52 protein-coding genes and 1 tRNA gene (1 of these 53 only partly in view) are annotated in these 56,693 nt (G+C 66.1%); 10 read left to right on the forward strand and 43 right to left on the reverse strand.

The features are described 5' to 3' along the window. Positions 1-86 precede the first annotated feature (86 nt). The 14 genes from ACFSQR_RS06100 to ACFSQR_RS06165 form a co-directional block, all read right to left on the reverse strand. The gene (locus tag ACFSQR_RS06100; RefSeq protein ID WP_377728748.1) at positions 87-1,493 is read right to left on the reverse strand and encodes a flippase; all 1,407 of its coding nucleotides are present in this window, start codon (positions 1,491-1,493) and stop codon (positions 87-89) included. Continuing rightward, entirely contained in the window at positions 1,385-2,428 is a 1,044-nt protein-coding gene (locus ACFSQR_RS06105) for a glycosyltransferase (RefSeq protein ID WP_377728749.1), read from the reverse strand. The genes ACFSQR_RS06100 and ACFSQR_RS06105 overlap by 109 nt, the downstream gene beginning before the upstream one ends. Before the next feature lie 8 nt (positions 2,429-2,436). Further along, complete coding sequence (locus ACFSQR_RS06110; protein WP_377728750.1) at positions 2,437-3,210, reverse strand: glycosyltransferase family 32 protein; 774 nt, start codon at positions 3,208-3,210, stop codon at positions 2,437-2,439. A gap of 13 nt (positions 3,211-3,223) precedes the next feature. Beyond that, a complete protein-coding gene (locus ACFSQR_RS06115) occupies positions 3,224-4,837 on the reverse strand; it encodes a hypothetical protein (RefSeq protein WP_377728752.1) in 1,614 nt (537 codons plus the stop codon). Positions 4,838-4,877: 40 nt separating this feature from the next. Then, on the reverse strand, positions 4,878-5,567 hold the full coding sequence (gene epsI / locus ACFSQR_RS06120; RefSeq protein WP_377728754.1) for an exosortase-associated protein EpsI, B-type: 690 nt from the start codon (positions 5,565-5,567) through the stop codon (positions 4,878-4,880). Next, on the reverse strand, positions 5,564-6,463 hold the full coding sequence (gene xrtB, locus ACFSQR_RS06125; protein ID WP_377729026.1) for an exosortase B: 900 nt from the start codon (positions 6,461-6,463) through the stop codon (positions 5,564-5,566). Before xrtB ends, epsI begins: the two co-directional genes overlap by 4 nt. Before the next feature lie 19 nt (positions 6,464-6,482). After that, the gene (epsG, locus tag ACFSQR_RS06130) at positions 6,483-7,361 is read right to left on the reverse strand and encodes a chain length determinant protein tyrosine kinase EpsG (protein ID WP_377728755.1); all 879 of its coding nucleotides are present in this window, start codon (positions 7,359-7,361) and stop codon (positions 6,483-6,485) included. A gap of 14 nt (positions 7,362-7,375) precedes the next feature. Beyond that, positions 7,376-8,782 carry a chain length determinant protein EpsF gene (gene epsF, locus ACFSQR_RS06135; RefSeq protein WP_377728756.1) on the reverse strand — a complete coding sequence of 469 codons (1,407 nt, stop codon included), beginning with the start codon at positions 8,780-8,782 and terminating at the stop codon, positions 7,376-7,378. Positions 8,783-8,804: 22 nt separating this feature from the next. Continuing rightward, on the reverse strand, positions 8,805-9,593 hold the full coding sequence (gene epsE, locus ACFSQR_RS06140; RefSeq protein ID WP_377728757.1) for a polysaccharide export protein EpsE: 789 nt from the start codon (positions 9,591-9,593) through the stop codon (positions 8,805-8,807). 26 nt (positions 9,594-9,619) lie between these two features. Further along, on the reverse strand, positions 9,620-10,561 hold the full coding sequence (locus ACFSQR_RS06145) for an EpsD family peptidyl-prolyl cis-trans isomerase (protein ID WP_377728758.1): 942 nt from the start codon (positions 10,559-10,561) through the stop codon (positions 9,620-9,622). Positions 10,562-10,700: 139 nt separating this feature from the next. Beyond that, positions 10,701-12,086, reverse strand: coding sequence for an undecaprenyl-phosphate glucose phosphotransferase (locus ACFSQR_RS06150; protein ID WP_377728759.1), 1,386 nt, complete (start codon positions 12,084-12,086; stop codon positions 10,701-10,703). 7 nt (positions 12,087-12,093) lie between these two features. Next, complete coding sequence (gene epsL / locus ACFSQR_RS06155) at positions 12,094-13,260, reverse strand: XrtB/PEP-CTERM-associated polysaccharide biosynthesis outer membrane protein EpsL (protein ID WP_377728760.1); 1,167 nt, start codon at positions 13,258-13,260, stop codon at positions 12,094-12,096. Between the two features lie 99 nt (positions 13,261-13,359). After that, positions 13,360-14,079 carry a CAAX prenyl protease-related protein gene (locus ACFSQR_RS06160; protein WP_377728761.1) on the reverse strand — a complete coding sequence of 240 codons (720 nt, stop codon included), beginning with the start codon at positions 14,077-14,079 and terminating at the stop codon, positions 13,360-13,362. A 6-nt stretch (positions 14,080-14,085) separates the two neighbouring features. Then, positions 14,086-15,990, reverse strand: coding sequence for an ATP-binding cassette domain-containing protein (locus tag ACFSQR_RS06165; protein WP_377728762.1), 1,905 nt, complete (start codon positions 15,988-15,990; stop codon positions 14,086-14,088). Positions 15,991-16,092: 102 nt separating this feature from the next. Here ACFSQR_RS06165 and ACFSQR_RS06170 point away from each other — a divergent pair. The 6 genes from ACFSQR_RS06170 (at position 16,093) to ACFSQR_RS06195 (ending at position 20,689) form a co-directional block, all read left to right on the forward strand. Continuing rightward, positions 16,093-16,167 (forward strand) — tRNA-Arg (locus tag ACFSQR_RS06170). 28 nt (positions 16,168-16,195) lie between these two features. After that, on the forward strand, positions 16,196-16,534 hold the full coding sequence (locus ACFSQR_RS06175; protein ID WP_377728763.1) for a hypothetical protein: 339 nt from the start codon (positions 16,196-16,198) through the stop codon (positions 16,532-16,534). Positions 16,535-17,242: 708 nt separating this feature from the next. After that, positions 17,243-18,400, forward strand: a complete 1,158-nt coding sequence (locus tag ACFSQR_RS06180; protein WP_377728764.1) for an exo-alpha-sialidase — start codon at positions 17,243-17,245, stop codon at positions 18,398-18,400. Beyond that, entirely contained in the window at positions 18,400-19,023 is a 624-nt protein-coding gene (locus ACFSQR_RS06185; protein ID WP_377728765.1) for a hypothetical protein, read from the forward strand. Before ACFSQR_RS06180 ends, ACFSQR_RS06185 begins: the two co-directional genes overlap by 1 nt. Before the next feature lie 39 nt (positions 19,024-19,062). Further along, positions 19,063-19,884, forward strand: a complete 822-nt coding sequence (locus ACFSQR_RS06190) for a hypothetical protein (protein WP_377728766.1) — start codon at positions 19,063-19,065, stop codon at positions 19,882-19,884. 196 nt (positions 19,885-20,080) lie between these two features. After that, complete coding sequence (locus ACFSQR_RS06195) at positions 20,081-20,689, forward strand: DedA family protein (RefSeq protein WP_377728767.1); 609 nt, start codon at positions 20,081-20,083, stop codon at positions 20,687-20,689. Positions 20,690-20,699: 10 nt separating this feature from the next. Here ACFSQR_RS06195 and ACFSQR_RS06200 read toward each other — a convergent pair whose 3' ends face one another. The 24 genes from ACFSQR_RS06200 to ACFSQR_RS06315 form a co-directional block, all read right to left on the reverse strand. Further along, on the reverse strand, positions 20,700-21,095 hold the full coding sequence (locus tag ACFSQR_RS06200) for a RidA family protein (RefSeq protein ID WP_377729027.1): 396 nt from the start codon (positions 21,093-21,095) through the stop codon (positions 20,700-20,702). Then, positions 21,095-22,255, reverse strand: a complete 1,161-nt coding sequence (locus ACFSQR_RS06205; RefSeq protein WP_377728768.1) for an acyl-CoA dehydrogenase family protein — start codon at positions 22,253-22,255, stop codon at positions 21,095-21,097. Before ACFSQR_RS06205 ends, ACFSQR_RS06200 begins: the two co-directional genes overlap by 1 nt. A gap of 2 nt (positions 22,256-22,257) precedes the next feature. Next, a complete protein-coding gene (locus ACFSQR_RS06210) occupies positions 22,258-23,112 on the reverse strand; it encodes an enoyl-CoA hydratase family protein (RefSeq protein ID WP_377728769.1) in 855 nt (284 codons plus the stop codon). A gap of 10 nt (positions 23,113-23,122) precedes the next feature. Next, positions 23,123-23,614 carry a MarR family winged helix-turn-helix transcriptional regulator gene (locus ACFSQR_RS06215; protein ID WP_377728770.1) on the reverse strand — a complete coding sequence of 164 codons (492 nt, stop codon included), beginning with the start codon at positions 23,612-23,614 and terminating at the stop codon, positions 23,123-23,125. Beyond that, entirely contained in the window at positions 23,611-24,381 is a 771-nt protein-coding gene (locus tag ACFSQR_RS06220) for an SDR family NAD(P)-dependent oxidoreductase (RefSeq protein WP_377729028.1), read from the reverse strand. Before ACFSQR_RS06220 ends, ACFSQR_RS06215 begins: the two co-directional genes overlap by 4 nt. Then, the gene (locus ACFSQR_RS06225; RefSeq protein WP_377728771.1) at positions 24,381-26,753 is read right to left on the reverse strand and encodes a bifunctional salicylyl-CoA 5-hydroxylase/oxidoreductase; all 2,373 of its coding nucleotides are present in this window, start codon (positions 26,751-26,753) and stop codon (positions 24,381-24,383) included. The genes ACFSQR_RS06220 and ACFSQR_RS06225 overlap by 1 nt, the downstream gene beginning before the upstream one ends. Beyond that, the gene (locus tag ACFSQR_RS06230) at positions 26,750-28,378 is read right to left on the reverse strand and encodes an AMP-binding protein (protein WP_377728772.1); all 1,629 of its coding nucleotides are present in this window, start codon (positions 28,376-28,378) and stop codon (positions 26,750-26,752) included. Before ACFSQR_RS06230 ends, ACFSQR_RS06225 begins: the two co-directional genes overlap by 4 nt. 111 nt (positions 28,379-28,489) lie before the next feature. After that, the gene (locus tag ACFSQR_RS06235; RefSeq protein ID WP_377728773.1) at positions 28,490-29,203 is read right to left on the reverse strand and encodes a response regulator; all 714 of its coding nucleotides are present in this window, start codon (positions 29,201-29,203) and stop codon (positions 28,490-28,492) included. After that, positions 29,200-34,077: a two-component regulator propeller domain-containing protein gene (locus ACFSQR_RS06240; RefSeq protein WP_377728774.1), complete on the reverse strand. Its 4,878-nt coding sequence runs from the start codon at positions 34,075-34,077 to the stop codon at positions 29,200-29,202. The genes ACFSQR_RS06235 and ACFSQR_RS06240 overlap by 4 nt, the downstream gene beginning before the upstream one ends. Before the next feature lies 1 nt (position 34,078). Beyond that, complete coding sequence (locus ACFSQR_RS06245; protein ID WP_377728775.1) at positions 34,079-35,248, reverse strand: patatin-like phospholipase family protein; 1,170 nt, start codon at positions 35,246-35,248, stop codon at positions 34,079-34,081. Positions 35,249-35,325: 77 nt separating this feature from the next. After that, positions 35,326-37,101 (reverse strand): gamma-glutamyltransferase, encoded by a 1,776-nt coding sequence (ggt, locus tag ACFSQR_RS06250; protein WP_377728776.1) that lies wholly within the window; start codon positions 37,099-37,101, stop codon positions 35,326-35,328. Between the two features lie 67 nt (positions 37,102-37,168). After that, positions 37,169-37,927: a 3-hydroxyacyl-CoA dehydrogenase gene (locus tag ACFSQR_RS06255; protein WP_377728777.1), complete on the reverse strand. Its 759-nt coding sequence runs from the start codon at positions 37,925-37,927 to the stop codon at positions 37,169-37,171. Positions 37,928-38,034: 107 nt separating this feature from the next. Continuing rightward, a complete protein-coding gene (locus ACFSQR_RS06260) occupies positions 38,035-38,472 on the reverse strand; it encodes a hypothetical protein (protein ID WP_377728778.1) in 438 nt (145 codons plus the stop codon). A 131-nt stretch (positions 38,473-38,603) separates the two neighbouring features. Continuing rightward, positions 38,604-39,083 carry a hypothetical protein gene (locus ACFSQR_RS06265; protein WP_377728780.1) on the reverse strand — a complete coding sequence of 160 codons (480 nt, stop codon included), beginning with the start codon at positions 39,081-39,083 and terminating at the stop codon, positions 38,604-38,606. Positions 39,084-39,149: 66 nt separating this feature from the next. Beyond that, on the reverse strand, positions 39,150-40,859 hold the full coding sequence (locus ACFSQR_RS06270) for a histidine kinase famiy protein (RefSeq protein ID WP_377728781.1): 1,710 nt from the start codon (positions 40,857-40,859) through the stop codon (positions 39,150-39,152). 64 nt (positions 40,860-40,923) lie between these two features. Further along, on the reverse strand, positions 40,924-41,385 hold the full coding sequence (locus ACFSQR_RS06275) for a GNAT family N-acetyltransferase (RefSeq protein ID WP_377728782.1): 462 nt from the start codon (positions 41,383-41,385) through the stop codon (positions 40,924-40,926). A 151-nt stretch (positions 41,386-41,536) separates the two neighbouring features. Continuing rightward, on the reverse strand, positions 41,537-43,675 hold the full coding sequence (locus ACFSQR_RS06280; protein WP_377728783.1) for a sodium-translocating pyrophosphatase: 2,139 nt from the start codon (positions 43,673-43,675) through the stop codon (positions 41,537-41,539). Positions 43,676-43,858: 183 nt separating this feature from the next. Then, complete coding sequence (gene adk, locus ACFSQR_RS06285) at positions 43,859-44,515, reverse strand: adenylate kinase (protein ID WP_377728784.1); 657 nt, start codon at positions 44,513-44,515, stop codon at positions 43,859-43,861. Between the two features lie 112 nt (positions 44,516-44,627). Further along, a complete protein-coding gene (gene kdsB, locus ACFSQR_RS06290; RefSeq protein WP_377728785.1) occupies positions 44,628-45,380 on the reverse strand; it encodes a 3-deoxy-manno-octulosonate cytidylyltransferase in 753 nt (250 codons plus the stop codon). Between the two features lie 2 nt (positions 45,381-45,382). Further along, entirely contained in the window at positions 45,383-45,553 is a 171-nt protein-coding gene (locus ACFSQR_RS06295) for a Trm112 family protein (RefSeq protein ID WP_377728786.1), read from the reverse strand. Next, on the reverse strand, positions 45,534-46,532 hold the full coding sequence (lpxK, locus tag ACFSQR_RS06300; protein ID WP_377728787.1) for a tetraacyldisaccharide 4'-kinase: 999 nt from the start codon (positions 46,530-46,532) through the stop codon (positions 45,534-45,536). The genes ACFSQR_RS06295 and lpxK overlap by 20 nt, the downstream gene beginning before the upstream one ends. 105 nt (positions 46,533-46,637) lie before the next feature. Beyond that, entirely contained in the window at positions 46,638-47,078 is a 441-nt protein-coding gene (locus ACFSQR_RS06305) for an ExbD/TolR family protein (protein ID WP_377729029.1), read from the reverse strand. Beyond that, positions 47,078-47,683: a MotA/TolQ/ExbB proton channel family protein gene (locus ACFSQR_RS06310; RefSeq protein WP_377728788.1), complete on the reverse strand. Its 606-nt coding sequence runs from the start codon at positions 47,681-47,683 to the stop codon at positions 47,078-47,080. The genes ACFSQR_RS06305 and ACFSQR_RS06310 overlap by 1 nt, the downstream gene beginning before the upstream one ends. Positions 47,684-47,971: 288 nt before the next feature. After that, on the reverse strand, positions 47,972-48,181 hold the full coding sequence (locus ACFSQR_RS06315; RefSeq protein ID WP_377728789.1) for a hypothetical protein: 210 nt from the start codon (positions 48,179-48,181) through the stop codon (positions 47,972-47,974). A gap of 86 nt (positions 48,182-48,267) precedes the next feature. Here ACFSQR_RS06315 and xseA point away from each other — a divergent pair, with 86 nt between their 5' ends. From xseA to ACFSQR_RS06330, 3 genes are all read left to right on the forward strand, one after another. Then, positions 48,268-49,626: an exodeoxyribonuclease VII large subunit gene (xseA, locus tag ACFSQR_RS06320; RefSeq protein ID WP_377728790.1), complete on the forward strand. Its 1,359-nt coding sequence runs from the start codon at positions 48,268-48,270 to the stop codon at positions 49,624-49,626. A gap of 68 nt (positions 49,627-49,694) precedes the next feature. Next, positions 49,695-50,273, forward strand: a complete 579-nt coding sequence (locus tag ACFSQR_RS06325; RefSeq protein ID WP_377728791.1) for a superoxide dismutase — start codon at positions 49,695-49,697, stop codon at positions 50,271-50,273. A gap of 365 nt (positions 50,274-50,638) precedes the next feature. Beyond that, positions 50,639-51,325, forward strand: coding sequence for a response regulator (locus ACFSQR_RS06330; protein ID WP_377728792.1), 687 nt, complete (start codon positions 50,639-50,641; stop codon positions 51,323-51,325). A 675-nt stretch (positions 51,326-52,000) separates the two neighbouring features. Here the strand turns inward: ACFSQR_RS06330 and ACFSQR_RS06335 are convergent. The 3 genes from ACFSQR_RS06335 to ACFSQR_RS06345 form a co-directional block, all read right to left on the reverse strand. Further along, on the reverse strand, positions 52,001-52,705 hold the full coding sequence (locus ACFSQR_RS06335) for a hypothetical protein (protein WP_377728793.1): 705 nt from the start codon (positions 52,703-52,705) through the stop codon (positions 52,001-52,003). A gap of 2 nt (positions 52,706-52,707) precedes the next feature. Further along, positions 52,708-53,553: a MipA/OmpV family protein gene (locus ACFSQR_RS06340; protein WP_377728794.1), complete on the reverse strand. Its 846-nt coding sequence runs from the start codon at positions 53,551-53,553 to the stop codon at positions 52,708-52,710. 109 nt (positions 53,554-53,662) lie between these two features. Further along, positions 53,663-54,559: a hypothetical protein gene (locus tag ACFSQR_RS06345; RefSeq protein ID WP_377728795.1), complete on the reverse strand. Its 897-nt coding sequence runs from the start codon at positions 54,557-54,559 to the stop codon at positions 53,663-53,665. A 206-nt stretch (positions 54,560-54,765) separates the two neighbouring features. Here ACFSQR_RS06345 and ACFSQR_RS06350 point away from each other — a divergent pair, with 206 nt between their 5' ends. Next, positions 54,766-56,094: an ATP-binding protein gene (locus ACFSQR_RS06350; RefSeq protein ID WP_377728796.1), complete on the forward strand. Its 1,329-nt coding sequence runs from the start codon at positions 54,766-54,768 to the stop codon at positions 56,092-56,094. On the opposite strand, the gene ACFSQR_RS06355 is transcribed toward ACFSQR_RS06350, so the two are convergent. Both ACFSQR_RS06355 and ACFSQR_RS06360 read right to left on the reverse strand, forming a co-directional pair. After that, on the reverse strand, positions 56,078-56,383 hold the full coding sequence (locus ACFSQR_RS06355) for a hypothetical protein (protein ID WP_377728797.1): 306 nt from the start codon (positions 56,381-56,383) through the stop codon (positions 56,078-56,080). The two genes, ACFSQR_RS06350 and ACFSQR_RS06355, sit on opposite strands and share 17 nt — an antisense overlap. After that, on the reverse strand, positions 56,380-56,693 hold the final stretch of the coding sequence (locus tag ACFSQR_RS06360; protein ID WP_377728798.1) for a thiol:disulfide interchange protein DsbA/DsbL. The gene runs 337 nt beyond the window's last position; the window shows 314 of its 651 coding nt (coding positions 338-651); the start codon falls outside the window, past its right edge; its stop codon occupies positions 56,380-56,382. Before ACFSQR_RS06360 ends, ACFSQR_RS06355 begins: the two co-directional genes overlap by 4 nt.

The raw sequence follows: 56,693 nt of genomic DNA on the forward strand, positions 1-56,693 counted from the left end.
ATGAGAATACTGTATGTCAACTTTCATTATCCTTCTAAAAAGATAAATGAATAATAAAAGCGGATCGTTGGTTGCTGCGGCGCCTTTTATGCCGATGGACGCAGCCCGCCCCGGCCAATACATACGCGCGCCGCGAAGCCGAGCGCGGCCCGCTGCAGGTGCGCGAGGTCGGTATAGCCCGGCACCAGGCGATAGAACACTGCCAGCGTAATGATATACGCGGCCAGGGTCGCCATGGCGGCGCCCAGCGCACCGAAATGGCGGACCAGTGCGAAATTGAGCATGGCATTAATGACCAGCATAAACACCGACTTCCACACCATTTGATGCTGGCGGTTATTCGCTAGCAGATATTGCGACAACGGCGCATCAAAGAATACGCATACCGCAATTATCACATGTACATATAATACTGGCAGCGCGCTCGCATACTGTTCGCCCAACAATAAAGGCACCAGGTATTCCCCGGATAACATTATCAGAATTACCGGAATAAAACTTATCAAACCCAGCAAAGCCATTATCTTTGCAATGTTTTGTTTTAATTGTTCCTGATCGCTGATGTTGAATATATATTTCGGCGACAGCGAATTCATGACCACGGGGGCGAAGGTCCACCAGAACTCGGAAAAGCGCAGCGCGGCGCCGTACAGGCCCACCTCGCTGAAGCCGGCCAGCCAGCCCAGCATCAGCTGGTCGATCCGGGCGTTCAGCGAAGCGACCACGGCGGCGAGCGCGATCGGCGTGCCCTGGCGCAGCATCAGGAGGATGGAACTCCACTCGAAGCGCCAGCTGCGGAAGCTGCCGCCGCCCGCCCAGTACAGTCCGAACAGCACCAGGAAGATGCCGATCGACTCGGCCAGCACGGCAGCGCCAAACCACGGCAGCGAAAAACCGCCCAGGATCAGGCCGACACGCATTGCCGCACCGGCAATGCGCACCAGGTTTTGCAGCAGCACCGGGCGCGCAACCTGCAGGCGGCTCTGGAAATACATGAAGATCCCGGCCGGCATCTCGGCGAACGGGATCGCCAGGCTCATGAGGATGACCAAGGGCACCAGCGCGGGGTCGGACTCACCCGACAGCAAGATGCCGCCGACGGCCAGGCTGCCGGCCAGCAGCGAGCCGATCAGGCGGATTGCGAACGCGGCGCCCATCAGTTCCCCCTCGCTGTCGGGCGACCGGACCAGGTTGCGGATCACGTTCTCGCCCACGCCGAACCAGGCGATCCCGTTGAACAGGCCCACCCAGGCCAGCGCGTACATGTACACCCCGAACTGTTGCGGGGCGAGGTAGCGCGCGATCCAGAGCCCGACGAACACGCCGGTGATGATGCGTAACAGCTTCTCGCTGGCAAGCCAGAGGAAACTCAGGATGCTCGCTCTCAACGCACCGCTCCCGCCCAGCGCCCGCCCAGGCGCGCCGCGCAGGCCAATGCCTTGGTCACGAACTTGAGGTACTGCACGGGGCCGACGCCCGGATTGGGCGCCCACGGCCCGCGCAGGAACGCACCGAGCGCCCCCAGCCCATCGCGCGAATTGGCGTAGCACACTGCAAACCAGCGCTCCGCGACCGCCTGGCGCAGGGCCGCCGGATCGTAGACGCCGGCCTGCTGGTTGGCCTTGCAGATTTTTTCCAGCCAGGCGCGGCTGCGTTCGAGCACCTGCGCCACCGGCGGCGCATCCAGCCGTTCCAGGTAGCGGTGCACGGCCAGCTCTTCCGGCAGCGGATCGATTCCCAGCCGGCCCAGCAGGCGGCGCGCGATGTGGTCCATGTTGGCCTTGACGGCGTCGCGGCGAGTCGCCGTGATATTGCTCTGATGCAGGCGATAGGCCACCAGGGTCTCGGGCAGGTTCAGCAGGCGGTGCTGCTCCAGGCAGCGGTTGTACAGATCGTAGTCTTCGGCCAGCGCATACTCCGGCGCGAAGCGCAGCTGGCGCAGGACCTCGGCACGCGCGAAAAAGGCCGAGGTGGTGATGTAGCAACGAAACAGGAAGGTCGCCTTGACGAACTCCGGACTGCCGGGCAGTTCCCAGACGAACTTGCGGAAGCGGCCGGCCGCATCCATCGGCTGGGTCCAGGAGCCCACCCCGGCGACGTCCGGATGGGCCTCGAGGTAGGCGCGCTGGCGTGCGAAGCGCTGCGGAAACGCGATGTCGTCGCTGTCGAGGAAGGCAATGTAGCGCCCGCGCGCCAGGTCCAGGCCGAGGTTGCGCGAATAGATCAGGCCGCGGTTGACCCCGTTGCGCACGACGCGCAGGCGCGGGTCGCTGCAGGCGGCCAGCAGGCTGGCGCTGCCATCGGTGGAACCGTCGTCGATCGCGATCAGCTCGAAATCGCCGTCGGTCTGGGCCAGCACGCTGGCCACCGCCTCGCCGAGGTACGCCTGGGCGTTATACACCGGCATGATCACGGAAATGTCGGGCATGCGCGCTCCTACGGCTCGCGCCCGGTGCTCAGCACTGGCGGACGCGCCGCGCCGGGCGCGGGGGCCGGGTCGCGCACGCTGGCCAGGTCGCTGCACACGTCCCAGTCCGGCTTGAACTTCAGCCGCCTGAGCAGCTTGTGCAGCCGCGTCTTGAAGGCGCCGTTCTTCCAGCCTGCCTTGAGCCCGTAATGGTGGATGCCGAAGGTGTCCGGCGTGATGTCCGAATACATCAGCTGGCGCGCATTGTCGGGCTTGTCCGTATCGTAGGGATTGAACGGGTAGAACGAGGCTGGTTCCAGGACTTCGCACAGGGCCGGCGGCAGCGCTGCCAGCGCCGCGCTGACAATGAGGGGCGAGGACACGAAGGTCTTGCTCTTGACCAGGCGGTTCAGGATGGTGGACCGCGCGGCCGCCATGACCGGGTCGCCCGGCAGGCAGGCGATGAAGGCGGTGGCGACGAAGTCGCGGCTCTCGCGCGCCATCACGCAGCGCGTTCCGTCCAGCAAAGGGTCCAGCGGGCGGATCAGCTCCAGGTCGGTGTCGAGATAGATGCCGCCGTACTTGTGCAGCACATCGAAGCGCACGAAGTCCGAGACGAAGGCCCATTTGCGCTGGGCGACCGCGGCGCGGCAGTAGTCATTGTCGATATCGGAATTGCTCTCGTCCCACAGGCGGAATTCATAGTCGGGGCAGGCGGCCTGCCAGGACTGCACGCAGCGCCGGTGCAGCGGACTCATCGGGCCCTTGCCGAACCAGCAGTAATGGATAATTTTCGGGATCATCGTCAGGAAATACTCAGTGAACGGGGCCGCCGCGGACTGCGTGCAGCGGGGCGATCGCGGCGCCGCGGGGCGCCGCCCGCCCAGCCGCGCCGGCCAGGCGCGCATGCGGATTGTGGTAGCGCGCGTACTGCACGATGCAACCGAGGCAGAACAGGAACAGCAACTGCACCGTCGGCTCGTCCAGCAAGGCGCGGTTGTAGATCAACGTCGTGGCGAGCAGGACCAGCGCGGCAAGGCAGGCGTCGACCACCGCCTCCGCACCGGGACTTGAACCCCCGCGCTTCACGTAGCGCAATGCGGTGAAGCATCCGAACACGAAGATCGTGAGATACGAGAAGGTGCCGACCAGTCCCACGTCCCACAGCAGCTGGGCAATGACGGTCGCGTTGATGGACAGGATGCCGTAGCGCGCCGCGACCACCCCCTTGCCGGTGTTGGCGCCGGTGGCGCTGGCGCCCGGTCCGTAGCCAACCAGGCGTTCCAGCGCGCCGGGCACCGGGTCGTTGATCCAGAGCGCCAGCGAGGCCGCCCGGCTGACTTCGCCGGTGCGGTAATTGATGGCCTCGGTGTCGAAGAAGTAGCCGCCCGACTGGTCGATGCCTTCCTCGACGGTGGTGGCCTTGACCGCCTCGCCCCAGTACAGCGCCTGGTAGGCGGCAAACACCCCGCCCACGAAGACCACGATGAAGGTGCCGTACAGGATGAAGGTCGTCGCGCTGGACAGGATCTTGCGGCGGAAAATGATGAACAGGCCCAGCGGCACCCAGATCGCGACGGCCTTCACTTCGCCCAGCACGATGATCGCCAGCGTGACCGCGCACACCAGCGCCGTGATCCAGGCCGGCAGGATGCCGCGCCGCCAGCGCGCCAGCGCGTACAGGGCGGCGGTGAGGCAGAAAATGGTCAGGATCGCACTCATGCCGTAGCCGAAGGTGCCCACCACCGCATCCCAGGCGCCGGCCGCATCGATTTCAAAGAAGTGCTGGTAGGCCACCAGCGGCAATTGCAGCATCGCGGCGACCACCACGATCAGGAACAGGCGTTCGATTTCCTTTTCCGTCCATTCGAACCAGTACAGCGCGAGCAGCACGCCCCACATCGGCACGCCGAACCGCACTGCCGAGATGATCTGGGCGGGCGTTCCGGAACCGAGCGCGAGGCTGAAGAAGAAACAGGCCAGGTACAGGGCGCAGCAGGTCATCACCCCGGCCGAACCGCCCGACGCCGTGCGCGGCGCGCCCTGGTAACTACGTCCCGCGCTCAGTTCGAAGAAGGCGCGCAGCAGGAACAGGAAGCCGATTCCGCTCGCCATCCAGGTGGTGATCCTCAGGTTGAAATAGTTGGAGACCGTGCCCTGGATCAGGAAAATGAAGATGAACATCAGCGGCAGCATCTGCCGGGTGCTGACGATGAATACCAGCGGACCGATGAACAGCGGCCCGGCCAGCAGCATGACCAGCGGGATCGAGCCCAGGCCGGCCACAGCGCCCACCAGCCCGGCGATGGCCAGCATGATCAGCGCGCAGACCGCGATCACCCACAGGGACACGCCGCTGCGCCGCATGGCGGGCCGGCGCGCGGGGATGCCGGCGCCGCCTGCCACCGCACTATTCCTGAAAAATTTCATTGTCTTTCCGATTCGAAGCCGGCCGCCGGCGGCATGGCTGTCAGCCGCGCGTCGTGCCGGCGTAGTGTCGTTGCTGCTGCTCCGGCATCGCGGCCAGCATCTGGCGCACGAAGTCGTCCTGCAGGGCGAAGCCGCTTTCCTCGTCGGGAGTGATGCTGGAGACCCGTACCAGGGTCGCATCAGGGATCAGGCCACGCAGCGCATAGCTGAGCTTGACCTTTTTCATGTCCCACGAGTTGTCGACCACGCGGTCGCCCACCACCACCCAGTAGGTGATCGGTTCATGGCGCGCGTTCAGCGCCGCGCTCAGGCGGGCGACCGGGATGGTCCCGGTGGCGGTGTCGATCTTCAGGTGGCGCGTCGGGCCGACGGCGAAGCCCTGCCCGCCATAGCAGCCTTCCGGGAAGTGCACCGACAGGTTGTCGCTCTGGTCGGTCCCGTAAGCCACCGACAGCATGATGCGTTCGCCCTTGCTGTTGACATAGGTACGCGACAGGGTTTGCGCATAGATCTTGTCGAGTTCGGCCTGGGTCGCCGGATTGACCACGGCCTGGACCAGGTCGGTGTCTTCCTTCCAGTCGCCGAACTTGGTCGGGAACACTTGCGCCAGGTGGACCGGCGGACGGCTGTCGGATACCCGCACGGTGGGCGTGGCCACCTTGGCCATCGCCGCCGACAGCACCATCGCGCCGCCCAGCATGAGCGCGCCAATCATTGATCGTTTCATCATGTTGTCATTCCTTTTTGCGAAGCGAGCCTGGCTTCGCGCCGCCGCACCACGATCTGCAGCAGCGAATCGACCACCAGGATTAGTCCCAGCGCGCTGACGAACAGCACCATGCCGGCAAAGCCGTGCAGGAAGCCCTGGCCGGCAGCGTCGCCGAAGTAATAGGTAATCAGGGTCAGCGAAATCACCCGGATCACGTTCGCGGTAAACGAGATGGGGATGATCAGCAGGGCCAGCACGATGTTGCGGAACGCCGAGGTGTGCTTGACCACGTTCAGGTAGAACAGGCCGAGCGCCTCCAGCGTCAGCAAGGTCTGCAGGCCGGCGCAGGCGTCGGCGACCAGCAACTGGTACTGACCGATCTGCAGCACCACGCCCGAGCGCGCGATCGGCAGCCCGGCCCAGTACAGCAGGTGTTCGGTGACATACGACACCGCCATTTTCATCGGCATCGTCAGTGCCGCCACCACCGCGCTGGGCAAGGGCACCATGAACATCATGAACACGAACGGGAACCAGACCACCAGCAGCGCCCTGCTCCCGAGCCGGATCATGACCAGCGCGGCCAGGATCACGATGAACGAGGAGATCTCGAACGCGAGCACCTGTTGCGAGCGGCCGGCAATGTACAGCAGGCAGCCGAACGCGAACAGCACCCAGCCGGCGCGCGAGCCGCCCGGGGTGGCCGCGGCCAGCATCTCGCCGCGCCGCTTCCATAGCAGCCACAGGGACAGGCCGAGGATGATCGGTCCGTGGGCCTGGTCGTTGGTGGACCAGATGCCGGTGAACAGGTCGTGCATGGTCGGCACGAACAGCGTCAGGAAACCGGCCACGATCGGGATCAGGTCCAGGCGGGAGCCGCTGACCTGCGGATGGGCAGAGGGAGTATTGAAGATCATCTGCGGATTCGCACTCATTTCAGAATTCCACCATGACAGCGCCGAGCACTTGAGCACCGCTGTGCATCAACTGGTCGGTCACGCGGTTAATTTCTTCCAGACGGGTATGGTTCTTGCGGGTGACCAGCACCACGCCCTGGGCGCGCATGGCCACACTGACCGCGTCGGAGCCGAGCGACAGCGCGGCGCCGTCATACAGCACCACGTCGTACAGGCGGCCGACGTCTTCGTTAAACTGGGCAAAGTTCGTGCGGCTGAGCAGCTCCTGCGGGTTCGGCGGCACCGTGCCGGCGCCCAGCACCGACAGCGACACCAGCGAATCGATCTTGCGGATCGCTTCCAGGCCGGCGCGGCCGGACAGGATTTCGGACAGGCCCGGGCTGCTGCCGAGGTCGAAGATTTCGTGCTGGCGCGGCTCGCGCAGGTTGGCATCGACCAGCAGCGTGTTTTCACCCAGCTGCGAGAACGCCACCGCGAGATTGGCCACGAACATGCTGGTGCCGTCGCCCGACTGGGCGCCCACCACCACCAGCGAACGGTGCCCGCGCGCGAACCAGCGCAGCATCAGCTGGCTGCGCAACGCGCGCAGCGCTTCGACCTGGACCGAAAACGGCTGGTAGGCGGCGACCAGCTTGTCCGACAGCTTGCCCTCGCCCGGCTGCAGGTAGGGATAGTCGAACTGGCGCGCGATGGCCTGGTCGATATCGGCCGTGGTGACCAGCCCGAGGCGCTGGGCGGCTTCGCCGAAGCGGATGCCCAGCTCCTTCTGCATGCGCAGCACGCGCTCGGCATCCTCCGGAGTGATCTTGCCCGATTCGAGCAGCAGTCCGCCGATGCTCGAATCCACCCTCGGATCCGGCGCAGGCTGCATCGCCACCTGGTGTGCAAACGAATTCATGTCTGTATCCATATTTAGTTAAGCCGCAGTCGCGGCATGATCATCGACAGCCGGTTCAGGCGCGGACGCGATGGCGCAGACCAGTCGATGGTGCCAAGCACGGGAATCTGCAGCACGTCCGACAGGTCGCGCGTGGAACGCAGGCGGCGGTCGATCATTTCGGCCACCAGGCTGAACGCGAGTCCGAGGATGGTGCCGAGGAAGGCGGCCAGGGCGGTGTTGAGCATGACCTTCGGGCCGGACGGATCGAGCGGCGGCACGGCCGGATTGAGCACGGCCACGTCCGATTGCTCGGCCATGCCCTCGATGCGGGTCTGCGAGAAGCGGGCCGACGCCGCCTCATAGGCGCGCTGCGCGCTCTCGACGTCCTTGACCAGCACGTTCATTTCGTCGCGGGTGCGGTTCAGCGCCAGGACTTTTTTCTTCTGTTCGGCCAGCGCCGCTTCGATCATTGCGGCGCGCCCGCCCAGCAAGGTGGCGTTGTTCGACACGCTGTTGGAGGTGATGCGCATCTGCGCGTTCAGTTCCGAGCGCATGCGCCCCACTTCGGCGGCCAGCGCCAGGTAGAGCGGATGGTTGCGGCCATAGCGCTGCGCGGCCTCGGCCAGCTTGGATTCGCCGTTGGCGACATTCACTTTGAGGCTCTGGATCATCGGGTTCTGGGTCACGTCCGGCGATTCGGTGTACGAGGTGCCATTGGCCATGGTGCGGCGCGATTGCGCATCGGCCAGTTGCGACTGCGCCATGACCAGCTGCGCCGACAGTTCATTCAGGCGGTTCGACTCCACGTCGAGGCGGTTGTCGACCGAGACGATGCCGTGGTCCTGCTGGTACTTGGACAGGCGCGCCTGGGCGGCTTCGAGCGTGTCGCGCAGCTGGCGGGTCTGCTCGTTCAGGTAGGCCGACGCCTTCTTCATCGGGTCGTTCTTCAGCTGCACGTTGAGCTTCTGGTATTCCTCGGCGAAGGCGTTGGCGATGGTGGCGGCGAACTGCGGGTCGGCGCCGGCGAACGTCACCTCCAGCACGCTGCTGGCGCGCGATGGCGTCACATCCAGCCGGGACAGCAGCGCCGTGGCCAGCCATTCGCGCGGGGTGCCGCGCCCGCCGGTGGCCGCTTCGAACTGCTGCTGAACCGACGGGCCTTCCGCCATCTTGAGCCCGTCGACCACGCGCAGGGCGACGTTCTGGCTCTTGATGACTTCCATTTGGGTCGCCATATAGCCCGGCATCAGCTGGGTCGGGATCATCATCCCGGTCAGCGGATCGGAGCCCTTGTAATTCAACACCAGGCTGGTGGTCGCCTTGTACGTCTTGGGAAGCAGCGAGGACACGACCAGGGTGGCCGTGACCGTGACCGCGAGCGTCACCAAGAAGATGTACTTGCGCGCTTTGAGGATAAGCAGGAACTGGTGGAAATTCATAATCAGACTTTCAAATGGAAGCTCAGAACCAGCTTTCCTTTACATGAATCACATCGTCGGCGCGAAGGACTTCGTCCTGGCCAGGCTTGATCGTTTCGAAGCCGCCATTCGCGGTGCGGCGCTTGATGGTGATGCCGCGGTGGGTGCCGCGCAGGGTCAGGCCGCCGCCGGCCGAAAGGGCCTGGGTCAGCGTCATGTCGCGTTCCAGCCGGAGCGCGCCGGGACGCTGCACCTCGCCGTAGATATAGACGCGCGGCGCCCGCTCGACAAAGATCACGTCGCCGGCAGCCAGGCCCACGTTCTGCACCAGCTCGCCGCCGCGCACCATCTGGACCAGGTCGACACGCTCGCGCGTCACCTTGCCGTCACGGTTGCGGATCAGCACCAGCTCGTCGCCGCCGTCGGCATTCACGCCGCCGGCCTGCGCCAGCAGATCGGTCAGGCTGCGCTTGCCGCCTTCCAGCGGATAGCGGCCCGGACGGTTCACCTGCCCCAGCACCGACACAGCCTGGCTTTGCACCTGGGTGACGATGATGGTTACCTGGGGCTTTTGCAGGTAGCCGCCGGACTGCAGCAGCGAGGCGATCTTCTTCTCGGCCGACGCCACCGGCATGTCCGCCACCTTGACCTGGCCGATCAGCGGGAAGGTAATGGTGCCGGCATCGCTGATCCGGGTCTCGAGGCCCAGGTCCGGATTGCCATAGACGTACACCTTGACGACGTCGCCGGCGCCCAGCTGGTCGGCCGCGCAGGCAGCGCCGCCCACCAACAGCAGCAGTGCCGCGATCCAAGTTTGCAAGAGTCGTTTCATGATTGTCCTGTCTGGAAAAAGTGGAATTACAGGCCCTGGATGCCGCGCGCGGTGGCATCGGAAGCCTGGGCGGCGGGTGCGGGTGCGGCGGTGGTGGCCGGCGCAGCTGCCGCGGTGGTGGCAGCCTTGTCCGGCTCCATGCCGTTCATGTACTCGATTTTTGCCGTCTTGCGCAGGCGGGCGACCTCGGCCTTGGCAAGCTCGGTGGTCTTCTTATTCATCAGGAACTGCTCGATCTGGGGCGATGCGACAGCCAGCGACACCGGCGCCTCGCGTACTTCGGTCAGCGTGATGAACAGGGCGCGGCCTGGCTCCTTGACGATGAACAGCTGCCCCGGCGGAATGGCCGCCAGGCGGCCGCTCAGTTCGGAAGGCATGTCCGAGCTGGTGCGCATGTTCTGGCCACGCTGGAACGGGATCTTCTTCGATTCCAGCCAGGATGCCATCTCGTCGAGCGACTTGGCCGAGTCTGCCGCCGCCTTGACTTCGTCGCTCATCGCGGACGCCTGGATCGACAGCTGGTCCATGTTGAACTGCTTACGGTTGGCGAAGAACTGCGGGTTGGCGTTGTAATAGGACTCGACTTCCTGCGGGGTCGGCTGCACCGGCGTGCCTACTTTCTTCTGGATGTAGGCCTGGGCCAGGATCAGCGCCTTGGCGCGTTCGACCGCCTGCACCACTTTCGGGTCGCGGTCGAGTTTTTCTTCCTCGGCTGCGTTGACGATCAGCTGGCGGTCGACCAGGGCCTGCACCAGCTGCTTGCGGGCGGCCTGCTGTTGTTGGGGTGCGACGTTGGCGCGCATCAGCTCTTCATTGAGCTGGAGCGTGGTGATGTCCTTGCCGTTCACGACGGCCAGCGACTGGGTCGGCTTTTTTTCCGGTTCCTTGTCGCCGCAGCCGGCCAGCAGCGTAGCCACCGCGATCGCGATCGCGCACCAGGAAGCTTTGGTAGGGAATGTAGTTGTCAAAATATCCTCACAAAATTGGCTGTTTAGTTGTCGAAACTCTAATACCGAACAAGTTAGCACACATCTCAAGAACTGACCACACGACTTGCAACAATGAACATATTTCAGTCAAATAAGATTAACTTGCAGGAAACGTACTTCAATAGGCGTTATCGCGCCGCAGCACCACCATTACCGTCTTAAGAATGATCCACAGGTCGAGCCAGAGCGACCAGCTGCGCAGGTAATCCAGGTCATACCGGATACGCGCTTCCATCTTTTCCAGTGTGTCGGTTTCGCCACGCATGCCGTTCACCTGGGCCCAGCCGGTAATCCCCGGCTTGACCTTGTGGCGCAGCATGTAGCCCTTGATCAGCTTGCGGTACTGCTCGTTATGGGCCACCGCATGGGGGCGCGGTCCGACGATGCTCATGCGGCCTTGCAGGACGTTGATGAACTGCGGCAGTTCGTCCAGCGAGGTGCGGCGCAGCACCGCCCCGACCCGGGTGACCCGGGGATCGTCCCGGCGGGCCTGGATCACGGCCGGGCCGTTCTCGGTCACGGTCATCGAGCGGAACTTGTAGACCATGATTTCCTCGCCATACAGGCCGTAGCGGCGCTGGCGGAAGATCACCGGACCGGGCGAGGACAGCCTCACCGCCAGCGCGGTCAGCAGCATCACCGGCGCCAGCAGCACCAGGATCACGCTGGCCAGCACGATGTCGCTGATGCGCTTGATCATCCCGTTCAGGCCCATGAACGGCGTCTCGCAGATCGCGATCACCGGCATGCCGCCGACATTGTCGAAGCGCGCCTGCATCAGGTCGAAGATGTAGATGTCGGGCAGGAAGTACACCGAGGCCGTGGTGTCCTGCAGTTCGTCGAGCAGCTTGCGGATGCGCGGCTGGGCCGAGATTGGCTGGCTGATGAAGATCATCTTGGTCGCATGCTTGCGCACGTACGGGGCGATGTCCTGCATATTGCCCAGCAGCGGATGGCTCAGCTCCGGCGGATGGCGCTCGTCGGTGCGGTCGTCGAAGAAGCCCTCCACCTGCAGGAACAGGTTGGGATGGCGCTCGCACACGCGGGCGAACTTGAGGCCGACGTTGTTCGCGCCCACGATCACCACCGAACGCGCCTCGGTCTTGTCGGCGCCCTTGCCGATCGAGGCGGTGCGTACACCCACGTGGCTGGCCAGCAGCAGCAGCGGCGTGGCGATGAACCAGGTCAGCAGCACGCGCTCGTCATAGTAATAGTGCAGGCCGCTGGCATTACCCAGGAACAGCAGCACGCCCACGGTCAGCGCCCAGCCGAACACGGTGTCGCGCACGTAAGCGAGCATGCGGCCGCTGCGCCAGGTGCGGTAGGGATCGATGTGCTGGTACACCGCGGAAGAAATGAAGAAGGCCAGGATCATCAGCACCAGCGAGTAGCCCGTGAAGGGCTCGTCGAACACCATGGAGGCCACGTACAGGCTGGACATGATGATGATCGGGTCCAGCACCCTCTGGAAGAACGAAATAATCGGAATATCAATAACCGTCATGCAAACCTCAGAACTGGACGTTGACGCTGAACGACGCGCCCTTCGCCCGGTAGCTGTGCAGGCCGAGAGCCTGGCCGCCCTTGCGCGATTCGCGGAATCCATTGACGCTGACCTGGATGTTGCGGGTGGCCGCGTAGGTCGCGCCGAGCGACGCGTAGCGCAGCGAATCGCTCAGTTCCACCGCGGCCGGCGTGCTGATCCTTACACTGTAGTTGCGCTTTTCCTTGCGCACCGAGGCGTTCAGGCGCGTCTTGGCGGTGGCCAGGTAGTCGACGTTCAGGCTGGCGCCCTTGTTCAGGCTTGAGGCCACGACCGTGTTTTCGATCGGCGCAAAATCGCGCCATACCGCCGCCGTAAAGCGGGTCTTGCCGCGCGGCGTGTACACGACGGTCGCGCGTCCGTTGACGCCGCTCGCGTCGCGTTCCCCCAGCATCGCATGCTTGCGCTTGGCCCAGCCGGCCAGCAGGTCGAGCGTGGTCGCACCGCTGGCGCGCCAGTACACGCGCGCCTTGACCTCGTCCTGCTGGAAATCCTCGTCGATCAGGGTGCCGCCGATGATGCGCTTGTTCGGGTACTCGCCGTCCAGCCGGCGCAGCACTACGCCAGCGTAGTTGCCGCTGCGCGAGACGAAATCGATACCCGCTTCCGCACGCTTTTCCTTGCGGTTGTTGAAGAACAGGCTCGGGAGCTCGTAGCTGAATTCGTCCTCGGAGACCGCGCCCCGCAGGCGCCAGGACGGGTGCATGCGCCAGGCCACGTCGGCCAGCATGTGGCGCTGCTCGCGCAGGTTGCGCTCGCCGTTGTGGAAGTCGGTAAACGAGGACAGCGTTTCAAGGTAGCTGGCCTCCAGGGTCCCGGAGAACTGGCGTCCGGCTTCCCAGCGCCAGCGGCCCAGCAGGTCCTTGCCGTCGTAGTCGAGCTGCTTGAAGTGGTCGAAGTTGACCTTGGTGACCTTGCCCTGCACGAAAATGTGCTGGCGGCTGTACGTGCGGTCGAACAGGATGCCGGCGATGGCCTGGCGCAGCGCATCGCTGCGCTGGCCGCCGAAGCCGGGATGCTCGTCCGGCAGGCGCAGCAGGTTGTCCTCGTAGGAATAGCCCAGGCCCACAAAGGGATGGATCGCATCGCCATCCCCCGCAATGACCGGCGTGCACAGTGCCGCAGTGAACAGCACTCCAAGTCGAGCAGACCCAAGGCCCGGCAAGAACTTCCTTTGGATTTTCTTCTGGATCATTCTTATTGTCTTTGGCTGTTGAGCCGGGCGGTCATCGTTTTACCAGTAACTCCAATTACCAGTGCGGACGACCCAAATGCCCAGCAGGAAATTTGTGACAGCATGCGCCAAAATTGGCATCCAGATTGTGCGGTACCGTACATAAAGAGCACTATAGGCAACACCCGCAACGATTCCTGCCAGCCACTGGTTGTGCTCGAAAGCGAACAGGACAATTGTGATGAGCGCAGCCTTCCAGGTGGTTTGCGCTGGATCAACGTTTTGGAAGTCGGGCGAGACAATCCAGCGCATCAGGAACGAGCGCCAGAACAGTTCTTCCATGATGGGGACGACGGCCGCGGCGCCGAAGATGCGCACCACCACCAGCAGCCAGTCGATGCGGCCGTCGGTGCGGGGATCGAAGCCGGCCGCCTCGCCGATCAGCATCCACGGGGCGGACAGGCTGATCCAGAGGATGAGGACGACCACGCCGGTCAGGATGGAAATGGCGACCTGCGCCAGGTTGAAGCGCGGCAGGCGCAGTTCGGAATACTCGCGCCAGAATGCGGCGAGCAAGAGCATCACCGCCCCGATGCGGGCGGCGTACAGCCAGCGCAGGCCCTGTGCGGACAGGCCCATGCGCTCCAGCATATCGGTCGCAAAGATAAAAAAGATGTAGGCGAGGAAGGGTGCAATCCTGGCGACTGCCGCCTTGTTGAACAACGTACCGCCCGGGTTGACTTCTAGTGCTGCGCCTTGTTGCTCATCTTTTTCACGCATGTTTCCTCAGCTGTTCTTTTTCCCCTCGATTTCTTCCCAGCGTTCGAGGGCATTGAGCAACAGCGTTTCGATCTCTTCGATGCGCTCCGTCATGCGCCTGGCGTCTGCCGGGTTGGTGCGATAGAAGTCCGGTGCGTTCAATTGCGCAGTGATGGCCGACTGCTCATCTTCGAGGTTTGCAATGAGCAGCGGCAACTCTTCCAGTTCGCGTTGCTCTTTATAACTTAGTTTTTTTATCTTTGTCGCAACGGAGGGTGCCGTAGTTTGCGCGGGCACAGCCTTTGGCGAGGCTTTCGGCGCAGCCGCCTGGGCTGCGGCCGCCTTGGCGCGTTCCCAGTCGGTATAGCCGCCCACGTACTCGCGCCACATGCCCTCGCCTTCCGACACGATCACCTGCGTGACCACGTTGTCGAGGAAGGTGCGGTCGTGGCTGACCAGGAACACGGTGCCCTGGTAGTCTTCCAGCAGTTCTTCCAGCAGTTCCAGCGTGTCGATGTCGAGGTCGTTGGTGGGTTCGTCCAGCACCAGGCAGTTGGCCGGCTTGGCGAACAGGCGCGCCAGCAGCAGGCGGTTACGCTCGCCGCCGGAGAGCGACTTGACCGGCGAGCGTGCGCGCTCGGGCGCAAACAGGAAGTCGCCCAGGTAGCTCATCACGTGCTTGCGCTGGCCGTTGATTTCGACCCAGTCGCTGCCCGGCGCGATGGTGTCCATCAGGCTCGCCTCTTCATTGAGCTGCGCGCGCATCTGGTCGAAGTACGCCACCTGCAGCTTGGTGCCGAGCTTGACGGTGCCGCTATCGGCGGTTTCCTCGCCCAGGATCAGCTTGAGCAGCGTGGTCTTGCCGGCGCCGTTCGGGCCGATCAGGCCGACCTTGTCGCCGCGCAGGATGATGTCGGAGAAATTGCGCACGATGACCTTGTCGCCGTAGCTCTTGGACACGTTCTCCAGTTCCGCCACGATCTTGCCGGAGCGCTCGCCGGTGGTGACGTCCAGGCGCACCTGGCCCTGCTGCTCGCGGCGCGCGGCACGCTGCAGGCGCAGCGCTTCCAGGCGGCGCACGCGGCCTTCGTCGCGGGTGCGGCGCGCCTTCACGCCCTTGCGGATCCAGACTTCTTCCTGCGCCAGGAACTTGTCGAACTTGGCGTTCTCCACTTCCTCGTTCTCCAGCAGCTCGGCCTTGCGCGCCTGATAGGCGGAGAAGTTGCCCGGGAAGGACAGCAGCTTGCCGCGGTCCAGTTCGATGATGCGCGTGGCCACATTGTCGAGGAAGCTGCGGTCGTGGGTAATGAACAGCACCGAACCCTTGAAGTCGCGCAGCAGGCCTTCCAGCCACATGATCGAACGGAAGTCGAGGTGGTTGGTGGGCTCGTCGAGCAGCAGCACGTCCGGGCCGGAAACCAGCGCGACGGCCAGCGCGACGCGCTTCTGCATCCCGCCGGACAGCGTGCCCATCGGCTTGTCCTTGTCCAGGTTCAGGCGGTCGAGCGTGGTCTCGACCTTGTTGGCGAGGTTCCAGCCGTCGGTCGCGTCGAGTTTCACCTGCAGCTCGTGCATGCGCTCCATCAGCGCGTCGTCGTCGCCCTGGCCGAACTGGCCGGTGAGCTTTTCGTACTCGGCCAGCAGCGCCTGCTGGTCGCCCATGCCGGCGGCGACCGCGTCGAACACCGTCATCGCAGGGTCGAAGACCGGCTCCTGCTCGACGTAGGCGATGCGCAGGCCCTGCTGCATCACGAGCAGGCCGTCGTCCAGCTTCTGGCGGCCGGAAATAATCTTGAGCAGCGAGGACTTGCCGGTGCCGTTGCGGCCGATCAGGCCGACCCGTTCGCCAGCTTCCAGTGAGAATTCCGCGTGATCCAGCAACGCGACGTGCCCGAACGCGAGTTGCGCGGACGAGAGAGCAATAACAGCCATGGGATGTCCAGAGAGAGGCGGCGCGGTGCGCGGCCTGGGGATTACAGAATCCTCCATTGTACCCTGCGCGGTCGGCTATAATTGCGCTCGCTTCACAGAGTCCTCTCCGTAGCACAATGGATAGTGCACATGCCTCCTAAGCGTGGGATACTGGTTCGATTCCAGTCGGAGGGACCATTCTTCCGTTGTATCGCCGGAGCGCGCCATGCGCTTCGTTAAGGTACGGCCCTGCCAGATCTCGTATGCTTCGGTATTACCACATGCGACGCGGCTCCCCATGAGTGATTGCCTTGACAAAGACGCCCCGGCGAACAATGCTTCAGCCATGGAATCGCGCGTCGCAACAATCGAGCACGACATCGTCGGGATGAAGGCAGACATCGCCGAGATGAAGGTAGACATCGCCATCATCAAGGCGACGTTCGCCTCCAAAGAGGATATGCACCGGGAGCTTTCAGCCCTGACGTGGCGGCTGGTCACCTTCGTGTGTGGGTTCGGTACCGCGTTGGTTGGTGCGACATATTTCATTGCGGCTAACGTGTGACGCTAAGGCCAACGTTTCTGGCTGCTTTGAAGCACTCAGCGAACTTTGGTGCTCGTAGTATTCCCGGACAGCTAAAGTCCTGAGCAGTTCCAATTTGTCGCTTTGTCGGAACTGAATACGAAAGCTGTATATCTCATTCTTCTTCAAGAGTAAGCCCTTCCCTCGCAACATTGCTACCCGCTCTGGATACAGTGGACTTTGAGGAAGGATGGCTCAGCGAGCAGCGCCGCGGCCGACTCCCGGGTTGCGGCAACTGGCGATGATTCAGGGACACTGACGTTCCGAAAATGAACTGTCCGATCAAGCGTGTCCTCTACAAATACATCGCCGCACGCAGCACCAGGAATGGGCGCTTCTCTTTACCGACCAGCCATTTCCACTCGTCCAGAATCGATGCCATAGCTATGGCACTGGGCGTCACCACAAGATGCTCAGTCGTCAGCAACGGTTCTTGGATCGTCGCTCATCCATATGAACCAAACGTTGACCCTTGTATCTGTCGCCTTATCGGGATGAGATTCGGCTTCTTTCCCAGCTAACCATTTCCTCGATCCCAGCTTTCTTGTAGGATAGAAGGGTTTCTTGCGCTAAATCAATACGCAGTAGGCGTAAAGACGCTAGCGAACCCGCGGCACGGGATGAGCCGCCGATGCAATCGGCGCCCATCGTCCCTCTATAACAAGACAGGAAAAAGCCGAAATGAGACTGATGAGCATGCCTCCCCGTGGCGGCGCTGCGCCGCCTCTGCTGACTGCGGGGTGCATCGTCATTTTCGCGATCGCCTTTCTATTTGAACTGGAGCGCTGGCCCGGCGCGCTGAAAGCCGGCGAGGTGCCGGCCCATACCGACCAGCTCACGCCGCAGCCGATGACGCTGACTGAGCGCTCCTCCTCCTTGATCCCGATGCCGGCCGAAGTGCCGTCCGCACACGCCAGCTCGATGGCGCGGCTGCCGGGCGGCGACGTGATCGCATTCTGGTGGGCCGGCAGCCGCGAGAGCGGGCCGGACGTGAAGGTGTACGCGGCGCGCTGGAGCGATGGCAGCTGGAGCCAGCCGTGGGAAGTGGCCAGCCGCGAGTCGCTCGGCGCGGCGCTCAACTTCGGCGTGCGCCGCATTGGCAATCCGGTCGCCTGGACTGCGCCCGATGGCACGGTCCACCTGTATGTGGTGGCCACCGGGCTGGGCGGCTGGGCAGCGTCGCGGGTGGTCCAGCTCGCCTCCACCGACGAAGGCCGCAATTTTGGCGTGAAGCGCCTGCTGCCGATGTCGCCGCTCTTCAACACCAGCGTGCTGGTCAGGAATGCGCCGGTGGCGCTGGCCGATGGCGGCTGGTGGCTGCCGGTGTACTTTGAACTGGGCGTCAAGTATCCGCAGATGCTGTCGTTCGACAAGCATGGCAAGCCGGGCCGCATGACGCGCATCGGTTCGCGCACCAGTACCCTGCAACCGACCATCGTCCCGTTCTCGGGATCGGAAGTGCATGCGTGGATGCGCGACGGCGATGAACAACGGGTCCAGCACGCGCACAGCAAGGACGGCGGCGTCAGCTGGTCGGACATGCCGGCGCTGGACCTGCCGAACAAGAACACCTCGCTGAGCGCCCTGCGCCTGTCCAATGGCGCGGTGGTGATGCTGCATAACCACGTGATGCCGGGCGGGTCCGACCGGAACATGCTGCGCCTGTCCGTCGCCAGCGATGCGCGCACCTGGACGCGCCTGGTGGACGTGGTGCATGGCAAGGCCGGCGAAGAATTTTCCTATCCCGACTTGCAACAGGTCGGCGACCAGCTGCATGTGACCTACACGTCGCGCCGCAGCGCGATTGCGCATCACGTGTTCGACATCGGCACGCAGGGGTCGCTCTGATGCACCTGCCCGAACTCGAGTGGCAGATCCTGTACGGCCGGCTGGCGTGGGCCGTGGTGCTGGCAACGGCCATTGCGGCACTGCTGCCGCAGGCATGGCGAAACCGCGCGGCGAGCCTGGGCCTGCTGGCTGGGTGCGCCGCACTGGCGGCGCTTCCGGGCGACTATTCACCTGCGTACTGGCTGGTGCTGGCGTTCCAGTGGCCCAGCGCAGTGCTCGTGGGCTGCTGCCTGTTGCGGCTGGCAGGCACCGGATCGCAGCCCCATGCACTGCCCGTGCTGCTGGCGGCGCCGGTGGCGCTGGCCGGAACCGTGCTGTACCTCGACGCGATCGGCTGGCTGTCACTCGGCCTGTATGGCGCCGGCTTTGGCCCGCAAAGCGCCGCGATCGTGGCTCTGGGTGCAGGATGCGCGGCCGTGATCGCGATTGCCCATGGCCGGGTATTGCCGCAGGCGTTGATCCTGCTGGGCGCAGTCGCGCTGTATTCCATTGCGCGGCTGCCGACCGGCAACCTGTGGGACGCCCTGCTCGATCCGCTGCTGTGGGGCTGGGCGCTGGCAGCGCTGTGCGCGCGCGGCGTGCGTACCCTGCGCAACCCCTTCGCCGCACGCGCGCCGGCCTGACCGGCCGCACCAGACATTTTCAATTTCAAGGAGTCGTTAGTGGTAACGAGTAAACCGACCGTGCATCCGGTCATCGTGACGGGACTGATCGTCAATGCATTCCTGCTGGCCCTGGCGGTAGCCTGGTCCGGTCCGGACGGCACCCGCCTGTGGCTGCTGCTGGGCGAGGACGGGATCGTCGAGTGGATGCAGTTTGTCTGCTTTACGGTCACCTCGGGCCTGCTCGGCTTTGCCGCGATCGAGCAATGGAAGCGCGCGCCGCGCGTCAGCCTGCCGTTCCTCGCGCTCGCCGGACTGTGCGCCCTGGTCGCGGTCGCGGCACTGGAAGAGGTCAGCTGGTTCCAGCGCGTATTGAACATCCAGTCGCCGGAATTCTTCCTCGAGAACAACCGCCAGGCAGAGACCAACCTGCACAACATGGCGCTCGGCGGAGCCAGCCTGCACAAGACGGTGCTGCTGAAGGTGATCTTCCTGGCCGGCATCACGCACAACCTGGTGCTGCCGCTGCTCGCCCGCGCGCGTCCCAGGGTGCGCGACTGGGTCGAGTCGATCGGCCTGTACCTGCCGCCGCTGAGCGCAGCCATCCCCTACCTGGTGCTGGTGGCGCTGTCGCATGCACTGGTGGACCACCCGCGCAAGGGCGAACTGGGCGAGACCTTCGGCGCGGTGCACTACCTGGCCACCGTGTTCGCCGCGTACTTCACCGGCTTCGCGTACGGCCGCAAGCCGGTATTCGAAAATCCGTCCGACGCGCGCCGCTTGTCGGGCCTGTTCGTGATGGCGCTGCTGTTCCTGCTGCTGATGGCATGGCTGCTCAGTTCGGGCTCCGGTGCGGTGGGCGCGCCAGCGATCGCCGAGTAATGTTCTTGGCGGAATCGGCCATATTTTGACCGATTCCGCCAACTCCTCCATGTGACCGTTCCTGCTGGCGGAATCGGCCATGTTTTGACCGATTCCGCCAACTCCTCTACGGACCTTCCTGCGTGGTCTGGGTAACAGAGCGGTCTCGGCGGCGATGGTAAGGTCTGGCCTGGCGCATACCGACCGCAGGCCACGCATGTTCAAATTCATCACCGACTTCCTCGAAAGCGCCGGCTACCTCGGCGTGTTTGCCCTGATGGCGGCCGAGAACATCTTCCCGCCCCTCCCCTCCGAGATGATCATGCCGTTCGCCGGCTTTGTGGTGGCGCGCGGCGACCTGGGCCTGGCAGGCGTGCTGTTGGCCGGCACGATGGGTTCGGTCGTGGGCGCGCTGCCGTGGTACTACGCGGCGAAGGTGTACGGCTGCCAGCGGCTGCGGAAGATGGCGGGCGGGCGCCGCGCGCGCGTGCTGACGCTGACCGAACAGGATATCGACAAGTCGCTCGACAGCTTCCAGAAACATGGCGGCAAGGCGGTGCTGTTCGGACGCCTGGTTCCCGCCGTGCGCACGCTGATCTCGGCGCCGGCCGGCATCGCCGAAATGCCGATGGCGAAGTTCCTGCTGTATTCGACCATCGGGTCGCTGGTGTGGACGGGCGCGCTGACCGCGACCGGCTTCCTGCTGGAAGACAAATACGAGGACGTGTCGCGCTACATCGATCCGGTATCGAAGGCCGTGTTCGGCATCCTGCTGGCCTGGTACCTGTACCGCGTTGCCACCTATAAAAAGCGGCGCGGGAGCTGAGCCCGACCGCTCAGGATGCGGGGACGATGGCGGTCGCTTCGATTTCCACGCGCGCGCGGTCTTCGATCAGCGCGCTCACCTGCACCGCCGTCATCGCCGGATAGTGGCGGCCGATGATGTCGCGGTAGGCCGCGCCCACCTCTTTCGCGGCGGCGAGGTATTCGCGCTTGTCCACCACGTACCAGGTCATGCGCACGATGTGGTTGGGCTGCGCGCCCGCTTCGGCCAGCACGTCCACGATGTTCTGCAGCGCCTGGCGCGCCTGGCCGGCAAAGTCGTCGGTGTGGAACTGTCCCTGGCTGTCCCAGCCGATCATGCCGCTCACGTATACCGTGCGCCCGCTGGCCGCGACGCCGTTCGAGTAGCCGCGCGGCTTGGCCCAGCCTTCCGGTTGGAGGATCTCCATCATGTGCCTTCCTGTTCCTGCTCGCGCAGCAGTTCGCGCGCGATGATCAATTGTTGTACTTCGGTCGCGCCTTCGTAGATGCGCAGCGCGCGGATCTCGCGGTACAGGCGTTCGACGGGATGCTCGCTCACCACGCCCAGGCCACCGAACATCTGCACCGCCGCGTCGATGACCTGCTGCGCGGTCTCGGTCGCGGCCATCTTGGCCATCGCCGCTTCCTTGGTCACCTTGCGGCCCTGGTCGCGCTGCCACGCGGCGCGGTAGGTCAGCAGCGCCGAACTGTCGATGTGGGTCGCCATCTGCGCCAGCCTGGCCTGCGTGAGCTGGAAGTCGGACAGGACCTGGCCGAACATCTTGCGGCTGCTGGCATGGCGCATGGCCTCGTCCAGCGCGCGCCGCGCAAAGCCCAGCGCGGCGGCCGCGACCGAGGTGCGGAACACGTCCAGCGTCGCCATCGCCACCTTGAAGCCCTGCCCGGCGTCGCCCAGGCGCTGGCCGGCCGGAATACGGCAACCGTCGAAGCGCAGGCGCGCCAGCGGGTGCGGGGCGATCACGTCGATGCGCTCGGCGATGTGGAACCCCGGCGTGTCCGCATCGACGATGAAGGCCGAGATGCCGCGCGCGCCCGGCGCCTCGCCGGTGCGCGCAAACACCACGTAGAAGTCGGCGATGCCGCCGTTGGAGATCCAGGTCTTTTCGCCATCGAGGACGTAGCTGTCGCCATCGGCGCGCGCCGCGCACTGCATGGCAGCGACGTCGGACCCGGCCGCCGGTTCGGACAGCGCGAATGCGGCGATCGCTTCGCCGCGCGCGACGCGTGGCAGGTAGCGCTCCTTGCTGGCGTCGCTGCCGAACAGGCTGATCGCGCCCGAGCCCAGCCCCTGCATCGCAAACGCGAAGTCGGCCAGGCCATTATGGCGCGCCAGCGTTTCGCGGATCAGGCAGATGGCGCGGGTGTCGATGGCATTGCCGCCGCCGGCAATCGCATGGCGCAGCCAGCCCGCCTCGCCCAGCATGCGCACCAGCGCGCGGCAGGTCTCGTCCACGTCCTTGCCATGCATGCCGGCCACGTTCTGCGCCGCCCAGGCGTCGAGCTCCTGTTCCAGCGCCGCGTGGCGCGGGTCGAAGAACGGCCAGGCCAGGTAGGTTTTGTCCGCCATGGTCAGTCTCCTTCGAATTCCGGCTTCTGCCTGGCCGTGAACGCGTGGTAGGCGCGGTGGAAGTCGTTGGTCGCCATGCAGATCGCCTGCGCCTGCGCTTCCGCCTCGATTGCCTCGTCCACGCCCATGTTCCACTCCTGCTGCAGCATTTTCTTGGTCATGCCGTGGGCAAAAGTCGGTCCGTCCGCCAGCGACTGCGCCAGCGCCTGCGCGCGCTCGAGCAGCGTCACCGGCTCGCAGATGCTGTTGAAGTAGCCCCAGCGCTCGGCCTCCTCCCCGCCCAGCGAGCGGCCCGTGTAGAGCAGCTCGGCGGCGCGGCCCTGCCCGATCAGGCGCGGCAGGATCGCGCAGGCGCCCATGTCGCAGCCGGCCAGGCCGACCCGCGTGAACAGGAAGGCCGTCTTGCTGCGCGCGGTGCCGAGGCGCATGTCGGAAGCCATTGCCAGGATCGCGCCTGCGCCCGCGCACACGCCGTCCACCGCCGCAATGACCGGCTGCGGGCAGGCGCGCATGGCCTTGACCGCGTCGCCCGTCATACGGGTGAACGCCAGCAGGCCGGGCATGTCCAGCTTCGTGAGCGGGCCGATGATGTCGTGCACGTCGCCGCCGGAGCAGAAGTTCTCGCCCGCGCCGGTGATGACCACGGCCCTGACGTCGCTGGCGTAGGCCATGGCGCGGAACAGGTCGCGCAGCTCGGCGTAGGAGTCGAAGGTGAGCGGGTTCTTGCGCTCGGGGCGGTTGAGCGTGATGGTGGCGACGCCGTCCTTCACTTCGAACAGGAAGTGGGTGGCGGCATAGCCGGCCAGCGTGGTCCGGTTGCCCGGCAGCGCATGGGGCTCGCCTTGCAGGTAGCGCATGGGTGTTCCTTTATTCCGGTTGGTCGTTCAACTGGCGCTTCATCTTGTCGAGCAGCGCAATCATCTGTGCCTTGTCGGCAGCGGGCATGTCGCCGAGCAGTTCGGCGACCCAGCGCTCGTGCACTGCCGCCATGCGCGCGAACGCCTCGCGCCCGGCGCCGGTCAGCACCACGCTGTAGGCGCGGCGGTCGGCCGGGTCGGGCACGCGCGCCACCAGGCCTTCCTGTTCCAGCTGGTCGGTGATGCCGGTGACACTGCCGCCGGTGACCATCATGCGGCGCGATAGTTCGCCCATGCGCAGGCCCTCGGGGTGGCGCTCGAGCTGCGCCATCAGGTCAAAGCGCGGCAGCGTGATGTCGAAGGCGGTGCGCAGGCGGGTGCGGATGGCGTTCTCGATGCGCACCGTGCATGAGAGCATGCGCAGCCACAGCTTGAGCGACTGGTGATGGTCGCCCGTCAGGCGCGTCGCCAGGTCCGGCTGGTCGTCGTGCGGCGCGCTCACATCACTTCTCCGCCCGCCACCGCGACCGACTGGCCGTTCATGGCGGAGGACTGCGGCATGCACAGCCACACCACCGCGTGCGCCACTTCTTCCGGCTGCACCAGGCGCTGCTGCGGGTTGCCGGCGGCGAGCGCCGAGCGCGCCTGTTCCTCGCTGCGGCCGGTTTTCGACATGATGTTGCCGACCGCCTCGCTGGCCATGTCGGTATCGGTAAAGCCCGGGCACACGGCGTTCACGGTCACGCCGCTGGTCGCCAGTTCCAGCGCCAGCGCGCGTGTCAGGCCGACCAGGCCGTGCTTGGCCGCGCAATAGGCGCTCACGTAGCGGTAGCCGGTCAGTCCCGCGGTCGAGGCGATATTCACCACCCGGCCCCAGCCCGCCTGCACCATGTCGGGCAGCGCGGCCTGCAGGCAGTGGTAGGCGCCGGTCAGGTTCACGTCCAGCATGCGCTGCCACAGGGCGTCATCGGTCTTCATGAACGGCGCGGCGCCCGCTTGTCCTGCGTTGTTGACCAGGATGTCGACCGGGCCGAAGTGCGCCGCCGCGCGCGCGAAGCCGTCGGCGACCGCCTGCCCATCGGCCACATCGAAAGTGACGGTGGCGAGGTTTTCGGCGTCGTTCAGCGAGGCCGCCGCCTCCACCAGCGCGGCCGTGTCGCGGCCCGCCAGCGTCACGCGGGCGCCCTGGGCGAGCAGCTGGCGCGCGATCTCCAGGCCGATCCCGCGGCTGCCGCCGGTGACCAGCGCGTGTTTTCCAGTCAATTGCATCATCCCTCCAGTAGTCGCGCAGCGACCTGCTGCGGCGTCAGTCCCGCGGCCCCGGCGGCTGCCTGGCGTTCGCGTTCAAGGTTGCGTTCCAGCTGCGCCTTGCCGGCCAGGTACTGCACCGGCCAGGCAATGGCGCTGTAGCCGATCTTGGCCGCTTCGGTCAGCGTCCAGGCCGGGTTGGCCAGGTGCGGGCGCCCCACCGCGCACAGGTCGGCGCGGCCGGCTGCGATGATGCTGTTGGCGTGGTCGGCCTCGAAGATCGAGCCCACCGCAATGGTCGGGATCCCGGTCTCGTTGCGGATGCGGTCCGCGAACGGCGTCTGGTACATGCGGCCGAACTGCGGCTTTTCCTGCTTGCTGACCTGGCCTGAGGAGCAGTCCACCATGTCGGCGCCGGCCTCCTTGAACAGCGCGGCGATGCGCACCGCGTCCGACGGGGTGATTCCGCCCTCGACCCAGTCATGCGCCGAGATGCGCACGCTCATCGGCCTGTCGGCGGGCCAGGCCGCGCGCATCGCACGGAATACCCGGAGCGGAAAGCGGCAGCGGTTTTCCAGGCTGCCGCCGTAGTCGTCGGTGCGGTGGTTGGTCAGCGGCGAGATGAAGGACGACAGCAGGTAGCCATGCGCGCAGTGCAGCTCCAGCCAGTCGAAGCCCGCCTCGGCGCTGGCGCGGGTTGCGCGCACGAAGTCGGCCTCGATCCGGTCCATGTCTTCAAGCGTGGCGGCGCGCGAACGCTGCGACACGCCCGGCAGGTACTGCTGTTCGGATGCCGAGACCAGCGGCCAGTTCCCTTCGGGCAGCGGCTGGTCGATGCCTTCCCACATCACGCGCGTCGATCCCTTGGCGCCGGCGTGGCCAAGCTGCATGGCGATCTTCGCGTCGGTGGAGGCATGCACGAAGTCGGCGATGCGCTTCCATGCAGCCGTATGCTCCGGCGTGTACATGCCCGGGCAGGCAGGCGTGATGCGCGCGTCGGCGGACACGCAGGTCATTTCCGCGAACACCATCGCCGCGCCGCCCAGCGCACGCGCGCCCAGGTGCACCAGGTGGTAGTCGCCCGGCACCCCATCGACGGCGGAATACTGGGCCATTGGCGAAACCACGATGCGGTTTTTGAGCAGCAACGAGCGCACCTTCAGCGGCGTGAGCATCGGCAGGATCTTCGCTCCGGCCGGCGCCTGCACGCCGGCCAGTGCGCAGGCGCGCTGGCCGAACCACTGCTCGAACGCCTCCACATAGGCCGCATCGCGCAGGCGCAGGTTCTCGTGCGAGATGCGCTGGCTGCGGGTCAGCATGGAATAGGCGAACTGCGGCGCTTCCATCGCGCTGTAGCGCTCCACGTTCTCGAACCATTCCATCGAATTGCGCGCGGCCGACTGGATCTTCAGCACTTCGACGGCGCGCAGCTTTTCGTAGTTGTCCAGCGCCGGGCGCAGCTCGCGGTGGCTTGCAAAGCTGCGCGCCAGCTCGATCGCGTCCTCCAGCGCCAGCTTGGTGCCCGAGCCGATCGAGTAGTGGGCCGAGTGGGCCGCGTCGCCCATCAGCACCACCGGGACGTCGCCGTTCCAGTGCACCCAGCGCTCGCACACGATGCGCGGGAAGGTAATCCAGATCGCCGAGCCGCGCAGGTGCGACGCGTTCGACATCAGGCTGTGGCCGTCCAGCTGGTCGGCGAACAGGCGTTCGCAGAAGGCGATGCCCTCTTCCTGCGTCATAGACTCGAGGCCCGCCGCACGCCACACCTCTTCCGGCGTCTCCACGATGAAGGTGGAGGTATCGCCGTCGTACTGATAGATGTGCGCCTGGAACCAGCCATGCTCGGTCTCGCGGAAGGCGAAGGTGAAGGCGTCGAACTTCTTTTTGGTGCCGAGCCAGACGAAGCGGCACTGGCGCGATTCGATCGACGGATGGAAGGTATCGGCATAGCGCGCGCGGATGCGGCTGTTCAGGCCATCGGAGGCGATGACCAGGTCGGCCCGGTAGCGGGCGGCGATCTCGCGGTCGTCCACCACGTCGGTCTCGAACACCAGTTGCACGCCCAGTTCCTCGCAGCGCTGCTGCAGGATGTTCAGCAGGCGCTTGCGGCCGATGCCGCAGAAGCCATGGCCGCCCGAGGTGACGCGCTCGCCCTTGAAGAAGACGTCGATGTCGTCCCAGTGGTTGAACGACTGCAGGATCGCGCGCGCGGTCGGCTCGTCGGCCGCGACCAGGTTGCCCAGGGTCTGGTCCGAGAACACCACGCCCCATCCGAAGGTGTCGTAGGGCCGGTTGCGTTCCACCACCGTGATGGTGTGCGCCGGATCCTGCTTTTTCATCAGCAGGGCGAAATACAGGCCGGCGGGACCGCCGCCGATACAGACAATATTCATGATGTGCGCAGCTTGAACCGCTGGAGCTTTCCTGTTTCGGTGCGCGGCAGCTTGTCGGTGAAGCGTACCGAACGCGGATATTTGTACGGGGCGATGTGTTCCTTGACGAAGGCCTGCAGTTCGGCCACCAGCGCATCGCCCGGTTCGAAGCCGCTGCGTACCACCACGTGCGCCTCCACGACCTGCCCGCGCTCCTCGTCGGCGCGTCCGACCACGCCGCATTCGGCCACCGCCGGATGGCGCAGCAGCACGTCCTCGACCTCGGCGCCGGCGATGTTGTAGCCGGCCGAGATGATCATGTCGTCGGTGCGCGAGCGGTAGTAGAAGTAGCCGTCTTCGTCCATCTCGTAGGCGTCGCCGGTCAGGTTCCAGCCGTCCTGCACATAGTCCTTCTGGCGTTCATCGGCCAGGTAGCGGCAGCCGGTCGGCCCTTTTACCGCGAGCCGCCCCACCACGCCCGGGCCGACCTTGTTGCCGTCGGCGTCCAGCAGGCAGGCCTGGTAGCCGGGCACCGGTTTGCCGGTCGCGCCGGGACGGATCTCGCTGCCGGCGGCGGAGATGAAGATGTGCAGGATTTCGGTCGCGCCGATCCCGTCGATCATGTCGATGCCGGCGGCCGCCTTCCACGCCTCGCGCGTGGCCGGCGGCAGCGCCTCGCCGGCGGACACGGTCTTCTTCAGCGAGGATAGCGAGAAGCCCGGCGCCAGCTGCGCCATCTGGCGGTAGAAGGTCGGCGCGGTAAAGCAGACCGTGGCCTGGTATTCGTCGATGGCCGCCAGCAGCGCCTCGGGCGTGAGTTTTTCCAGCAGCACGCCGGCCGCGCCCACGCGCATCGGGAACAGCAGCAGTCCGCCCAGGCCGAAGGTGAATGCGAGCGGCGGCGTGCCGATAAAGATATCGTCGGCCTGCGACTGCAGCGTGTGGCGCGGGAAGCAGTCGCAGATCGCCAGGATGTCGCGGTGGAAGTGCATGGTCCCCTTCGGCACGCCGGTGGTGCCGGAGGTGAAGCTGATCAGGCAGACGTCGTCGGCGGAGGTGTCCACGGCCGCGAACGGCGCATCGTGGCGCTGCATCAGCGCTTCCAGCGATTGCGGGTTGCCGGGGTCGTTAAAGGTCAGCATGGCCTGCGGGCGGCCGGGAGTGGCGTCCAGTTCCGCCGCCAGGCTGGCCGCGCACAGCACCGCGCCCACACGCGCCTTGTCGATGATGGCGCCCAGTTCGCGCGCGCGCAGCAGCGGCATGGTGGGGACCGCGATCATGCCCGCCTTGAGCACGGCCAGGATGGCGGCAGCCATCATCGGGTTGTTCGCGCCGCGCAGCAGCACCCGGCTGCCGGTCGGCAGCGCCATGTCGCGCGTGAGCACGTGCGCGATGCGGTCGACCTGGGCTTGCAGCTCGCGGTAGGTCCAGCGCATGCCGTCGCCGATCACGGCGGTACGCTCGCTCCAGCCGCGCTCGACCGCCTGGTCGAGCAGTGCGGCCACGCAGTTCAGGCGCGCGGGATAGGACAGCTCGGGCAGGTCGAACAGGAATTCGGGCCACTGCCCGTCCGGTGGCAGGTTGTCGCGTGCGAAGGTGTCGGCGTATGCCGAAGCGCCCAGGTCTGCTGCCGTGAGTCTTGCCATCTGCTCCCCCTGTGTTGGATGATGCCGCGGTCGGCCCGCCGCCGCGCGAAGGCGGATGGCGGTGGGGAGATACTTTAGCCCTAAACTATTATTTCGACAATGGATTTCGCGTCAGGCGACCAGCTGGCGCAGCGCGTCGAGCTGGCGCTCCACCGCGCCCATGGCCTGCGCGAGCGCGGCGCGCAAGGCGGCCTCCTCCGGCTCGCTGCTGCACGCGTCGAGCGCGGCTGCGGCAGCCGACAGCCCGAGGGTGGCGCAGCCCTCGCGCAGCCGCGCGAGGCGCTGGCGCACGGCGTCGCGCTCGCCCAGCGCCAGCATCAGGCCAGTCTCCTGGCCGCCCTCGTCGATCTGGCGGAACAGGCCGCCCAGGTAGGCGGCCAGGCGCGCGGCATCGATGCCGAGCCGGCGCATGGTGGCCGCGGGCGCCTCCGCGCCGGCGGCTGCGGCTGCGGCGCCGCCCAGGCACTGGCCGAGCTGCGCGCGCACCTGCTCCGGCTGCAGCGGCTTGGCGATGAAGCCGCAGGCGCCGTAGTCGCCGGCCTGCTCCACCGTCTCGCGGTCGTTGGCCGAGGTGGCCAGCACGAACGGAACCGCGGCATGGCGCGCGCTGGCGCGCATGCGGCGCAGCAGCTCCAGCCCGGACAGGCGCGGCATGCGCAGGTCGCAGAACACGATCGCCGGCGCGATGCCAGCTTCCAGCTGCGTCCAGGCGTCCTCGCCGTCTTCCGCTTCCCCGATCTCGAATTCCCCGCAGGCGTCCACCAGGTGCATCAGCATCATGCGCGACACCACATCGTCATCCACTACCAGCACTTTCGGTTTCACTGCGCCACTCCCGTTTCGTATGCGGCCAGCAGGCGGCGCAGGCGCGGCATCGCCGCTTCCACCACGCCCCACTCCTGGCCATCGGCCGCCAATTCGAGCTCGCCGCACAGCAGGTGCAGCTCGGTCTCGCCAAGGTAGGCGGCGCTTCCCTTCATTCCGTGCAGCAGGCGGCCCGCGGTCTCGTGGTCGCGCCGCGAGATGGCCGCGTCCAGGTCCGCGCGCCGCGCGGGCGCGTCGCTGGCAAAGGCCGCGCGCAGGCGCGCCTTCAGGTCCGATGCGCGCCGGCCCAGTCCCAGCAGCGGCGCCACGGCGCCGGGGCCGACGCCGAACATCTCATCCAGTTCGGCGGTAGTGGGCTGGCCCGGCTGCGCCGGCGGCGGCGCCATCGGCTCCAGCGCGATGCCGCGGTGCAGCTGGCGCTCGATTGCGCGCGCCAGCCGCGCGTGCAGCGCGTCCTCGTCGATCGGCTTGGCCAGGAAGTCGTCCATGCCGGCCGCCAGGTAGCGCTCGCGGTCCTCCTCGCTGGCGTTGGCGGTGAGCGCCACGATCATCAGCTCGCGGTCGAGCACCGCGGCGCCCGGCATGCCGCCGCTGCGCACCAGCCGCGCGGCGGTGGCGCCGTCCATCTCCGGCATGCGACCGTCCATCAGGATCAGGTCGAACCGCTCGGCCGCGCAGGCCTGCACCGCCAGCGCGCCATTCTCGACCACCTGCACGCGGTGCCCGAGCTCCTCCACCATCATGCGCACGATGATCTGGTTGGTCGGGTAGTCTTCCGCGCACAACACGTTCAGGCGGTGGGTGTGCGGCACGCGCGGCACATGCGCTTCCTGCGGCGGCTCGACGCCGTCCGGCATCGGCACGGTAAAGGTGAAGGTGCTGCCCAGGCCCGGCGTGCTGGTCACCCCGATGGTCCCGTCCATCAGCTCGACCAGCTGGCGGCAGATCGCCAGGCCCAGGCCGGTGCCGCCGTAGCGGCGGGTGGTGGTGGTGTCGGCCTGCTCGAATTTCTGGAATACGCGCGGCAGCGCCTCGGCCGGGATGCCGATGCCGGTGTCCGCGATCGAGAAGCGGACCAGGTTGACGCCCGCTTCGGCCTGGATGCGCTCGGCCCGCAGTTCGACCGCGCCGGCATGGGTGAACTTGAAGGCGTTGCCCAGCAGGTTGACCAGTACCTGGCGCAGGCGCAAGGGGTCGCCCACCACGAAGCGCGGCAGCGCCGGATCGACCGTCACGCCGAACGTGATGCTTTGCGCGCCCGCCTGTTCCTCGAACAGCGCGGCCACGTTGGCCACCGCGGCGCCAAGGTCGAAGTCGATCTGCTCGACGCTCAGCTTGCCCGCCTCGATCTTCGAAAAATCGAGCAGGTCGTTGATGATGCCCAGCAGTGCCTGGGCGTTCGCCTTGCCGCGCAGGATCTGCTCGCGCGTGGCCAGCTGCAGCTGGCGGTCGCGCAGCGCGAAGCCGAGCATGCCGATCACGCCGGCCAGCGGGGTGCGCATCTCGTGGCTCATATTGGCCAGGAATTCGGACTTCTGCCGGGTCGCGTCCTCGGCGCGCTGCTTGGCCTGGCGCAGCCATTCCTCGTTCTCCTGCAGCGCGCGGTTGGCCAGCGCCAGCTCCTCGGTGTGCAGGCGCACCTGGCGTTCCTGCTCGAGCAGGCGGGCCTGGGTTTCCTCCAGCTGGCGGTAGGCGCGCGCATTGTCCAGCGCCACTGCGGCGTGGGCCGACAGCGCCTGCAGCATGTCGAGGTGGATGCGGCGGTAGGCGTCGCGCTGCGCGCTCTTCACACACAGCACGCCCAGCACCTGGTCGTTGACCACCAGGGGCACATAGATCATCGACAGCGCCACGGATGGCGCGCTGCCGTCCACGCGGGTGGTGGGCAGAATGCCTTTGCTGTCCGGGCGGGAAAGGTAGAAACGGTATTCGGTCTCGCTGTCGCCGATCAGCACCTCGCGCCGGTTGCGCACGCACCAGACGGCGTACTGGTCCGGGTCTGCCATGCTGCGCGAATAACCGTGCAGGCGCACGCCGTGGTCGATCGCGTAAGGGAATTCGATCACCTCGCGGTCGCGGTCGAGGAAGCCGATGCAGAAGATGCGCGCGTCCATCAGGTCGTGCACCCGGCGGTACACGATGCTCATGATGGTTTCCACGTCGAGCGAGGCGCTCATTTCACGGCCGATTTCGGACAGGGTCGAGATGTTGCGGTGTGCCTGTTCCACGGCACCCTTCTGGCGCTCGGTGTCGATGCGGCGCTGCTCGGCCTCGGCGCGCTGCATCTCGGCTTCTTCGCGGCGCCGGAGCAGCTCCTCGGTCTGGCGCTCCAGCTGGCGGTTCTGCTTGCCGATTTCCTCGGTGCGAGCGCGCACCTGCTCTTCCAGCAGGCCCTTCTGGCGCCGCAGCGCACCGGTGCGCGCCTTGAGCCAGCCGGTCACCGCGCCGGCGGCGGCCAGCACGGCCAGCACGCGGAACCACAGCGTCTTCCAGAACGGCGGATGGATCGTGATGTGCAGGGTGGTCGCGGCGGCGCTCCAGACATTGTCCTTGTTGGCGGCGCGCACGCGGAAGCGGTACTCGCCCGGGTCCAGGTTGGTGTAGGTGGCAAAGCGCTTGCTGGCGTCGGTGTGGACCCATGCCTTGTCGAAGCCCTCCAGCTGGTAGGCGAAGCGGTTGCGTCCCGGCGCGGCGAAATGCAGCGCCGAGAACTCCAGCGAAAACACCGAATCGCCCGCATCGAGCTCGATGCTGCGCGCGTTCTCGATGGAACCGGCCAGCAGGCCCGGACGCGCGAGCGCAACCGGGGTATTGAAGATCTGGAAGTCGGTGATCACGGCGCGCGGCGCGAAGCGGTTGTCGCGGATCGCGGACGGGCGGAACGCGGTGATGCCGCTGAAGCCGCCGAAGTACATGGTGCCGTCCTGCGTGCGCAGCGCCGATCCGTCGAAATAGGCGCCCTCGATGGTGCCGTCGGCGCTGCCGTAGTTGCGCCAGCGGCCGGTGGCGCGGTCCAGGCGCGAGATGCCGCTGTTGGTGCTGACCCACAGGTCTTCCACCTCGTCCTCCAGGATCGCGGCGACCGCGTCGTCCGCCATGCCGTCGCTGGAGGTGTAGCGCCGGAAGCTCACGCTGCCGTCCGGCTGCATGGTCATGCGGTTCAGGCCCGCGGCGGTGCCGACCCACAGCGTGCCCTGGCTGTCTTCCAGCAGGTAGTGCACTTCGTCGTGCGACAGGCTGTCCGGCTTGCCCGCCTCATGGCGGAAATGGCGGAAGGTGCCGGTGCGGCGGTCCAGCAGGTCAAGTCCGTTGAAGGTGCCGACCCACAGGCGGCCGTGGCGGTCTTCCAGCAGCGGCCGCACGACGTTGTCGGCCAGGCTGGCCCCGTCCTGCACGTTGTGGCTGTAGGTGCGCGTCTCCAGCGTCACCGGGTCGACCCGGTGCAGGCCGCCGCGCGAGGCCGCCCACAGCATGCCGGCGCGGTCGACCATCAGGTAGCGGATCTCGTCGGCGGCATCGCTGCCGAAGGTGTGGCGGCGGAAGCGGCCGCTGGCCTCGTCCAGGCTGGCGATGCCGTACTGGCTGCCGACCCACAGCACGCCGCGCTTGTCGCGCACCACGCTGTGGAGCAGCCGGTTGGTGGCGCCCAGCACGCCGCCATAGCGGCGCAGCACATCGCCGGTGGCAGCGTCGAGCAGGTCCAGCCCGCCGTTGCCCGCGGCCCAGATGCGGCCGCGCCCGGCGTCGGCGATGCCGCGCACCTTGTTGTCGGACTGCGGCGTCATGCCCGGCTCGTCGCGCCGCACGATGCGCGTGAAACCACCGCCGGCCAGGTCGGCGCGGCTGACGCCCGCATACCAGGTCCCCACCCAGAAGGTCCCGACGCGGTCGCGGTACAGCGCCGAGACCTGGTTGTCGGCCAGGCTGTGCGCATCGCTCATCTGGCGGCTGTAGCGGCGGAATTGCTGTTCGCCCTGCCCCAGCCGGAACAGGCCGCGCGCAAAGCTGCCGACCCAGATGGTGCCGTCGCCGTCCTCGTACAGCGCGGTCACCCTGATCGCCGGCAGCGCTTCGCGCTCGCCCAGGCGGCGCGCCGGCGCCGCCGGCCGCTCGGTGCTGCGCACCTCCACACCGGCCAGCGTGCCGATCCACAGGTTCTGGTTGCGGTCCACCAGCAGTGCCTGCACTGCGGCCTTCTTGGGATCGCCGCCGCCGGTGTCGTGGTGTTCGAAGGTGCTGGCCCCCGGGGCGAGGCTGGACAGCCCGGAGGAGGAACCGATCCACAGGCGGCCGTTGGCGTCGAAGGCCAGCGCGTTGACCTGGACGTCGCGCAGCGAGCCCGGATCGCTGCCGTGATACCAGAAACGGTACTTGCCGGTGCGCGTGTCGAAGTGCTGCAAGCCGTCGCTGGTGGCGAGCCACAGGTTGCCCTCGCGGTCCTCGGCGATTGCGTGCACGCGGCGGCCGCCGCTGCCGCGCTTGTTCGGTTCCTCCGGCAGGTAGTGGCGGAAGCTGCGCGACTCCGGCAGGTACAGGTCCATGCCGCCATCGGTGCCGATCCACAGGCGTCCCTTGCGGTCCACGTGCAGCACGCGCACCCAGTTGTTGGCCAGGCTGGCCGGATCGTGCACCACATTGCGGTACACGGTCATGCGGTAGCCGTCGTAGCGCGTCAGGCCCGCCTGGGTGCCGAACCACATGAAGCCCTGCTGGTCCTGGACCACCGACAGCACCGATTCCTGCGCCAGTCCCTGCTCCACGCTCAGGTGCTCGAAGCGCAGCGTGGGAGGCGACGCGGCAAGCGCGCCCTGGGCCGCTGCCACGGCCAGCAAGGCGGTGCAGGCGAGCCTGCGCAGGAATCGCATGGCGTCCATCTCAGCTCCCGAAGAACGCCAGCACGTCGTCGCGGCGCGTCTCGGTGTCGCGCCTGCCCAGCGCGATCAGCTCGCGCGTGTAGCTCGACTCGAACAGCAGGTAGGAGGCCAGCGCGGCGCCGCGCGCCTCGGTCGCGCCGATCGCGCCCAGCAGCGTGCGGATCGGGCGCGGCAGGCTGCCCACGTGGCGGCTGGCGATGTCGTCCAGCCGCTCGGACGGGGCTATCACCAGCAACTCCACCGGGCGCAGCTTGGTGCGGTCCATGTACTCGCGCGGCATGGTGGACAGCGTCAGGTTGACGCGCTTGAGGCGCTCGATGTCAACCGCCAGGCCGTCGAGGAAGATCGAGGACAGCGCGTGGCCGGCGATCTGCGCCAGGCTGGGGTAGCGCGCCGAAGGCACGCGCGCCACGGCCGGCTCGGTCAGGCGCCCTGCCCCGACCACCAGCACGCGGCTCGCGCCCAGGTGGATCGCGGGCGAGATCGGCGCCAGCTGGCGCATGGTGCCATCGCCGCAATAGTGGCAATGTCCGCCGGCGTACAGCGGCACCGACGGGAAGATGAACGGGATCGCGGCCGAGGCCAGCAGGTGTTCGACCCCGATCTGGTCCTGCAGCGCCATGCGCTGGGTGCGCGCCCACGGCGCGATCTCGGCGGCGCTCTGGTAGAAGGTCAGGTGGCTGCCCGCCGTGTAGGAAGACGCGCTCACGGCCAGCGCGTGCAGCACGCCATTCGACAGCACGCCGTCCAGGCGCGGCAGGTCGAGCATGCGGTGCAGCAGGCCGACCAGCGGCGTGTTGTCGAGCAGCGAATTGGGCGGCGCGGCATGCCACTTGCGCAACAGCCAGCCGAACGAGAGCAGCGACAGCCAGCGCGCGCCCGAGCGCAGCACGCCGAGCGAATCGGCGCGGTACACCTGCTCCGCACGCATGTGGTCCCACACCTCGGTGAGGGTGTGCACGCCTTCGCCGAAGTTGTCGGCGCGGCATGCCAGCGCAGTCGCATTGAGCGCGCCGGCCGAGGTGCCGCAGATGATGTTGAAGGGAGTGCGCGCGCTCGACCAGCCTTGCTCGCGCAGGATCCGTGAAATGGCCTGCAGGACGCCCACCTGGTACGCGGCGCGGGCTCCCCCGCCGGTCAGGACCAGGCCTGTCTTTTCTTGGAATCCCATAGGCGGCAAGGTTATCAGGGTCTTGCCGCCAGCGTAAGTGTCAGGTCACAAAAGCGTCCACAGGATGCGACAGCTGGTCACTCCCCGCGCGCCACGCCCTCGCGGCGCGGATCGGCGCCGCCGGACCACATCTCCTGGCCGTGGATGTTCATGCGCGCGATGCCCTGCAGCCCGGAGGTCAGCTCGTATTGCTGCACGCGGTGGCCGCGTGCCTGCAGCGCCTGCACGGTCGACTCGGGGAAGCGGCGCGTCTCCAGCAGCGTCGGGCCGTTCATGCTGCCGAAGTTCGGCATGCTGATCGCCTGCTGCATGTTCATGCCCCAGTCCAGGGTCCCGAACAGCACCTTGGCCACGTAGTTGATGATGGCCGGGCCGCCGGGCGAACCGACCGTCAGCACCAGCTTCCTGGTCTTTTTGTCAAACACGATGGTGGGCGACATGGCGCTGCGCGGGCGCTTGTTGGCCTGCACCCGGTTGGCGACGGGGCCGTGCTCGTCGCGCGAGGCGAACGAGAAGTCGGTGAGCTGGTTGTTCAGCATGAAGCCGGCCACCATCTGGCGCGAGCCGAAGGCATCCTCCACGGTGGTGGTCATCGCCAGTCCGTGGCCCTGCGCGTCGACGATCGCGATGTGCGAGGTGGACGGCGTCTCGACCGACACGTTGTCGCCCCACGCAAGTTCGGTATCGAAGGGATTGCCCGGCGGGGCCACGCCGAGTGAGCGCTCGCCGATCAGGCTGGCGCGCCTGGCCAGGTAGCCCTTGTCCAGCAGGCTCGGGATGCCCTTGCCCGGCAGCGGGACGAAGTCGGTATCGGCCGCATAGCGGTCACGGTCCGCGTAGGCCAGGCGGCCCGCTTCGGCGAACAGGTGCACCGCGTCCGGGCCGGGCACGCCGTCCTTCGGCGCGTAGCGCGCCATGTCGACGTTTTCCAGGATGCCCAGCATCTGCGCCACCGCGATGCCGCCGGACGATGGCGGCGGCATGCCGCACACGGTGTAGGCGCGGTAGTCGGCGCACACCGACGGGCGGATGCGCGGCGCATAGGCGGCGATGTCCTGCTCGGTCAGCAGCCCCGGGTTGGTCGGGTGCGACCGCACCTTGGCGGCGATCTCGCGCGCGATGCGGCCCTTGTAGAAGGCGTCGGCGCCGCCGGCGGCGATCTCCTTCAGCGTGGCCGCGAGCGCGGGATTTTTCAGCTGGTGGCCGACCGGCCAGGGCTGGCCCGCCGCGTCGTAGAAATAGCTTGCGGCGACCGGGTCGCGGCGCAGGTGCTTGTCCCAGGTGAGCATGCCGTTCAGGCGCGCGCTGACCGGGAAGCCCTGCTCGGCCAGGCGGATCGCCGGCGCGAACAGCGCCTTCCATGGCAGCCTGCCGTGCTTCTTGTGCGCCAGCTCCAGCATGCGCAGCACGCCGGGCGCGCCGACCGAACGGCCGCCCACGATGCCTTCCACGCGCGACAGCGGGGTGCCGTCAGGACGCTGGAACAGGCGCTCGTCGGCCTTCGACGGCGCGGTCTCGCGGCCGTCATAGGCAAGCACCTGCTTGCCGTCGAAGTACACCATGAACGCGCCGCCGCCGATGCCCGAGGACTGCGGCTCGACCAGCGTGAGCACCATCTGGGTCGCGATGGCCGCGTCGAGCGCCGAGCCGCCCTGCTTCAGGATCGCGGCGCCGGCGTCGGCCGCGTGCGGGTTGGCCGCGGCGACCATGTACTTGCGGGCCACCCAGCCCGCCTTTTCGGCGTAGCCGGTGCCGATTTCGGGCGCGGCCGGGGTGGCGCTTTGCGCCTGCACGGCGCCGGCGCAGGCGGCGGACAACAGGACCGCCAGCAGCGGAGACTTCAACTTGACCATTCAGACACTCCAAGACAAAAAAACGCGCGGCCGGGGCCGCGCGCTCGAACCTTCTGCGAATGCTACCTTATTTAGGCTGCATGCGGATTGCACCGTCCAGGCGGATGGTCTCGCCGTTCAGCATGGTGTTCTCGATGATGCACTTGGCCAGGTGCGCGTACTCGTTCGGCTTGCCGAGGCGCGGCGGGAACGGCACCATCTTGCCCAGCGCGTCCTGCACTTCCTGCGGCATCCCGAGCAGCATCGGGGTCTCGAAGATGCCCGGCGCGATCGTCATCACGCGGATGCCGTTGCGCGACAGGTCGCGCGCCATCGGCAGCGTCAGGCCCGCGACCGCAGCCTTGGACGAGCCGTAGGCGGCCTGGCCCATCTGGCCGTCGAAGGCGGCGACCGACGCGGTGTTGATGATGATGCCGCGCTCGCCCCATTCGGCCGCTTCGGTCTTGGCCATCGCATCGGCAGCCAGGCGCGACATGTTGAAGGTGCCCACCAGGTTGATGTTGATGGTCTTCTGGAACACGTCCAGCGGGTGCGGGCCTTCCTTGCCGACCGTCTTGACCGCCGGGGCGACGCCCGCGCAGTTCACCAGGCCGCGCAGCGTGCCCATGGCGACGGCCGCCTCGACGACCGCGATGGCATCGGCTTCGGAGGTCACGTCGCATTTGACGAATTTGCCGTTCAGTTCCGCGGCCAGCTTCTCGCCTGCTTCCACCTGCACGTCGGCGATGACGACCTTGCCGCCCGCCTCGGTGATCATGCGCGCGGTGGCCGCGCCCAGGCCGGATGCGCCGCCGGTGATGATGAATACATTGTTCTGGATTTGCATGTGTTCGCCCTTTGTCGTTTTTTAACGTTTACGTTAACGTCAACCGGAACATTGTACCAAGACTCGGAGGTGAAATTGCCGCATCAGCAATCGGCATGCCGGCGGAATCAGGAGAATGCGCTGTACAAAGCCAGGAGAAACAGGCAGGACCCTGCGAGCAGCAGGGGCAGCAAGACAATGACTGGCGTCTTTTGTGCGATGGCATAGGCACGCACTGCTTCGGAAGGGGTCGCGCCGCGCACGAAAGTTCCCGCGGCCGCCATCAGCAGCAGGATGCTGAAACAACCGCCACCAAAACCGAGCCCGAGCGGGTACCACTCGTTGTTGCCGACACCGGCGAACGAGTACAAGCCGAGTGCGAGGACGATGCCCAGGCCAAACAAGCAGTTTGCGGCGCGCGAGATCCCGGCATACTTATCGCGCAGATGCATTTGAGTGGAGGGACTGTCCGCTGCAGGGAGAAAGCGTTTCCACCTGGAGCCCAGCCACACGGCGACAGCGCCCCCGATCAGTCCGCTGAAGATGGGGGAAAAGTCGAAATCCATGGCCAACTCCGCGTTGTTTTTTCTGCATCATAGCGCAATGCGGCCTAACTCAGCCGAACATTCGCTAACTGAGCCGATCTGCGGACTACTGCCGTGAATGCGCGTGTATCACGCGGATGTGGGTATAACTGCTAGAAACATTGCACAAAATTGCCGTTCTTCACGCATTGTCGGCCATCTGCGTCGACTGTCGTGTTGCCGACCGGCGGCGGCATCGGGACGCCGTCGGCGCGCACGCAGGTGGCGCCGAAGCACTCGACCGGCACCGGGCGCGACGGCACGACCGGCGTGACGCCGGCGGACGGCGCCGGCACCGGCGCCGGGACGTAGCCCGAGGTGCTGTACGGCGACGGCTGCATGGGGATGGGCTGCTGGCGGGTCGGTCGGCGCGGCGCGAGCTTGCGGCGCGCGGGGTCCTTCTGCGCTTCACGCTTGTTGCGCTCGGCCACGGCGCGCATCGCCGCGGCCTGCTCTTCCTGGGTGGTGTGCAGCTTCGGTCCGTACGACAGCGGCGGGTCGAGCTTCTCGGGCGGCGGCGTGCTCTGGGCAAGCGCCGCCAGCGGCGAGGCCGCGAGCAGGATGGTGGCGAAGGCTGCGCTCAGGATTTTCATATGTCCACATGATCGCGCAAACCGGCCGTCGCTGCCGACCACCAAAACAATTGGTAACAAGCAGGGCTAGCGCCCCTGCGCCTGCGCCTGCGCCAGCGCGGCGCGCACGCGCTCGGCCAGGTCGGCCTGGCGGTAGGGCTTGGCCAGCACGTCGCCCTGCCACTGGTCGCGGCCCGGCAGTTCGTCCATGTAGCCGGTTGCCAGCAGGACCGGCAGGCCCGGGCGCAGTTCGCGCACGCGCTCGGCCAGTTGCACGCCGTTCATCCCGCCGGGCATGATCACGTCGGTAAACAGCAGGTCGACGTCCGGTTCGCTGGCCAGCTTGGCCAGCGCGTCCTCGCCGCCGCTCGCCGCGATGACACGGTAGCCGAGCGAACCCAGCACCGCTTCGGCCAGCACCCGCACGTCCTCGCTGTCTTCCACGAGCAGGATGGTGGCACCCGGCGCCGCCTGGGCTTCGGCTGGCGGATGCTCCTTTTCCAGCTCGGCCCGGTTAGCCGCCGCCGCCGGGAAGATCATGTTCACGGTGGTGCCAACGCCCGGTGCGCTGTCGATTTCAAGGCGGCCATTGGACTGCTGCACGAAGCCATGTACCATCGCCAGGCCCAGGCCCGTGCCCGGTCCCTTGGTGGTGAAGAACGGCTCGGTCGCGCGGCGCAGCACGTCCCGCTGCATGCCCTGACCCTCGTCGCGCACGCGCAGCACCACGTAGTTGCCGGGCGCGAGGCCGTGCGCCATCACCTGGCTAGGGTCGGAGATCACCGAGGTGGCCACCGTCACCTTGCCGCCTTCGGGCATCGCATCGCGCGCATTGATCAGGACATTCAGCAGCGCCATTTCGAGGTGGGTGGGATCCACCAGGCATTGCGGCAGCCCGGGCTTGAGGTCGAGCTGGAGCTCGACCGTATCGCCCAGGGTGCGCACCAGCATTTCGCTGAAGTCCACCACCAGGGCGTTGAAGTTGACCTGGCGCGGCTCCAGGCGCTGCTTGCGCGCGAAGGTCAGCAGCTCCTGCGTCAGCTTGCCGGCCCGCGCGGCGGCGCGCTGGGCCCGCTCGATGGGCTGCAGGGCCAGCGAGTTGGCGTCCAGTGCGCGTGCGGCGAGTTCGAGATTGCCTGAGACCACCTGCAGCAGGTTGTTGAAATCGTGCGCGAGGCCGGCGGTGAGCTGGCCGATCGCCTCCATTTTCTGCGCCTGCAGGTAGGACTGCTCGGAGACGCGCCGCCGCGTGATGTCCATCTGCGAGGAGAAGTTGAACAGCAGCTTGCCTTCCTTGTCGAACACGGGACCGATGAACAGGGCATTCCAGAACGGCGTGCCGTCCGCCTTGTAGTTCAGGATGTCGACGGCGACCGCGCGCTGCTCTTTGAGCGCGCTGCGCACCTCGGCCACGGTGGACGGATCGGTCTCGGCGCCCTGCAGGAAGCGGCAGTTGCGGCCCAGCACCTCGGACTCCTCGTAGCCGGTCAGGTCGAGGAACGCGCGGTTGACGAACACCACGGGCTCGTCGGGCAGGTTGGGATCGGTCACCAGCATGGGCATGCGGGTCATTTCGACGGCGGCGAAGAAGATATTGCCGCGGTCGTTCAGGCTCCCGCTTTCGATATAGCTGGCTTGCCAGTGACGCATTCCCGGATTGGCGCCCGGGTTGCCGAAGGGGCTGACGCTGTTGCCTTCCAGCTCGCCGGCAGCGGGCACGCCGGCGCTCTGGCCGCCGCCTTCACTGTCGAGCTGCTGGTTGCCGTCTTTTTCCCTTCCCTTGACCATCTGCGTCATCCGCGTGCGTGAACGTTGGTAAGGACATCCTAACCGTGCACGCTGGGAAACGCTGTTCGCTGATTCACATAGTGCGGTCCAGCTGCATCGGCAGGAAGGCAATGCCGTTCATCTCGGTGCGCGTGCCGGTCGCCCGAAAGCCCAGCGCTTCATACAGCGGCACCGCATGGATGCTCGAATTGACGGTGAACAGGCCGGGATTGCCGTGCGCGCGCGCGTGGTCATGGACAGCCTGCCATAGCCGGGTGGCCAGCCCGCGCCGCTGGAACGCGGGCGCGACGAACAGGTGGTACAGGTGCCGGTTGTCGCGCAAGGCCACCGCGCCCGCGAGCACGCCGCCTTCGAAACCGACCAGATAATGCATGTTCGGGGCTGCGATCGTGGTGGCGATGGAAGCCGGCGACATGGTGGCGATGAACGCCTCGGCGCCGTGGCCGGCCGGGTCGATGGTGAGGTGGTGCATGACGCTGCCGATCAGCGCGCTGATCGCGTCGGCGTCGGATGCGTTGGCGATCCGGATATCCATGAGACGTGCAGGAGTTGGCGAGCCTGTAGCTTAGCATCGCCGGTGACGGTCCCGGAAGGGGACCGTCACCTGGTCATGATCTCGCCCGGCGGCCTACGGGCTGAAGATCGGGGGACGGTCCCCTGGCGGGGACAGTCCCACACTGCGGGGCTTACTGCGCCGGAGGCACGTCAGCCGCCGGCAGTTCGGTCACCGGGGTCGCAGGCGCCATGTCGGCAGGCTGCACGTGCGCAGCAGGCTCGCTGGCCACGCCCAGCCAGCCGGTGGCCGGCAGCAGCGGCACCAGCAGCAGCGCCACGATGTTGATGATCTTGATCAGCGGGTTGACGGCCGGGCCGGCGGTGTCCTTGTACGGGTCGCCCACGGTGTCGCCGGTGACGGCGGCCTTGTGCGCATCCGAACCCTTGCCGCCGAAGTTGCCGTCCTCGATGTACTTCTTCGCGTTGTCCCATGCGCCTCCGCCGGTGGTCATGGAGATCGCCACGAACAGGCCGGTGACGATGGTGCCCATCAGCAGGCCGCCCAGCGCCTCAGGGCCGAGCAGCATGCCCACCAGGATCGGCACCACCACAGGCAGCAGCGACGGCACGATCATTTCGCGGATCGCCGATGCGGTCAGCATGTCGACCGCCTTGTCGTATTCCGGCTTGCCGCTGCCGTCCATGATGCCCTTGATGGTCTGGAACTGGCGGCGCACTTCTACCACGACGGCGCCCGCCGCGCGGCCCACCGCTTCCATCGCCATCGCGCCGAACAGGTAGGGAATCAGGCCGCCGATGAACAGGCCGACGATAACCATGTGGTTGGACAGGTCGAACGAAATGCGGTGGCCCACCGACTCCAGCGCGTGGGTGTAGTCCGCGAACAGCACCAGCGCGGCCAGGCCGGCCGAGCCGATCGCGTAGCCCTTGGTGACGGCCTTGGTGGTATTGCCGACCGCGTCCAGCGGGTCGGTAATCGCGCGCACCGAATCGGGCAGGCCGGACATCTCGGCGATGCCGCCGGCGTTATCGGTAATCGGGCCGTAGGCGTCGAGCGCCACGATGATGCCTGCCATCGACAGCATGGAGGTGGCCGCGACGGCGATGCCATACAGGCCGCCCAGCTGGTAGGACACGACGATCGCCGCGCACACGGCCAGCACCGGATAGGCGGTCGCCTTCATCGACACGCCCAGGCCGGCGATGATGTTGGTGCCGTGGCCGGTGGTCGAGGCTTCCGCGATATGGCGCACCGGCTTGAAGTCGGTGCCGGTGTAGTACTCGGTGATGTAGACCATCAGGCCCGTCAGCACGATGCCGACCAGCGCGCAGCCCATCATCGACATGCGCATCGCCTCGTCGGCCCAGAGGTACCAGGTGACCGCGCCAAAGCCGATCAGCGACAGGCCGGCGGCCCACCACAAGCCGGTGTACAGGGCCGACATCACGTTCTTGCCCGGCTTGGCCTTGACCATCGAGCAGCCGATGATCGAACCGATGATCGATACCGCGCCCAGCACCAGCGGATAGATGACCGCTTCGGTCGCCATGGTGGTGAACATCAGCGCGCCGAGCAGCATGGTCGCGATCAGCGTGACGACATAGGTCTCGAACAGGTCGGCCGCCATGCCGGCGCAGTCGCCGACGTTGTCGCCCACGTTATCGGCGATCACCGCCGGGTTGCGCGGGTCGTCTTCCGGAATACCCGCTTCCACCTTGCCCACCAGGTCGGCGCCGACGTCGGCGCCCTTGGTGAAGATGCCGCCGCCCAGACGGGCGAAGATCGAGATCAGCGATGCGCCGAAGGCCAGGCCGATCAGCGGCTTGAGCACCTCATGCTCGGCGGCCGAACCGCCCGCCATGATGAGGTACCAGTAGAACAGGGTCACGCCCAGCAGGCCCAGGCCGACCACCAGCATGCCGGTGATGGCGCCGCCCTTGAAGGCGACGTTGAGCGCTTCGTTCATGCCGTGCGTGGCTGCCTGCGCGGTGCGCACGTTGGCCCGCACCGACACGTTCATGCCGATGAAGCCGCAGGCGCCCGACAGCAGCGCGCCGACCGCGAAGCCGATCGCGGTGTTGATATCGAGGAGAACGCCGATGGCGATCAGGAGGACGACGCCGACCAGGCCGATGGTGCGGTACTGGCGCGCCAGGTAGGCCGCTGCGCCTTCCTGGATCGCCTGCGCGATCTGCTGCATCCGGGGGTTCCCGGGGTCCTGCTTGAGGATCCAGCTCCGACTGATCAACCCATACAGTACCGCTATCACGCCACACGCAACTGCAAATGCTAGAAAGCCTGCTGCCATATCGTCCCCTTAGTTCTAAGATCAAGTAACACAACAACACAAACGGAAAGGCCGGATGTCGCCGGCCATCTGACTGCGTACTGCTAAACCTTGAAGCTGAAACTGATGCGAAACCGATGCAACGATGCGCGCGCGTGCGCGAAAAAAAGCGGACTGGAGGTCCGCTTTTTTTGATGTACTGGATTAGCTGGCGAGCGCCGCGAAGGCTGCCTCGCGGACCTCGTCCAGAGGTCCGACGCCGGAAATCTTGCGGTACTTCGGCGCGCCCGGCTCGCCGGAGGCGGCCCACTTGCCGTAGTAGTCCAGCAGGGCCTCGGTCTGGTTGTGGTAGACGGACAGGCGCTTCATCACGGTTTCCGGCTTGTCGTCGTCACGCTGGACCAGCGCCTCGCCGGTCTCGTCGTCCTGGCCTTCGGTCTTGGGCGGATTGAATTTGGTGTGATACACGCGGCCGGAAGCCGGGTGCGAGCGGCGGCCGCTCATGCGCTCGATGATGGCCTCGTCCGGCACATCGATCTCGAGCACGTAGTCCACATTGATGCCGGCTTCCTTCATGGCTTCGGCCTGCGCGATGGTGCGCGGGAAGCCGTCGAACAGGTAGCCATCGGCGCAGTCTGCTTCTTTCAGGCGGTTCTTCACCAGGCCGATCATGATGTCGTCCGACACCAGGCCGCCCGCCTCCATGACCTTCTTGGCTGCCATGCCAAGCTCGGTGCCTTCCTTGATGGCGGCGCGCAGCATGTCGCCGGTGGAGATCTGGGGGATGTTGTACTTTTCCTTGATGAAGTTTGCCTGGGTGCCCTTGCCTGCCCCCGGAGCCCCTAGAAGAATAAGACGCATGTAGATTCCTAAAACAAGATGTATATTTTTTTAGCGACCTGACGCATGGATGTTGCTTGATGCATATGGCACTGCCCTGATACGAAACTTACCACAAAAGCTACGCCAAGCGTCAACTTTGATAGCTCAGCCTTACCCGTTCCAGGTCCTCCGGCGTGTCCACGCCGGCGCCCGGCGCATCGGGCGTGATGTGCACCGCGATCGGGTATCCATGCCACAGCACGCGCAGCTGTTCCAGCGCTTCCACCTGCTCCAGCGGCGCCGGCTCCAGCGTGGGGTATTGCTGCAGGAAGGCCGCGCTGTAGGCATACAGGCCGATGTGGCGCAGCGGCGCGTAACCCGGCGGCAGCGTGCTGGTCGATTTGGCGAACGCGTCGCGGTGCCATGGAATGGTCGCGCGCGAGAAGTACAGGGCGCGGCCCTGCTTGTCGAGCACCACCTTGACCACGTTGGGATTGAAGACTTCGGCCGGATCGGCGATCGGGTGCGCGCAGGTCGCCATCGGCACGCCCGGTTGGACCAGCGCCGCGGCGGCGGCCAGCAGGGCCGGATCGATCAGCGGCTCGTCGCCCTGCAGGTTGACGATCACCTCGTCGGCGCCAAGGCCCAGCTGCTGCGCCACTTCCGCAATGCGGTCGGTGCCGGACGGATGATCGGCGCGCGTCATGCACACTTCCACGCCATGGGCGCAGCAGGCAGCTTCGATATCGGGATGGTCGGTCGCGACCACGATGCGGGTGGCTCCGGACAGCTGCGCGCGTTCGGCCACGCGCACCACCATCGGCTTGCCGCCCAGGTCGGCGAGCGGCTTGTTCGGCAGGCGCGTGGACGCCAGCCGCGCCGGGATGATGACGGTAAACGCCATCGTTATTGCGGCTCGATGGTGCGCGCTTCGTCGGCCCACATGATCGGAATGCCGTCACGGACCGGGAACGCCAGGCGGTCGCCGCGGCAGATCAGCTCCTGCGTTTTCTTGTCGTATTCGAGCGGGCCTTTGCACAGCGGGCAGACCAGGATATCAAGCAGTCGGGCGTCCACGACATTTCTCCACAATTTGTTTGGCCAGCGCCGCATCGATCTGCGCGCTGACCGGGACGACCCACAGGCGCGGATCGTTGTTCAAGTGTTCAAGTTGGCGACATTTTACTGCATCCTTCTCGGTGATCAGGATGACATCGGCATTGGCCTGCGCGAACGGGTTGGCGATGAAGTCGTAGTGATCCGGCAGCGGCAGCTCCTCGAACGCGAGGCCGGCCTCGCGCAGCATGGCGAAGAAGCGGCCCGGATTGCCGATGCCGGCGGCGGCCAGCAGGCGCCGGTTGGCCAGCGCCGACAGCGGCGCGCGCTCGATCCCGTTCAGGCGGATCGCCACGCTGCCGCCCAGTTGCATGCGGTACGGCGCGCCGCCGACCTGGCGCTCCAGCTTGGCCGGGATGTGCGGCGCGTTCACGACGGTAAAGTCGCGCCGCCGCCTGGCGGGTTCGCGCAGCGGACCGGCCGGCAGCAGCCAGCCGTTGCCGGCGCCGCGGCTGTCGAACAGCACGATCTCGACGTCGCGCGCGAGCGGGTAGTGCTGCAGGCCGTCATCCGAAATGATCACATCGACCTCGGGGTGGGCGGCCAGCAGCGCCCTGCCCGCGTCCACGCGCTTGCGGCCGACGAACACGGGGCAGCCGGTGCGCTGGGCGATCAGGAGCGGCTCGTCGCCCACCTTGCCCACATCGGAAAAGCGCGTGACCTCGCGCACGAAGACCGCTTCGCTGCCGTGGCCGCGCGAGATCACCCCGGGCGTAAAGCCGGCCGCGCGCAGCGACTCGGCCAGCCAGATGGTGAGCGGGGTCTTGCCGGTGCCGCCGACGAACACGTTGCCGGCCACGACCACCGGCACGGGCAGGCGTTCGGACTTGAGGATGCCGGCGCGGTACAGGCCGGCCCGTCCTGCGGACAGCGCGCGGAACACGAGCGAGACCGGCCACAGCGCACAGGCGAGCAGGCCGCGCCGCATCCAGGCGCGCATCAGGGTTCGTTCGAGGGATCGATCTGCCATAGGAGAGATAGTGTTACCACCGTCACCCCAAGACCTGAGGTCGCACTCGGCTGGGATGACGGTTTGGGTGCAGCTTTATTTGCCGGCGCCGGCGGTCTGGGCGGCGAAGGTGAGCTTGTCGTAGCCGGCCACGCGCGCCGCCTCCAGCACATTGACCACCATCTGGTGCATCGCGAACTGGTCGGCGTTGACGATCACCACCGGCGACTGCCCTTCCGGCACGCCGGCGGCGCGGCTGGCCGCGCGCATGTCCTCGGCCAGGCCGCCCACGCTGTGGAAGGACACGGCGTTGCCGTTGATGGTGTAGTTACCCTTGGCGTCCACCGTCACGTTCAGTTCCAGCGGCTTGTCCAGCGCCTTCTCGGCTTCCGCAGTGGGCAGCGTGATCTGCAGCTCCGTGAACTTGCTGTAGGTGGTGGTCACCATCAGGAAGATCAGGATCACCAGCAGCACGTCGATGAACGGGATCAGGTTGATCTCCGGTTCCTCGCGCTTGCGTCCCCTGCGAAAATCGATCATTTGCGGTCCCCGTGGACGATGTCGACGAACTTCACGGCCTGCTGTTCCATGTCGATGATGAAGCTGTCGACCAGCGCGCGGAAGTGGCGGTATGCCACCAGCGCCGGCATCGCGATTGCGAGGCCGAAACCGGTGTTATACAGCGCCACCGAAATCCCGTGCGCCAGCTGCGCCGGATTGGCGCCGGTCGCGTTCTGCGCCCCGAAAATCTCGATCATGCCGACGATGGTGCCGAACAGGCCCATGAGCGGCGCCAGCGACGCGATGGTGCCGAGCGTGGTCAGGAAGCGCTCCAGCGTGTGGGCCACGCCGCGGCCGGCTTCCTCGATCGCCTCCTTCATCACTTCGCGCGGCGCGCTGACGTTGCGCAGCGCGGCGGCCAGCACCGTGCCGAGCGGCGAATTGCGTTCCAGCGTGGAAACGATCTCCGGCGTCACCTTGCCGTTGTGGTAGACCCGCACCACCTCGTCGAACAGCTGCGGCGGCAGGATTTTCGAGCGGCGCAGGTAAATGATGCGTTCGATGATCAGCGCCAGGGCGATGATCGAGGCGATCAGCAGAAACCAGATCGGCCAACCGGCGGCTTGTAGGATGGCGAGCAACGCGGACTCCATGTCATGGGGAAAAACGCAATGTAACGTGTCATTTGCACTGGTGCAAGGGGAGCGCCGCGGGCGGGTGTGGGGTTTTCCCCAAGTAATGAACAGAAACTGTGGATAAGATTGTGAGCAAGGGGTGGCGCACGATTGCAAGTGCTTGAAATTGCTCAGTAAATTTCCCGCGATGAAAAATGTGGCACGATGTCCGGCTGAGTTCATCCACAGTTTTGCACACAAAATGTGGATAAGATTGTGAGCAATAAGATTGACGCTCGACAAAGTCCTTGATTCCTAAGAACAAATTTCTCCTGCGTAAAAAAACGGCACGGCGGGGTTTTCTGCCTTGCGCGCCTGCATCTGCACAGTTACCCCCGCAAACTGTGGACAACTTTGTGAAGAACTCTTAAGTCTTTCACGAAAGTGCTTGATCCGTAAGGAAAAATTTGGTTTTGCCTTAAAACAAGGCATTGCCATAATCCCTTTAAAATCAAATACTTGCATTCTCTGCTTGCTGCCTGGCGGAATTTATGACATAAGCATCCTCCGCTTCTTCCCAGCTGTGGACAGCTCACCGGTAAAATGTCGCAATGCAAACAGAAAACCACGATCCGGCCTATGCCGCGCCCCCGGTCCTGAGCGTTACCGCGCTCAACCAGCAGGTCGCGCGGCTGCTCGAACGCACCTTCCCGCTGGTGTGGATCGGCGGCGAGATTTCCAACTTCACCCGCGCCGCCTCCGGCCACTGGTATTTCACGCTCAAGGATGACGCCGCCCAGGTGCGCGCCGTCATGTTCCGGGGCCGCGCGCAATTCGCCGGCTTCACCCCGCGCGAAGGGGACAAGGTGGAGGTGCGCGCCCTGGTCACCCTGTATGGCGCGCGCGGCGACTACCAGATCAACGTGGAAGCGATCCGGCGCGCAGGCGTCGGCCAGCTGTACGAAGCCTTCCTGCGGCTGAAGGAAAAGCTGACCGCGCAGGGCCTGTTCGACCAGGAGCGCAAGCGCGCCATCCCGCTGTTCGCGCGCAGCATCGGCATCGTCACCAGCCCGCAGGCCGCGGCGCTGCGCGATGTGCTGACGGCGTTGCGGCGGCGCGCCCCGCACGTGCGCATCGTGCTCTACCCTGCCCCCGTGCAGGGCCAGGGCGCGGCCGAACGCATCGCGCTGGCCATCCGTACCGCATCGAGCCGCGCCGAAGTCGACGTGCTGCTGGTGTGCCGCGGCGGTGGCTCGATCGAAGACCTGTGGTCCTTTAACGAAGAGATCGTGGCGCAGGCGATCGCCGCGGCCAGCATGCCGGTGATTTCCGGCGTCGGCCACGAGACCGACTTCACCATCGCCGACTTCGCGGCCGACCTGCGCGCCGCCACCCCGACCGCGGCGGCCGAACTGGCGGCCACCGCGCAGGCGGACTGGCTGGCATCGTTGCAGCAGGACGCCACCGACTTGCGGCGCGCGATGGCGCGCACGCTCGCCGACGCCAACCTCGCCCTCGACAGCTACTCGCGCCGGCTGCTCAGCCCTTCCGCCCAGATCGCGCACCAGCGCATGAAGGTGGCCGCGCACGCCACCGCGCTGACGCATGCCGTGCGCGCGCCAGCGCACCGCGCCAACCTCGCGCTGTCGCAGCTGCGTTCGCGCCTGGCCGCGCGCGCGCCCGACCTGGCCGCGCTGCGCACCGACCTGCAGACGCGCCAGCGGCGCGCCGCCACCGGCATGTCCACCCTGCTGCGGGTGCGGCGTGCGGAACTGGCCTCGCTCGCGTCCCAGCTCGAACTGCTCAACCCGCAGCGCACGCTCGAGCGCGGCTACGCCATCGTCACCGACGTCAAAGGGCACGTGCTGCGTTCGCCCTCCCAGATCAAGGTGGGCCAGGCGATCGGCGTGCGGCTGGCCGACGGCAGCGCCGAAGTGGGCGTCGCCAGCGTGCAAGATCTGCTGGAATAATGCAGCAATCGCATAACCGAATTACAATATCGACCGGTCACCGACATCCAACAGAAAAAGGACACAAGATGGAACATACCCTGCCGCCACTGCCATACCCGATGGACGCCCTCGCACCGGCGATCTCGAAGGAAACCCTCGAGTACCACTATGGCAAGCACCACCAGGCTTACGTCACCAACCTGAACAACCTGATCAAGGGCACCGAGTTCGAGAACATGTCGCTCGAAGAGATCATCCTGAAATCTTCCGGTGGCATCTTCAACAACGCCGCCCAGGTGTGGAACCACACCTTCTACTGGAACTGCATGGCGCCGAACGCGGGCGGCGCACCGTCGGGCGCGCTGGCTGACGCCATCAACGCCAAGTGGGGCTCGTTCGACAACTTCAAGGCCGAATTCAGCAAGGCATGCGTGGGCAACTTCGGCTCCGGCTGGACCTGGCTGGTCAAGAAAGGCGACGGCTCGGTCGACATCGTCAACACCAGCAATGCCGGCACCCCGATGACCTCGGGCGACAAAGCGCTGCTGACCTGCGACGTCTGGGAGCACGCCTACTACATCGACTACCGCAACCTGCGTGCCAAGTACGTCGAGACCTTCTGGACCGTCGTCAACTGGAAACAGGCCGAATCCCTGTTCGCCTAAGTTCCCTAAAAACCGCCTCACGGCGGTTTTTTTTGCGCCATCTCAAGCGCGGGGTCAGGCCTGGCTCCAGAGCGAAGACCTGTCCCCGCCGCTTACAACACTGTGCCAGACCCCGGGTGCATTTCCCGCCACTCTGGCCGCGCACGATTGGCGCAGCATCGGCAGCCGCTACTTTCCACCGCATTTTTCCGCACGCGTCCTGATCCCGGTCAAGCGCGGGGTCAGGCCTCGCTTCCCCTGGGGGTCAGGCACCGGCCCGCAGTGTTGTGTTGTTGTCACGAAATGTAGCGAAATGCATCGAATCGTCGGGAATGGTGATTTTCGTTAATTGCTTCGATAGAATGGGCGGTCAAGGAGAAAAAACTATGTACCGTGTCCTGTTGGTGGAAGACGATGAGCGGCTCGCGTCGCTCGTGACGGAATACCTGGCCGGGTATGAGTTCTCGGTGGAGGTGGTGTCGCGCGGCGATGAGGCGCTCGACCGCTTCAAGCTGGTTTCGCCCGATGTGGTGGTGCTCGACCTGATGCTGCCCGGGATGGATGGCATGCTGGTGTCGCGCCAGATCCGCGAGGTGTCGGAGGTGCCGATCCTGATCCTGACCGCACGCGAAGATTCATACGACGAGGTCTCGCTGCTGGAACAGGGCGCGGACGACTTCATCAACAAGCCGGTCCAGCCGCGCGTGCTGCTGGCGCGCCTGCGCGCCCTGCTGCGACGCGCATCCGGCAATGCGCCGCAGGACGCGGATGTGATGTCCTTCGGCGCGCTGACCATCGTGACCAGCGACCGCACCGTGACCTGGCGCGACGAGCCGGTTTCGCTCAGCAACACGGAATACAAGCTGCTGGTGGTGCTGGCCGAATCGGCCGGCCATGTGCTGTCGCGCGATGCGCTGCTCAAGAAGATGCGCGGGATCGAGTTCGACGGCATGGACCGCAGCATCGACAACAGCATCTCGAAGCTGCGCCGCAAGTTCGATGACGCGGACTCCGACAAGATCAAGACCGTGTGGGGCGAAGGCTACCTGTTCTCGCCGTCGGCCTGGGCCTGACCCTTCCCCGAACAACGAAGCCGCCGCGCGCAAGCCCGGCGGCTTTTTTTCAAAAATGGGGACAGACCCCATTCTCGAAACAAAGAATGGGGACAGACCCCATTTTCGAAATGGGGTCTGTCCCCATTTCGTTCGAAGCTGCGCCGCAAGTTCGATGACGCGGACGCCGACAAGATCAAGACCGTGTGGGGCGAAGGCTACCTGTTCTCGCCGTCGGCCTGGGCCTGATCATTCCCCGAACAACGAAGCCGCCGCGCGCAAGCCCGGCGGCTTTTTTTTCAAAAATGGGGACAGACCCCATTTTCGAAACAAAGAATGGGGACAGACCCCATTTCGTTCGTTTGCGGCGCCGCAGCGCCTATCTGTTCGCCGTCGGCCTGGACCTGATCCCTTCCCCGCACAGAATCGAGTCTCGAAAATGGGGTCTGTCCCCATTTCGTGGGGACGAAAAAAAGCCCACGGACTGTGAAGTGCCGTGGGCCAAACGGAAAACCGATTCAGGCGTTATGTTAATGAGTTGGCCACGCTAATTCATCCGGCAGATGTCGCGCATTTGTCGTGAATTTGTAAAGACGGCATGCAAGCGGCGCGCAGCTGCGGCTACCGCCGGAAGGCAGGCAGGCAAAGGCTGCGCACGCAGGCGCACGCCCGTAGGAACAGCAGGGAAAGCGGGGATTATTCGAACAGCGGCGCGATCGCTACCGGCGCGTGATGCGTCGATACCTGGCCGGCCACCGGCACTTCGGCGAAGCGGTAGTTGGCGATGCGGAAGTGCTCGACCGCGTCGCCCGGGAAGGCGGCGCCCTCCTCCACGCGCAGCGGCGCATCCTGCTCGCCGCGGCGCAGGCGCACGACGACGTCCGCGTCGCCCTTCGGATAGGCGAAGCGCACGCCCACGCACTTCTTGCCCGCGACCGAGGCCGGCGCAAGGTAGCGCTGGTAGGCGAGCGCCTGCTCGCATGCGGCGCGCAGGTCGCCGGTCTCGTACACGCCATCCGGCCGCACGGCGATCGAGATGCGCGGCCGGAACACGTACTGCGTGACGTCCTGGTTCAGCACCAGCGCGGCGTTCTCGTCATACGCGGCCTTCAGCAGCGGGAAGACGGCGCGCCCGGTGGCGTCGAGCGGGAGGTTCAGCTGCGTGGCCTTGCCGCTCAGGGTCAGGCGCAATCCGTCCAGCGGCGCGGCCTTGTCCTTCGGCGCGACCTGCAGCGTGCTTTGCAGGAGCTGCTTCGGCTTGCCGTATTTTTCGAACCGCACCATCTGCTTGTAGGCGTCGCGGTAGCTGACCCAAGCGTCGCCATGCGACTGCGCGGCCGCGGGCAGTCCCGCCGCCAGCAGCATCGCAAACATCAGCGCGTTGTGTCCGAAAAATCGCATGGTCAGAAGCGGTAAGCCAGTGCAGTGCTGACAGTGTAATTGGTCGACCGCTCGACGAGCGGGCTCTTGGCGGCGTCGCCGCGCAGGTGCGTGACCTGCAGCTGCGACGCCAGGATCCACGATGGCGACAACGCATAGTTCCAGCGCACGCCGGCATGCACGTCGCGCAGGCCGCCGCCCGGCACATGGGTAGCGCGGCGGCTGAGCAGCGCTTCCTCGTCGCTGATGCCGAAGTAGGCGCGGTTGTGGGCGCTGTTAACGAACGTCAGGCCGGCCGACGCCGACACCTTGTGGCGCGGCGCGAGGTCCGCAGCCAGGTGCTGCAGGTCGATCGTGTAGCGCAGGCCGCGGCGGTCATGGCCGGCGCCATAGCCGATGGTGTTGTTGACGCGCAGGCGCTCGTTCAGGTAATGATTGAAGAAGCCACCCACTTCCAGTCGCGCGCCGATCTCCTTGATGCCGTCCAGCCGCGCCGCCGGGTCCCCGGTCTCGAACGAGGGCTGCAGCTTGACGCCTTCGCCGGACATGCCGCCGAGCCCGTTGCCGTTGCCGGAGGCGTCGCGCTTGGCCAGTACCGTCACCAGCGGGCCGTATTCGACAGACGGGCGATCGGACAGATGCATCCCTGCGCTCATGCCGGAGACGAAGAACCCGTTGCTCCACTGGACCTGCAGCACCGGCAGCGCACGTTCCTTGCGCGAGCGCGCGCCGTCCCACTCCGGGGTCGACACGATGCCCAGCCCGACGTACATGTCGCGGCTGCCATCTGGCATCGGGTTGTTGGCGGGTGTCTGGGCCGATGCTGCGCCGCAGGCTGCCGCCAAAACGAGGACGAGGGACTTGTGCATGTTGTCTGGTCTAACGAGTTCCGATGGCCGCCATTTTAGCGGCTACTGCCGGGCTCCCCAAAAAAACGGCCCGCCAGGGCGTAATGCGGCCTGGCGGACCGGTACGTCATCAGTTACCTGCGCTCTCGGTTGCGAATACGACCTGGTCGTCGGTACGTTCCATGCTCACGATGTGCGCAGGCGTGCGCAGGATCTGGGTGCATGCCATCCCGGCCGGCCGCTCGGCGACGCGGCGGATCACGGTGACGACCGATCCGGAGCGCAGCGCGCGCGGCAGGGAAATGCCGGCGCAGCCGTCGCCCGGACCGTGGAACGAAGCGACCACCATATTGCGCGTGAAGTCGACCGCCGGCGCGGCGCTGCCTGCGCCCTTGTGTTCGGCCCACAGGGTTTCCCACGCTGCCTGGTCCTTGATGACGGCATTGCGCGCCAGCCCGTGCAGGGAGTGGGCGCTGATGTCGATCGTGGCCAGCGGCACGTTGGTAGCGGCCGACTGGACGAATTCGACCGGCACGTCGCTGCGGTCGATCACCGCCAGCACGGCCGGGGAACCCATCACCATCGTGCACACCTCCGGCATGGCGGTCGTGACCGAATAGGCGACGGTCTGCCTGGCGCCGTCGTTGCGCACATGGTGCAGCGAGACGCCGCCGCAGCCATGCGGGAGCTGGCCGGCGAACACGCCGACCACCATCTTCTGGCTGAAATCGATGGCCGGCACGTCGGGCACCGGCACGCGGTTGCCCATGTGCTTGGCCCACAGGGCCCTGAATTCAGCCGCATCGCGGATCACGACATTCTGCGCGCTGGTCACGCCGGACACTGCCTGCTGGGACAGCAGGCGGAAGTCGCGCGCCACGGAGGTCGGCTGGGGATGCGGCTCACCCACGGCAATCTGCGGCAGGGACAGGGCGGCGGGATTGGTCGCCGCGCCACCGCCGCACGCTTCCAGCAGTCCTACTGCGATGAAGGGGACGAGGTGGACGATCCGGCCGTATAACATCATGGTGCTGCTCCATAGCTTTTTCAGATATGTACACATCTTATGGGCTGGCCGCCGCGAATTCCGCCGCGACTTGTACTGTGATTGTCGGAAAATTGTAATTGGCGCGAACGGAGCTGCATCTTATACAATTGATGCATGGAAGTAACGACCCTCCCCTCCCCCGCCGTGTCCACCGCAGCAACCTGCCGGCAGGGCGTGCGCCGCCGATGAACCGGCTATTCTTCCGTTTCTTCATCCTGGTCATGCTGTCAATTACGGCAGCGACTTTCGTTATTTATTTCGCAATTTCGCGCCTGTTCGGCGATCCGCTCGAGGACATTGCGCGGCGCCAGGCCGCCGCCCAGATCTTCGTGCTGGAGCAGTACGTCGACCGGGCCTCCGCCGACGAATGGCTGACGCGCCTGAACAAGGTGCGCGAGGTGTCGGAGGCGAACTTCGAGATCGTCCCGCTGGCTGCGGCGCGTGCCGCCCTGCCGCCCGCATCGCTGGCCGCATTCGAGCGCGGCGAGCTGGTGGTGCTGCCCGCCGAGCGCGCGTTCTACCGCCGCGTGGACCTCAAGGGCGAGCGCTATGTCGGCAGCGACGAGGAAGCGATCCTGGCGCTCGACCTGCCGATCGATATCGGCCTGGCGCTCAAGATGGAGGCGGTGCGCTACGTGATCGTCGCGCTCGCGCTGCTGATCCCGATCGCGCTGTGGTCGCGTTCTCACTGGAAGGGTCTGCAGCAGCTGTCCGCGGTGGCGGACGATTTCGGCAGCGGCAACCTGGCCGCGCGCGCACGCATGCGGCCGAACGACAGCATCTATCCGCTGGCCGAGCGCATCAACGCGATGGCGGGCCGCATCGAGGCGCTGCTCGAGGCGCAGCGCAACCTGCTGCACTCGGTGTCGCACGAGGTGCGCACGCCGATCGCGCGGCTGGAGTTCGCGCTGGAGCTGCTGCGCGATGCGGCGCGCGACCCGGCGCTGGAAAAACGCATCGCGGGCATGGAAGGCGACCTGCGCGAGCTGAATGGGCTGGTCAATGAGCTGCTCGGCATGACGAAGCTGGACAGCCGGCCGCAGCTCGATCTCGAAACGGTGGATGTGAAGCCGATGCTGGAGGGCCTGGCGGCGGCGCTGGCGCCCGCCCCTGCGCGGCTGGAGCTGGACCTGCCGGGCAACCTGCCGGCCGTGCAGGCGGACCGGCGCCTGCTGGCACGGGCGCTGGACAACCTGCTGCGCAATGCGCAGAAGTATTCGGACGGGCATGTGGCCGTCTCGGCGCGCGCCGCGGGCCGGCAGTTATCGGTGCTGGTCGAGGACAATGGCCCGGGCATTCCGGAGGCGGAGCGCGAGCGCATCTTCGAGCCGTTCTACCGGATCGACCGCAGCCGCGACCGGGCGACCGGCGGGTTCGGACTGGGATTATCGATCGTGCAGAAGGCGGTGGCGCTGCACGGCGGCAGCGTGACGATCGGGACGTCGAAGCTGGGCGGGGCCAGCTTCACCGTCGTCATTCCCGTCGAGGCGGGGACCGTCAGCGGACGTGGGTAAGGCCGTACCAGAGGTGCTGGAACCAGTATTCGCGTGAGCGCACGGTCTTCATGCACACTTCGTCGACCTTGCCCTTGAAGACAGGGTCCTGGCACATGCCGCTTTCCATCGCGTGGCGGTGGTTTTCGGCGCGCACCAGTGCCACCGCCAGCCAGATGATGAGTCCCAGCGACAGGACCGCAATCGACCACGCGATGTGGTTCACGTAACTGGTCTCGAACAAGTCTTCCTCGTTGGGGGAAGACTTGTCGAACATCTTCAGGATGCGTTGTTCCTTGTCGTCGCTCATTTCTTGCTTGCTGCTGCCTTCGCGACGAGTGCGTCGAGCACCTGGGTGAACGCGGTGCCGGTCACGGCACCGGACTTGCTGACGATCGCAGGCGAAGTGACATAGCGGCCATCGATGATCACGGTCGGCACGCTCTCCACCTTATAGGCGTTCAGCACCTGCGGCACGCGCCTCAGCTTGGTCTTCACGCCGAACGAGTTCCAGTACTCCTTGAACTTCTTGGTGTCGATGCCCTGCTTTGCGATCCATTCGAAGATGACTTCCTCGCGGTTCAGGCGCACGCGCTGCACGTGCATCGCGTGGAACACGC

This window comes from Pseudoduganella sp. GCM10020061 (genome assembly GCF_042683405.1).
Taxonomy (GTDB): Bacteria; Pseudomonadota; Gammaproteobacteria; order Burkholderiales; family Burkholderiaceae_D; genus Telluria.

What these genes read in the sequence shown, in the direction of transcription:
- ACFSQR_RS06105 (WP_377728749.1), bottom strand. Translation starts at nt 2,428, where the DNA reads ATGCCCGACATTTCCGTGATCATGCCGGTGTATAACGCCCAGGCGTAC.
- ACFSQR_RS06110 (WP_377728750.1), bottom strand. Translation starts at nt 3,210, where the DNA reads ATGATCCCGAAAATTATCCATTACTGCTGGTTCGGCAAGGGCCCGATG.
- ACFSQR_RS06115 (WP_377728752.1), bottom strand. Translation starts at nt 4,837, where the DNA reads ATGAAATTTTTCAGGAATAGTGCGGTGGCAGGCGGCGCCGGCATCCCC.
- epsI (WP_377728754.1), bottom strand. Translation starts at nt 5,567, where the DNA reads ATGATGAAACGATCAATGATTGGCGCGCTCATGCTGGGCGGCGCGATG.
- xrtB (WP_377729026.1), bottom strand. Translation starts at nt 6,463, where the DNA reads ATGATCTTCAATACTCCCTCTGCCCATCCGCAGGTCAGCGGCTCCCGC.
- epsG (WP_377728755.1), bottom strand. Translation starts at nt 7,361, where the DNA reads ATGAATTCGTTTGCACACCAGGTGGCGATGCAGCCTGCGCCGGATCCG.
- epsF (WP_377728756.1), bottom strand. Translation starts at nt 8,782, where the DNA reads ATGAATTTCCACCAGTTCCTGCTTATCCTCAAAGCGCGCAAGTACATC.
- epsE (WP_377728757.1), bottom strand. Translation starts at nt 9,593, where the DNA reads ATGAAACGACTCTTGCAAACTTGGATCGCGGCACTGCTGCTGTTGGTG.
- ACFSQR_RS06150 (WP_377728759.1), bottom strand. Translation starts at nt 12,086, where the DNA reads ATGACGGTTATTGATATTCCGATTATTTCGTTCTTCCAGAGGGTGCTG.
- ACFSQR_RS06160 (WP_377728761.1), bottom strand. Translation starts at nt 14,079, where the DNA reads ATGCGTGAAAAAGATGAGCAACAAGGCGCAGCACTAGAAGTCAACCCG.
- ACFSQR_RS06165 (WP_377728762.1), bottom strand. Translation starts at nt 15,990, where the DNA reads ATGGCTGTTATTGCTCTCTCGTCCGCGCAACTCGCGTTCGGGCACGTC.
- ACFSQR_RS06175 (WP_377728763.1), top strand. Translation starts at nt 16,196, where the DNA reads ATGCGCTTCGTTAAGGTACGGCCCTGCCAGATCTCGTATGCTTCGGTA.
- ACFSQR_RS06180 (WP_377728764.1), top strand. Translation starts at nt 17,243, where the DNA reads ATGAGCATGCCTCCCCGTGGCGGCGCTGCGCCGCCTCTGCTGACTGCG.
- ACFSQR_RS06185 (WP_377728765.1), top strand. Translation starts at nt 18,400, where the DNA reads ATGCACCTGCCCGAACTCGAGTGGCAGATCCTGTACGGCCGGCTGGCG.
- ACFSQR_RS06195 (WP_377728767.1), top strand. Translation starts at nt 20,081, where the DNA reads ATGTTCAAATTCATCACCGACTTCCTCGAAAGCGCCGGCTACCTCGGC.
- ACFSQR_RS06200 (WP_377729027.1), bottom strand. Translation starts at nt 21,095, where the DNA reads ATGGAGATCCTCCAACCGGAAGGCTGGGCCAAGCCGCGCGGCTACTCG.
- ACFSQR_RS06205 (WP_377728768.1), bottom strand. Translation starts at nt 22,255, where the DNA reads ATGGCGGACAAAACCTACCTGGCCTGGCCGTTCTTCGACCCGCGCCAC.
- ACFSQR_RS06210 (WP_377728769.1), bottom strand. Translation starts at nt 23,112, where the DNA reads ATGCGCTACCTGCAAGGCGAGCCCCATGCGCTGCCGGGCAACCGGACC.
- ACFSQR_RS06220 (WP_377729028.1), bottom strand. Translation starts at nt 24,381, where the DNA reads ATGCAATTGACTGGAAAACACGCGCTGGTCACCGGCGGCAGCCGCGGG.
- ACFSQR_RS06225 (WP_377728771.1), bottom strand. Translation starts at nt 26,753, where the DNA reads ATGAATATTGTCTGTATCGGCGGCGGTCCCGCCGGCCTGTATTTCGCC.
- ACFSQR_RS06230 (WP_377728772.1), bottom strand. Translation starts at nt 28,378, where the DNA reads ATGGCAAGACTCACGGCAGCAGACCTGGGCGCTTCGGCATACGCCGAC.
- ACFSQR_RS06240 (WP_377728774.1), bottom strand. Translation starts at nt 34,077, where the DNA reads ATGGACGCCATGCGATTCCTGCGCAGGCTCGCCTGCACCGCCTTGCTG.
- ACFSQR_RS06245 (WP_377728775.1), bottom strand. Translation starts at nt 35,248, where the DNA reads ATGGGATTCCAAGAAAAGACAGGCCTGGTCCTGACCGGCGGGGGAGCC.
- ggt (WP_377728776.1), bottom strand. Translation starts at nt 37,101, where the DNA reads ATGGTCAAGTTGAAGTCTCCGCTGCTGGCGGTCCTGTTGTCCGCCGCC.
- ACFSQR_RS06255 (WP_377728777.1), bottom strand. Translation starts at nt 37,927, where the DNA reads ATGCAAATCCAGAACAATGTATTCATCATCACCGGCGGCGCATCCGGC.
- ACFSQR_RS06260 (WP_377728778.1), bottom strand. Translation starts at nt 38,472, where the DNA reads ATGGATTTCGACTTTTCCCCCATCTTCAGCGGACTGATCGGGGGCGCT.
- ACFSQR_RS06265 (WP_377728780.1), bottom strand. Translation starts at nt 39,083, where the DNA reads ATGAAAATCCTGAGCGCAGCCTTCGCCACCATCCTGCTCGCGGCCTCG.
- ACFSQR_RS06270 (WP_377728781.1), bottom strand. Translation starts at nt 40,859, where the DNA reads ATGACGCAGATGGTCAAGGGAAGGGAAAAAGACGGCAACCAGCAGCTC.
- ACFSQR_RS06275 (WP_377728782.1), bottom strand. Translation starts at nt 41,385, where the DNA reads ATGGATATCCGGATCGCCAACGCATCCGACGCCGACGCGATCAGCGCG.
- ACFSQR_RS06280 (WP_377728783.1), bottom strand. Translation starts at nt 43,675, where the DNA reads ATGGCAGCAGGCTTTCTAGCATTTGCAGTTGCGTGTGGCGTGATAGCG.
- adk (WP_377728784.1), bottom strand. Translation starts at nt 44,515, where the DNA reads ATGCGTCTTATTCTTCTAGGGGCTCCGGGGGCAGGCAAGGGCACCCAG.
- kdsB (WP_377728785.1), bottom strand. Translation starts at nt 45,380, where the DNA reads ATGGCGTTTACCGTCATCATCCCGGCGCGGCTGGCGTCCACGCGCCTG.
- lpxK (WP_377728787.1), bottom strand. Translation starts at nt 46,532, where the DNA reads ATGCGCGCCTGGATGCGGCGCGGCCTGCTCGCCTGTGCGCTGTGGCCG.
- ACFSQR_RS06315 (WP_377728789.1), bottom strand. Translation starts at nt 48,181, where the DNA reads ATGCAAGTATTTGATTTTAAAGGGATTATGGCAATGCCTTGTTTTAAG.
- xseA (WP_377728790.1), top strand. Translation starts at nt 48,268, where the DNA reads ATGCAAACAGAAAACCACGATCCGGCCTATGCCGCGCCCCCGGTCCTG.
- ACFSQR_RS06325 (WP_377728791.1), top strand. Translation starts at nt 49,695, where the DNA reads ATGGAACATACCCTGCCGCCACTGCCATACCCGATGGACGCCCTCGCA.
- ACFSQR_RS06330 (WP_377728792.1), top strand. Translation starts at nt 50,639, where the DNA reads ATGTACCGTGTCCTGTTGGTGGAAGACGATGAGCGGCTCGCGTCGCTC.
- ACFSQR_RS06335 (WP_377728793.1), bottom strand. Translation starts at nt 52,705, where the DNA reads ATGCGATTTTTCGGACACAACGCGCTGATGTTTGCGATGCTGCTGGCG.
- ACFSQR_RS06340 (WP_377728794.1), bottom strand. Translation starts at nt 53,553, where the DNA reads ATGCACAAGTCCCTCGTCCTCGTTTTGGCGGCAGCCTGCGGCGCAGCA.
- ACFSQR_RS06345 (WP_377728795.1), bottom strand. Translation starts at nt 54,559, where the DNA reads ATGATGTTATACGGCCGGATCGTCCACCTCGTCCCCTTCATCGCAGTA.
- ACFSQR_RS06350 (WP_377728796.1), top strand. Translation starts at nt 54,766, where the DNA reads ATGAACCGGCTATTCTTCCGTTTCTTCATCCTGGTCATGCTGTCAATT.
- ACFSQR_RS06355 (WP_377728797.1), bottom strand. Translation starts at nt 56,383, where the DNA reads ATGAGCGACGACAAGGAACAACGCATCCTGAAGATGTTCGACAAGTCT.